Source organism: Collinsella sp. AM34-10, from assembly GCF_003469185.1.
GTDB lineage: Bacteria > Actinomycetota > Coriobacteriia > Coriobacteriales > Coriobacteriaceae > Collinsella.
The window spans coordinates 173,014-230,684 of sequence record NZ_QSIL01000003.1; the positions used below are offsets into that span (position 1 = coordinate 173,014).

Here is a 57,671-nt window from a genome sequence, read left to right on the forward strand (position 1 = left end):
TGCTGCTCAATATGGGAACGGCACTGCTGCGCGCCGTGGGCGACACGCGCGGGCCTGCTGTGATCATCGCTTCCGGCTGCCTTGTTAATGCGGTGCTGGATATTATTTTTGTTGCCGTGCTTCATATGGAAGCTCTGGGCTGCGGCATCGCGGTGGCGCTGACCATTTGCTCCAACGCCACGATGATCGTGATTCGTATGATGCACGCACCGGGTGCGTGGCGGCTTTCGCTGTCCAAGCTCGGCATTGATCCTGGCATTTGTAAGAGCATGATCTCGTGTGGTCTGCCGCTTGGCTTTCAGTCTGCTGCGTATTCGATTTCCAACGTTTTGATTCAGGTGTCGGTCAATTCGTTTGGTGCCGATGTCACCACGGCGTGGGGTCTTTCGGGCCGTTTGGATGGTATTGTCTGGATGGTCACCGAGGCGCTTGGCGTTTCGATCACCACGTTCTCGGCACAGAACTTTGGCGCGCGCAACTACGAGCGCATGCGCAAGGGCTACCATACGTCGCTCGTGCTGTCGTTTATGCTCATTGGTGGCCTGTCTGCCGTGCTGCTGGTGTTCTCGGGTCCGTTGTCGCGCCTGTTTGTCGACGATGCCGCGATATCGGCCTACACCACGACGATTCTTCATTTTATCGCGCCGTTCTACGCGATCTTCTCGATTATCGAAAATGCGTCCGGCTCCATTCGCGGTGCCGGCGTGAGCTTGCAGCCCATGCTGCTCACGATTTTTGGCACCGTCGTGCTCAGGGTGATCTGGGTGTTTGCGATTATGCCGTTCGATCCGTCGCTTGAGCACCTGCTGCTGGTTTACCCCGTAACCTGGCTCATCACGGCCACGATGTTTACTATCTACCACCACAGCGGTAACTGGCTCGGTCGCGCCACCGCCTAGTCATTGGGGACGTCCGCAATGACTAGTATTCGATGCCTTGGCGGGCTAGGAGGCCTTCGTCGAAGTAGTGTTTGACGGGGCGCATTTCGGTGACCAGATCCGCAAGATCGGCGAGGGGGAGCAGGCCGCGGCCGGTGAGTACGAGCTCTGTTGTGGCAGGCTTTGTCGCAATGAGCACCTCGACATCCTCGCGCGTCACAAAACCGCGGCGCATCGCCTCGCCGAGTTCGTCCAGAATGAGCACATCGACCTGTGATATCTGCTCGCGTGCGAGTTCCATGATCTGCGCGGCGCAAGCCTCGGGCGTGTCGCGATCGGCCTGCTTAATACGCAGTCCCAGGCGCGGCGCGGCATCGTGTTCGGCGCAGTGTAGCTTCTTGGCAAACTGCAGCATGAGTACGTCGAGCCCATAACCCGTGGCGCGCAGCGCGAGTCCCAGCGCAGCCGTCGTCTTGCCCTTGCCATCGCCCGTGTAGATCTGAACCTTGCCGACTTCCAGTGATGCCATCTCTGTCCTTTCGTGCCCGGCGTCGGTTTATCGCCGTCCCGGTTGGGTATTCTAGATAGCATTATCAACCCCAGTAGATGGAGTTCAAGCAGATGGAGATGGATGACAACAAACGTAGACGGAATATGATCCTCTACGTGCTCATCGCCTTCGTCGTCTACCTCGTGCTCTCGACCGTTCTGTTCCCCAACATCGGTCACACGCAGCAGATTACGAAGACCGATTATTCGACGTTTGTCAAAGCGCTCGATAAGAAAAGCGTCGACAAGGTCGAGTACAACACGGACGATTACACGATTTATTACACCAAGAAGGGCGAGGACGAGAACATCGCCTACAAGACGACCGGTGTGCCGAATGACGCGGGCTTTACCGATCGCGTGCTTGAATCTGGCGCCTCGCTTGAGTCGGTCGTTCCCGATAAGAACTCGGGTCTGATGACCTACTACCTGCTCACCCTCATTCTTCCCATGGTGATTTTCTTCCTGATTGGCTGGTGGCTCAACCGCCGCATGAAGAAGGCCATGGGTGATGACGGTCCCTCGATGAACTTTGGCGGCGGTGGTTTTGGCGGCGGTGGACTGGGCAAGTCCGGTGCTCGCGTGATCGCCTCCAAGGATGTGGGCGTGACCTTTAAGGATGTCGCCGGCCAGGAAGAGGCCAAGGAGTCCCTCAAGGAGGTCGTCGACTTTCTGGAGAAGCCGCAGCGCTACGAGGAGATCGGCGCCAAGCTGCCGCGCGGTGCCCTCCTTGTCGGCCCTCCGGGTACGGGTAAGACCCTGCTTGCCAAGGCCGTTGCCGGCGAGGCGGGCGTTCCGTTCTTTAGTATTTCTGGTTCTGAGTTCGTCGAGATGTTCGTCGGCCGTGGCGCCGCTAAGGTTCGCGATCTGTTTAAGCAGGCCAAGGAAAAGGCCCCGTGCATCGTCTTTATCGATGAGATCGATACCATCGGCAAGAAGCGCGATGGCGGCGGCTTTAGTGGCAACGACGAGCGCGAGCAGACGCTCAACCAGCTGCTGACCGAGATGGACGGCTTTGATAACCACAAGGGTATTGTCGTTCTCGCTGCCACCAACCGTCCCGATAGCCTTGACCCGGCCCTGCTGCGCCCCGGCCGCTTTGACCGCCGTATTCCCGTTGAGCTGCCCGACCTGACCGGACGTAAGAACATTCTTGAGCTCCATGCCAAGAGCGTGAAGACGCAGCCGCCGATCGACCTGACCGCGATTGCCCGCGCCACGCCCGGTGCCTCGGGCGCCGACCTTGCCAACATCATCAACGAGGGCGCCCTGCGTGCCGTCCGCGAGGGTCGCAAGCGCGCCACTCAGGACGATTTTGAGGAGTCGGTGGAGGTTGTCATCGCCGGTCAGCAGCGCAAGTCCACGGTGCTGTCCGATCACGAGAAGCAGGTTGTTTCTTACCACGAGATCGGCCATGCCATCGTTGCCGCCCGCCAGAAGGGCTCTGCGCCGGTTACCAAGATCACCATCGTGCCGCGCACGAGCGGCGCTCTGGGCTACACCATGCAGGTCGAGGAGGACGAGCGCTTCCTGACCACGCGCCAGGAGGTTCTGGACAAGCTCGCCGTCTACTGCGGCGGACGTGCTGCCGAGGAGCTCATCTTTGGCGAGATGACGACCGGTGCGGCCAACGACATCGAGCAGGCCACTAAGCTCGCCCGTAATATGGTGACACGCTTTGGTATGTCCGATGAGTTTGGCATGATGGCGCTCGGTACCGTCCAGAACGCGTACCTCAACCAGGACACGTCGCTTACCTGCGCTCCCGGTACGGCCGAGCGCGTGGACGCGATTGTCGCCAAGCTGATTGAGGATGCGCACGATCGTGCCCTGCAGATCCTCAAGGAGAACAAGTTTAAGCTCCACGAGCTGGCTCGTTATCTGTACAAGAAGGAGACGATTACGGGCGAGGAGTTCATGAATCTCCTTACGCGCGAGAATCCGCTGATGCCAAAGCAGCAGTAACACTAGTTGCGCTGTGTCAATCGCCCCATTTGAGTGTCCATCTCAAATGGGGCGATTTTGCGTGAGGAGAGTTGTTATATGAAGATCGTGGTGAGTGCCTGCTTGATGGGCGAGAGCTGCAAGTATAACGGGCTCGATAACTACCATCGCGAGCTGGTCGAGGCTTGCGAGCGCACGGGGACCGAGGTCCTGTTGGTATGCCCCGAGGTCTTTGGCGGCCTTCCCACACCGCGCAAGCCGTCCGAGATTGTGAGCGGCGAGGTCCGTACCTGCGAGGGCGCCTCAGTCGATCGCGAGTTTCGCCTGGGTGCCCAACGTGCGCTCGATATGTGCGAGCAGGCGGGCGGCCCGTCCGAGATCGCTGCGTGCGTCTTGCAGGACCGTAGCCCCTCGTGCGGTGCGGGTCGCGTCTACGATGGCACCTTTAGCGGTACGCTCACCGCGGGTAACGGCGTTTTCGTTGACTTGCTCCTGCGCCACGGGTACCGTGTGATCCCTGCAAGCGAATTTGACCCCAGCATGCTGGAACATTGTTCACAGCACTCGAACCCAACACTTCCTCACGGGTGACCGTTTTGGCATCATCCGTGAAGCTGATATTGAGTACGACCGCGTGCCTGCCCCAAACCTTGCTAGGAACGAGTACAGCAAACTGGAATTTTCAAATTAGTCTTTGCAAATTACCTTTGAACCTTCACCATCAATTACAATTCCCTGACGGTTGTTAATTGGGCATAGATTCAAATCCGAAAACTCAGTCATTATTGTCTCGGTAACTTTCTTAAATGGTGCTGTAAGATAATGCGGAAGAACATAGAAATCAATCAAATTAAGCCCTGCATCATTTTCTTGTGAGTAGTCCTCCGGCTTTTCATCCATTTGCTCGATATATTGGATGCTTGGAGCGCATACAATCGCACCTGCCGATTCACCAATCATCAGTTTTCCCTTTGCCAATTCTTTCTTCAACAGCTCATCCGTTCCCGTTTTACGGAGCTGGTCTATAAGGAAAAAAGAATTTCCGCCGGTAAAATAGATCACATCCGCATCTTCAAAAAGAGACTGTATCGTTGAATAAGCCTCCGTTGAAATATCAATTTCAGTTACGATTGCTCCCAACTTTTTGAATATTTTTCGAGCCGAGCCGACATAACCGGTGTAGTCTTCACGCAGCGAAGCTGTTGGAATAAATGCGACTTTTTTATTTTCAATTTCTTCCTTTATCAGACTTCCTACACTTGAAAAGTGAGAACATAAAAACAGTTTCATCAATATTCTCCTTTATATATAAATTCTTATTTGTTGAACTAAGCCGTGTATACCATACTCTCCAATGAAAGAACGCCCTGATATAGCGAAATTTTGCCGTTTTCCTGCGTACGTGCGTACACACTCCACAGGAATGCTAAGGGGCCTGCCCCCTTAGCACACGGACTTTGGAACAAAGTCTAGTGTGTTACGCCTTGCCAGAGGTGTACAGGCTCTCGGTATGCACGTACGAAGCAATTGCCATCAATGCCCCATATAAGTGGCGATCAAGTTCGCATAAAGCGACCTTGATCCCGCAAAACAAAAGGCAGGATACCATCACCACGATGATGCCCTGCCTCTGTTCGTTCCTGTTTACCGTTCCGAGTAGTCCTTCCGCAGAATTTCCGATAAACAAAAAACGTACCCGAACCCTTTCTCGTAAAGAATCGGGTTCGAGTACGAACTGAATGCTGGAGCAATAAAAAACCACCAGAAAGGTGCCTGTCCCCTTTGTGGTGGTTTTGGGCCAGCCCTAGAGCGTGTGGCCGTAAGCGTCGGCAGCCTTGATGGCGGCGGCGAACTTTTCGTCGGTGAAGGGCTCGGGGTTGCCTTGCTTCCACTCGTTGGTGGCGTGCGCGTACTCGCACAGGGCGGGGATATCGGACTCGGAAAGCCCGACCTGCTCAAGCGTCACGGGCAGCCCCATCTCCTTGTTAAAGGCTGCGTAGCGCTCAAGGTTCTCGGTATCGCCCGTGTAGGCAAACAGCACCAGCACGCCCAGGCTCACGACCTCGCCATGCAGGTAGGTGCCCTCGCGCGGAATGCTGCAGGTGGCGTTGTAGAACGCATGCGCCACGCTCGAGTTGTAGTAGTAATCGTTTTGGTTGGTCAGGTTGGAGACATAGCCCGTGTTGACCACGATATCGAGCGCGATCTGCTTGACGGCCTCGGTCGACAGGTTCTGGCGAACGTCCTCAAGACCCTGCACGCCATAGGTAAACAGCGGCTCGGAGCAGGTGTGTGCGAGCGCCAGGCCAAGACCAGCGGTGTGCTCCAGGTTGCCAGCGCTCGTGGCGTACTCGACCTCGGGCTGCTTGGACAGGGCATCGCCCACGCCGGCCCAGAAGTACTCCGCCGGAGCCTCGGCGATGATTTTGGGATTGATGAAGATGTGCGCGGGGCGGTTGGGGTACGAATAACCCTCGAGCGAGCCGTCGTCGTTGTAGACAACGGCAATGGCGGTCGCGGCCGAGCAGTTGGAGCAGATCGTCGGTACCGTAAAGACGATCTTCTTGAGCTCGATGGCCGCCGTCTTGACGGTGTCGAGCGCTTTGCCGCCGCCGCATGCGATGAGCACATCGGCCTCTCGGCAGGCGGGGGAGTTAACAAGCTTGGCGATATTGGCACGCGTGCTGTTGGTGCCGTAGACGCGTGTCTCCAGAATCTCGACGTCGGTGTCCTCCAGTGCCGCTTCGATACTGGGAAGCGCCGCGGCCAGTGCTCGTTTACCACCGATAATCGCGACCTTGGCCGCTCCGTACTCGGCCAGCGCGCCGGGCAGCTCGTCAAAGCAATCCTCGCCGACGGTGTAGTCACTCATTCCAATCGTGCGCATAGCAGCCTTCTTTCGTTAGATAAAGTGCTTTCAGGTATTTTGCTCCAAGAGAAGGCTCACTGCCGCGAGAAATTTCGAACGTATAAAACCAGTGTTGAGGGTTTTTCGCCGGCGCGGAACGTGCTAGCATACTCCGCATAAGCGTTGATGGGGACGAGTAGTCGGCCGTCCGCATGCTACAGAGAGCGGGGAGCGCTGAGAACCCGTGCATGCGACCGATGAAAATCACCCCGGAGCTGCGGTCCCAACGGGCGCGCCGCACAGGCACGTCTTAGTAGACATCGCCGAGATGGTCGTCGATACAGGCCAGCCGAGTAACGGATGCGAGCGCGCTGTAACGCGGGCGAGGGCATCTAAGCTGGGTGGTTAAGCGAAGAGCTTTTGCGGGCACATGGCCCGTTTTGTGGCGCTTCGTCCCAGCTTGCAGGGACGGGCGCTTTTTTTGGTGCCCAATGGGCGTGCGCGCCCACGACATGAAAGGGGTACCGTGGCAAACGAGTACAAGCAGACGATGAATCTGCCCAAAACCGGATTTCCCATGCGTGCCGGTCTTTCCAAGTCCGAGCCCAAGCGACTCAAGGACTGGCAGGACAACAAGGTCTACGAGCAGGTTCTGAAGAAGAATGAGGGTCACAAGAAGTTCGTGCTGCACGACGGTCCTCCGTACGCCAACGGCCCGATCCACATCGGCCATGCGATGAACAAGATTTCCAAGGACATGATCAACCGTTACTGGATGATGCAGGGCTATGAGGTTCCCTATGTCCCCGGTTGGGACTGCCACGGTCAGCCGATTGAGCACAAGGTCGAGGAGAAGCTCGGCACCGAGAAGTTCAACCAGACCTCCACGGCTAAGATCCGTGAGCTCTGCAACAAGTTCGCTGTCGAGAACATCGAGCTGCAGAAGGCCGGCTTCCGTCGTCTGGGTGTGCTCGGCGACTGGGACAATCCCTACCTGACGCTCTATCACCAGCACGATGCCGCCGACATCGAGGTCTTTAAGGCCATGTTCGATAAGGGTATGATCTATCGCGGCCACAAGCCGGTTCACTGGTGCAAGCACTGCCACACCGCGCTGGCCGAGGCCGAGATTGAGTACTCCGACGAGACGAGCCCGTCCATCTTCGTGCGCTTTGAGATGACTTCCAAGCCCGCCGGCCTCGAGGACTTCGACGGCCCGGTCGACTTCATTATCTGGACGACCACGCCGTGGACCATCCCCTCCGACCAGGCCGTTTCCCTTAAGCCCGGCGCCGCCTATGTCGCCGTTGAGCACGAGGGCCGTGCCGAGGTCATGCTCGAGGACCTGGCTCCCAAGTGCTGCGAGGAGTTTGGCTGGGAGTACACCCCGGTTATGGTCGACGGCAAGCCCTATGTGGTTCCCGCCGAGACCTTCCACCACATCCACTACAAGCAGCCGATCTTTGACGGTGTCGAGGGCGTGGCGCTGCTGGCCGATTACGTCGGTGTCGATGACGGTACCGGTATCGTCCACAACTCGCCCGGTCACGGCGTCGACGACTACTTTGCCTGCCTCAAGGAGGGCATCACCGACATCTGCATGCCGGTCGATGACGACGGCAAGTTCTACACCGGCGAGGAGTTTGGTACCGGTGGCCCCTTCAGCGGTATGGATACCGATGAAGCCAACCCGCATATCATCGAGTTCCTGCGCGAGCGCGGCACCCTGGTCCTCGAGAAGAAGATCACGCACAGCTATCCGCACTGTTGGCGCTGCAAGCACCCGGTACTCTTCCGTGCTACCGACCAGTGGTTTGTCTCGATGGACAAGACCGGCTTGCGCGAGCAGGCTGGCAAGGAGGTCCGCGAGAACGTCAAGTGGTATCCGGCGCATGCCGCCAACCGCATTGGTGCCATGGTCGAGCAGCGTCCCGACTGGTGCATCAGCCGTCAGCGCAACTGGGGCGTGCCTATCCCCAGCTACACCTGCGCCGACTGCGGCGAGAAGGTCATGAACGACGCCACGCTCGACGCCGTCATCAAGCTCTTCCACGATAAGGGCTCCGACGCCTGGTTCACCGACGCTCCCGAGAGCTACCTGGGCGAGGCCTGCGTCTGCCCCAAGTGCGGCGGCCATCACCTCAAGGCCGATAAGGACATCCTCGACGTGTGGTGGGATTCCGGCGTTTCCTGGAAGGCCGTCTGCGAGTACCGTCCCGAGCTGGAGTATCCGGCGGATGTGTACCTCGAGGGCTCCGACCAGCACCGCGGTTGGTTCCAGAGCTCGCTGCTTACCTCGGTGGGCGCCAACGGCCACGCTCCGTACAAGGCGGTCGTCTCGCAGGGCTTCACCCTCGACGGCCAGGGCCGTAAGATGTCCAAGTCGCTTGGCAACGTCATCGACCCCAATAAGGTCTGTGACGAGATGGGCGCCGACATCATCCGCCTGTGGGTCGCCTCGGTCGACACCAGCTCCGACGTTTCCATCGACCACGAGATTCTCGCTCGTACGTCCGATGCCTACCGTCGTTTCCGCAACACGCTGCGCTTCCTGCTCTCCGAGCTCGAGGGCCAGTTTGAGCCCGAGACCGACGGCGTCGCTTTTGCCGACCTGCTGCCGCTCGACAAGCTCATGGTTGCCCGTCTGACCCAGGTCCAGGCCGAGGTCGACGATGCTTACTCTTGCTACGAGTTCCCGCGCGCTTACCGTGCGCTTTACGACTTCGTGGTTACCGAGCTTTCCAACGTGTACCTCGACGCCCTGAAGGACCGTCTGTACTGTGAGAAGCCCGGCTCGCTCGAGCGTCGCAGCGCCCAGACCGTGCTCGCCGAGCTCTTCTCGATGCTCATGCGCGACCTGCAGCCGATCTTGTCCTATACGGTCGACGAGGCCATGGCCTATGCGCCCGCCGGCTGCGTCGATCACCAGAAGTACGCCGCGCTGCTCGATTGGTACAAGTCGCCCATCACGGTCGACGAGGCCAACGAGTTTGAGGGCGTGCTCGAGGCTTCGCTCGAGCTCCGTAGCGTCGTGACCAAGGCCCTTGAGGATGCCCGCTCCGCCGGCACCTTCACCAAGAGCCAGCAGGTCCGCGTCAAGGCGGTCGTTCCTGCCGAAATGTATGCGCTGCTGACCGGCGACAAGGCCGTCGACCTGGCCGAGTTCTACATCGTCTCCGATGTTGAGCTTACCCAGGGCGAGGAGCTTTCTGTTGCCATCGATGCAGCCGAGGGCGAGTGCTGCGACCGTTGCTGGAACTACCGCACCACCGTCGGCGAGTACAACGGCCACGCTCACATTTGCAAGCGCTGCGCGAATGCCCTTTAAGGCACGGTAACTCGGCATTTTAGTTATAGGGAGAATTTAGGCGCCTTCGGCCCATTTGCTCCGCTGAAGAAAAGCGACATTCCGTTATCCGGAATGCCGCTTTCTTTTATGCTGGTTATTTATCTGACGTTAGCGAATGTGTCGTGCGCTCTGCGTGTGGCAATATAAGATGGTTATCTGCGTTAAATGGAATTTGATTATCTGAGGGTAGGGGATTTCTTTGGGTCGTGGTGCGGATATGACGCCGCCTTTGCGTTGGCGGTTGGGTGTTGCTGGTGGGGTGGCGCTGGTTGTGCTGCTTGTTGACCAGCTTACTAAGCTCGCGGTTCGTGCCGTGGGCGACGCCTTGCATGTGACCGTCATTCCCGGTGTTATCGACTTTATGTTTGTCCGCAATATCGGTGCTGCCTTTAGCATGGGCGAGGGGCATGGCATCGCGTTTGCCGTGCTGGCGTTGGCGGTCATTATCGCTATTGCCGTGTACCTCGTTCGTGCACCTCAGCTCGCCCATCTTGAGGTTGTGGGCATGGCGATGGTTGCGGGCGGTGCTATCGGCAACGCTATCGATCGTTTGGCCTTTGGCTTCGTGACCGATTTTATTGCCACCACCTTCATCGACTTCCCCGTCTTCAATGTGGCCGATATCGGCATTACGGTCGGTGTGGTGCTGGCGCTCTTCGGTTACATGTTCTTGAGCCCCGCGGCTCGTGAGGTCGATGCGACCGCCGAGCTTAACGCCCGTGACGAGGCCCGCGCCAAGCGCAAGGCTAAACAACGTGGGGAGCGTGCCCGCAAGATTCGCGAAAGGACTGAGCGCTAATGGCCGACATCCATATCCTTGTTGCCGACGATGCCGCTGGTCAGCGTCTTGACGCCTATCTGGGCGCCAATGACGGCTGCCCTACGCGCTCTGCCTGCGCACATCTGATTGAGGGTGGGGCCGTAGTGGTCAATGGCGAGACCTGCCTGTCCAAAAAGTACGCCGTGCGAGCCGGTGACCGTATTTCGGTTGATTTGCCCGAGCCGCACGATCCCACCGACGTGATTCCCGAGGCCATCCCGCTCGACATTCGCTATGAGGACGACTACCTCATCGTGCTCTCCAAGCAGCGCGGCCTGGTGTGCCATCCTGCTCACGGCCACGAGAGCGGTACGCTTGCGAACGCCCTGGTCTACCACTGCGGCATCGACCATCTGGGCACCGTGCAGGGCGAGGACCGCCCCGGTATCGTACATCGTTTGGATCGCGATACCTCGGGTCTTATGCTTGCGGCAAAGGACGACGACACCCAGCGCGCGCTCCAAAATCTTATCCGTACGCGCACGCTCGACCGCCGCTACATTACGCTCGTTCACGGTCATATCGCCATGGATGAGGGCACCGTTAACACCGGCATTGCCCGTTCTACACGTGACCGTGTCAAGATGGCGGTTTCCGATGATCCTTTTGCGCGCCAGGCCATCACGACCTTTAAGGTCCTTGAGCGCTTTGATTCCACGCGCTTTGATGACGGCTACACACTCGTTGAGTGTCACCTGTTTACCGGTCGCACGCATCAGATTCGCGTGCACATGCGCCATATCAACCACGCCTGCGTGGGCGATCCGCTCTACGGTAAGTGCGATGCGCGTGCCGATCAGGGTCTGACCAGGCAATTCCTCCATTCCTGGCGCGTGGCGTTCGATCATCCCGTGACGGGAGAGCGCATTGAGTGCCGCGACGAGCTGCCGTGGGATCTCGCCGCCGTCCTCGACGACTTAGCCCCGCGTTCGCTTGGTCGCACTGCTGCCGGCGACGAAATCGTACCGCAGCTCGGCCTGCTCGAAGCCTAGCCAGTATTAGGTGGTTTCTTGAACTCGGTAAGCCTGCGGTAAGATATACGGTTGTTTACGTAACACGTTCCTGGGAGCCTGCATGCTCGCCTTTTTACAAACCAACACACCCATCGTGATCTTCAACCAGATCGTCGTCACGCTGCTCACGGTCTGCTTCTTGTACCAGGTGGTCTTCTTTGTCATCGGTGCTCTCCGCGGCGAGGTCGCGCCTCCCAAGGCCAAAAAACTCCACCGGTATGCCTTCTTTATCGCGGCGCATAACGAGGAGGCCGTGATCGCCAACCTCGTTCGCTCCATTAAGGACCAGGATTATCCGTCCGAGCTCATCGAGGTCTTCGTGGTCGCCGATGCCTGCACCGATAACACCGCGCAGCTCGCGCGCGAGGCGGGCGCCATTGTGTACGAGCGCAATGACCTGGCCCGTAAAGGCAAGAGTTGGGTCATGGACTTTGGTTTCGACCGTATCCTTAACGAGTATCCCGACACCTTTGAAGGTTACTTTATCTTCGATGCCGATAATGTTATCGCCCGCGATTATGTGTCCAAGATGAATGATGCCTTTGACCAGGGCTTCCATGTGGTCACGAGCTATCGTAACTCCAAGAACTTCGGAAGCTCGTGGATCTCGGCAGCGAATGCCACTTGGTATCTGCGCGAGGCGCGTTTCCTCAACAACGCGCGCAACATCTGCAAGACGTCCTGCGCCGTATCGGGTTCGGGCTACCTTATCTCGGCTAGCGTTATTGAGGGCATGCACGGCTGGCAGTTCCATACGCTGACCGAGGATATTCAGTTCACCACGTTCTGCGCTATTCACGGCATTCGTATTGGCTATGCGCCGGCGGAGTTCTTTGACGAGCAGCCCGTGACGTTTAAGGCGTCCTGGAAGCAGCGTATGCGTTGGACCAAGGGCTTCTACCAGGTCTTCTTTACCTACGGTAAGCATCTGGTCAAGTCAACCTTCCGCTATCATCGCTTCGCTGCCTACGACATGTTCATGACAATCGCACCGGGTATGCTGCTATCGCTGATTTCGATGCTTGCCAATGCGACGTTCCTCATTGTTGGCGGTCTTTCCCACGGCTTCTTAGCTACCGAGGTCGAGATGCAGGCGTGTGCCGCTTCGCTCATCATGACCTTCGTCATGATGTATCAGACCTTCTTTATCCTGGCGCTGCTCACGACTATCTTCGAGTACAAGCACATCCATTGCGCGCAAAAGTGGCGCCTGGTGACCAACCTGTTTACCTTCCCGATCTTTATGTTCAGCTATATCCCCATTACGGTGGCTGCGTTGTTCCTGAAGGTCGACTGGGTCCCGACGCAGCATGCCGTCAGCGTTACCCTCGACGAGGTCATGCAGGGCGCTAAATAACCACCACCAAAACCACCACAAAGGGGACAGGTACCTTTGTGGTGGTTTTTTACTTTTGAGCAGCTGTCCCGGGAGGTGCATGATGTTCTACATCCCATTTTGGATCTGCGCTTTTGCCGGCGCGGTGATTGATGCCCGTGAGCGGCGGTTTCCCAATGAGCTTGCCGGCGTGTGTGCGGTGGCGGCGCTTGCAGGCGTTTGGCTCGACAGAGGTGTTAACACGGCGCTTGACCACGCCGGTCTTGCGGTCATCGTCTACCTTGCCCTTGTGCTCACTGAGTCGCTCTGGCGTCGTGTTCGCCAAGCCCCCGGCATCGGCATGGGGGATGCCAAGGCGCTTTTCGCGCTTTGCACGCTCGACCCTCTGGGCGGCATTGTGGCATTTGCCGTCGCGCTCCTGGTCCTGGCCCTCTCCTGCCTCTTCACAAAATCGCGCTCCCTGCCATTGCTCCCGTTTTTGGTGCCGATATTTGCCATAATCGAGGTCGTGGGCTGCACATTGTAACCGATTGCGCATCCTTTTTAAGGAGCATGCCATGGCAACTAATCAAGAAACGGCCGTCATTAAGGCGCGCATGGACCGCATTCCCGCGGCGTTGTCGCCCGAGCTGGTTGAGCGCATCGCCGCCGACCGCGCCTCGGGTGTCGTTAATCCTTATCGATGCGGTGATGACCAGGTCATTCGTCGTATAGATCGCGCTGCCGACAAAGGCACGCTTATGCGTCCGGCGTTTATGCGCGATACCGAAAAGATTCTTCATCTTCCGGCGTACACGCGTTATGCAGGCAAAACGCAGGTCTTTAGCTTCCGTAGCAATGATGACCTGTCGCGTCGCGGCCTGCACGTGCAGCTTGTCTCGCGCATTGCGCGCGATATCGGTCACGCCCTGGGGCTCAACGGCGATCTGATTGAGGCGATTGGCCTGGGCCACGACTTGGGACACACGCCTTTTGGCCATGCGGGCGAGCGCTTTCTCAACGATATCTATCACGAGCGTACCGGCCGCTACTTTTTCCATAACGTGCAGTCGGTCCGCGTGCTCGACGCGCTGTATGGCCGCAACGTATCGCTCCAGACACTCGATGGCGTACTGTGCCATAACGGCGAGTACGAGCAACGTGTATTTGAGCTGTCACACATGGCGACCTTTGACCAGTTCGATCAGACGGTCGAGGACTGTATCGCCACGGGTTATAGCGCGATTGAGCACCTGCGTCCCATGACGCTCGAGGGTTGCGTGGTGCGTATCTCGGATATCCTTGCCTACGTTGGGCGCGATCGCCAAGACGCCATTGCGGCGGGCCTGCTGTCACCCGACGCCTTTGACGATGGCCTGGGCGGGGCTTACAACAGCTGGATCCTCACGCACGCTTCCATCGATATCGTTGAGCATAGCTACGGCAAACCGCGTATCGAGATGAGCGAGGACCTGTTTGAGGAGATCCGCCGGGCGAAGCGCGAGAACTACGAGAAGATCTACAGCAAGGGCGGTATCGAGGGCGATTCCGAGGCGGAGCTGCGCGAGGCGTTCGAAAAGCTCTACGACTGCTGCCTGCAGGATCTAAATAAAGGCGACGAGTCCTCTTACATCTTTAAGCATCATATTTCGCGCATTGAGCAGCAGCTTTCCTACTACGATCGCATCTATGCCTGGCAGGACGACAAGGATCAAGCGGTGGTGGATTACATCGCGAGCATGACGGACGGCTATTTCTGCGAGCTGACGAGCAAGCAGTTCCCGGGCTTGAAGTTTCCACACCGTACCTATATTAACGAACGGTAGTTCGTATTTATTCGCTATACTGTTGACGAACAAAGCTTTTGATTGATGCATGGGATGGCTATGGACGACCTTTTTTCTACCTCGACACGCGAGCGTTCCTTTAAAAACGCGCCGCTCGCGGTGCGCATGCGCCCCAATTCGCTCGACGAGTATGTGGGCCAGCAAAAGGCCGTCGGTAAAGGCTCGTGGTTGCGTGCGGCCATCGAGCATGATGTGCTATCGAGCGTGATTCTGTATGGGCCTGCTGGTACGGGTAAGACGACGCTGGCGCATATCATCGCCAACCATACCAAGAGCGAGTTTGTCGAGGTCAGTGCCGTGACGGGTACCGTGAAGGACCTGCGTCGCGTGATCGACGAGGCAAAGACGCGCCTGAATACGTATGACCGCCGTACCATCTTGTTCATCGACGAGATTCACCGTTTTTCGAAGTCTCAGCAGGATGCGCTTTTGCATGCGGTTGAAAACCGTACTGTCATTATGATTGGCGCCACGACCGAGAACCCGTACTTCGAGGTCAACTCCGCACTGTTGTCGCGTGGGCGCGTGGTAGAGCTTGAGCACCTGAAGGACGAGGATGTCGCCACGCTCATTAAGCGTGCGCTCGGGGCGCCGCAGGGTTTAAACGGTAAGTTCTCGGCCGATGAGGATGCAGTCAAGACCATTTGCACGCTTGCCGCGGGTGATGCGCGCTCGGCGCTCACGACGCTCGAGCTTGCGAGCGAGATTGCCGTTACGCGTCCCGATACCGAGGGGACGCCAGCGCCGGCGGCGGGGGAGCGCTATCCCATCACTGTTGACGATGTGAAAATCGCCAATCCACGTCGTGGGTTTTCGTATGACAAAAACGGTGACATTCACTACGACATTATCAGTGCGTTTATTAAATCTATGCGCGGCAGCGACCCCGATGCCACGATCTATTGGCTTGCGCGCATGATCGATGCGGGGGAGGATCCCAAGTTTATCGCTCGCCGCATTATGATTCAGGCTTCCGAGGATGTTGGCAACGCCGACCCGCAGGCGCTTTTGGTGGCACATGCCGCATTTAAATCTGCCGAGGTCATTGGCTATCCCGAGTGTCGCATCAACCTGGCTCAGGCTGCGCTCTATGTGTGCCTGGCGCCTAAGTCCAACGCGTGTGAGGCCTCGATCGATGCGGCGCTGGCCGATATCCACAGCAGTGGTCTTCGCGAGGTGCCCAGCTACCTGCGCGATCGTCACCGTCCCGGCAGCGACGAGTACGGTGTATACAAGTACCCGCACGATTATCCCGAAGGCTGGGTCGATCAGCGCTATTTGCCCGAGGGGTTGGAGCGCGGCGCGTTCTGGCAGCCTGCCGGCCGCGGTTGGGAAGAGTGGCGTGTGGAGCAAAGCGAGCGCGACCGTAGCGGCAACGCTCCCAAGTAGGCCATTGGCGCCTCGCGCATTCCCTTTGGGTATCTTTGCCCTTCTTTGGGGTACCATGAAAAACGTCTGTATTTCGATTCCTTCGGGAGGCTTGTATGAGTCCCATTCAAATCGCCCTGCTGGTGCTCGCCGTTGCCGGCGTGTGGGCTGTTGTCGAGCTCGCGCTCACGCTGCGCAAGACCCGCACCGTCGTCGACTCGCTCGACAAGACGGTGAGCGACCTCAATAATACGCTCGCCGAGGCACAGCCCGTGGTGGCAAAGCTCGATGGTGCCGTTGATGAGCTTACACCGGCACTTGCCCAGGTGGAGCCGCTCCTCAAATCGAGCAAGACTGCCGTTGACGCCCTGACGTCCAACCTTGTTGAGGTTGAGGCGGTCGTTCGCGACATTTCTCAGGTCACGGGCAGTGTGGCCGAGGCCAGCAATGCCGTGTCGAGCGTGACCGACTCTGCGGCCGGTGCCGTGCAGAAACTATTTAACAAGGTGAAGGCTCCTGCAGCCGACGCCGATCGCAAGCTCGCCACTGCCGCCGAGGCCGAACAGCCTACCGAGCACGTTCTGATTGGTGAGGCTGAGGACGAGGCCGCCGATGGTGCAGATACGGCTCAGAAGCCCGCAGCCAAGCCTGCTCAGTATTACACCTATACGCCCGCCGAGACCTCCGAGGAGTCCTGCGATGAGTAGCGAAACAACCTGCCCCATTACGCTGAGCGTTGCCGGTGATCCGCGTTTCGCGCGCTTGGTGCGCATGACGGCCGCCAACGTCGGCGCCCTGTGCTCTATGTCCGTCGATCGCATCGAGGATATTCGCATGGCTGCCGAGGAGGCCTTCATCTTTGGGTGCACCGCGGTCGACTGCGACGATATCTCGATCACATTCGATGTCGACGAATCTCATGTGGGAATGACCTTTACCTTTGGCGATCAGGCGACTGTCGATGAGGATGACCAGGCTGCCGTGTATGCCGAACTCATTCTTGCAAGCGTGTGCGATTCCTACGAAAAGACCGCGGCGCCCCTGACGCTTTCCCTCGACCTCAAGGCGGATATCTAATATGACCGAACGTTCCCGGAGCGGTAAGACCGCTTGGGACAAGGAGAAAACCCGCGAGCTGTTTCGTCGCTACAAGGAGACCGGTGATCCGGATGCCCGCGAGCAACTCGTCATGTCCCACATGAACCTGGTAAGGTTTCTTGCCAACAAGTTTAAGAACCGCGGTGAGCCGCTCGATGACCTTTTGCAGGTCGGCTATCTGGGCTTGCTCAAGGCTATCGACCGTTTTGACCCTGAGCGCGGGCTCGAGTTCACCACGTTCGCGACACCTACTATTCTGGGAGAGATTAAGCGCCACTTCCGCGACAAGGGCTGGAGCGTGCGCGTGCCGCGTCGTCTGCAGGAGCTCTCGGCCAAGGTCAACCAGGCCACCGACAAGCTCACCAACGAGCTACAGCGTTCTCCTAAGGTTGAGGAAATCGCCGAATACCTGGACGTGACCGTTGACGAGGTGCTCGAAGCCATGGAATCGTCCTCGGCCTACACCTCGGTACCCATCGAGGCCCCCGGTGCGTCCGATTCCGACGATGCGCCTTCGATTCTCGACCGCTATGCTGACGACGACAACGAGCTCGACTTTACCGATGACCGTCTGGTGATTGAGGAGGCCATTCGCGATTTCTCGCCGCGCGAGCGCGAGGTGATCGAGCTGCGCTTTGTGAAGGGCATGACCCAGATCGAGATCGCCAAGAAGCTGGGCATCTCCCAGGTGCAGGTCTCGCGCCTGCTGCGCCGTACGCTTAAGAAGATTCAGGACAAGATTGACCCCGACGGAGTAATGGTTCGTTCATGAGTGAGCACCCTCAACAAACCGATCGCGCGCTGCGTGACACCCGCATTCTGACGCTGCGCATTTGGGCCGTCGTCGGCTGCATCGTGATCGCTGCCGTCATCTTTAACCTCATGGGGATTCTGGCGCCGGTTATTGAGTTTCTGGCCGTCGGCTCCATTATTGCCTTTGTAATGTCGCCGATTACCAACTGGCTTGAGCATCATGGGGTGGGCCGCGGCATCGGCTCGCTCATCGCGCTCATTGTAGTCGTAGCCGTGCTCGTCGGTGTCGTCTGTATCCTGTCGCCGATTCTCTTTGGCCAGATCATGGAAGTCCTGAGCCGCCTGCCTGAGCAGCTACGTGTTGCGGGCAGCGACCTTAATGAGATGATCTCGCGCGCCAAGACGCTCAACAACACGCCGGTCAAGGAGTACCTGGACGATAACCTTTCTTCGCTCGTTACGGTGGCGTCCAAATATGTCTCACAGATTGCCGCCGAGCTCGGCCGCGGCGTGTTCCCGCTTATCACCAACACGGCCTCACAGCTGTTCGTGATCTTTTTGGGTCTGGTGCTTGCCTATTGGCTTGCCTGCGATTATCCCCGTATGCACCACGAGGTCTGCACCATCATCGGTCAGGAAAAGGAAACCTCGTACCGCTTTATGGTCGCGATTCTTTCGCGCTCAGTCGGCGGTTACATGCGTGGCATGGTTGTGACGTCCATCTGCGGTGGCATCCTTGCCTTTATCGGCTTTACGATCATCGGGCATCCGTATGCGGCGCTCATGGCCATCTTTACCGGCATCATGCACTTGGTCCCGGTTGTCGGTCCCTGGGTGAGCGCGGCGATTGCCACGGTGCTCGGGTTTATGTTTAGCCCGATGCTGGCGTTGTGGACCTTGGTTGTGACCATGGTGGCACAAAATGTCACCGATAACGTCATTTCGCCTAAGGTCATGCAGAGCTCGGTGCAGGTGCATCCTATCATGAGCCTCACGGCCCTGGTTATTGGCTCGGCGCTTATGGGCCCCATCGGCATGGTTATCGCCATCCCGCTGTGCGCGGCCCTCAAGGGTATCTTCGTGTACTACTTCGAAAACGAGACCGGCCGCCAGCTCGTGGCCTACGAAGGTGCCGTGTTTAAGGGTACGCCGTATCGCGATGCCGAGGGTAACCCGGTTGCCGCCTATGACGCGCTTGGCGATGACACGTTCATCTATGAGTCCGAGCTCATCGGCAATGAGACCGCGCCCGAGGCCAAGGCCATGCCCAAGCCCGAGTTCGATAATTCATGGATCAAGCTCTCGGGTCTTCAGCCCGACGCGACGGGCTTTTTCAAGAACCCCTTCGCCAAGGATGACGATTCTAATACGGACGACGACACCAAAACCGGCATAGACGGCTCCATGGATGATTCGGATTCTAAATAGGTCTTTTAACGTTTCTTGATGTTGTAAAAGACAAGAAACACGAGCAAAGCGATTGATAAGGGGCCGGCTACATAGAAATAGAGAACGTCAATTGCGCGTAGAGGGCAATAGGCCTTATCGCCGGACATTACTGCATATAATACGTAGCCAAATGCTGGTTGGTTTGAATACCAGTGGGAGAAGGCCAAGAGCGCTAAAAGTGCTACAACCAGAAGTGCATTCAGGATAAATCGTTTGGTATTCATCGGCCGCTCCTTCCGGATGATTCTTATATAGTATTTTTTTTAAAAAGCGATATACTAGATATAACGAAACAACGAACTGAATAAAGAATACAAAAAAAGAGCCACGACCAGTTAAAGCCTGAGAAACTTTAACTGCGAGCCTTAATTGATTACCACCAATCAATTAAAGAAGTCGAGACCCAAAATTTGGTAAAGTATTTAATTACTTTATTAATCAGATACTTAAATATCTGTAAACCCATTATATCGGGTTTTTGAGGGGATTTCAAGTCTTTAAGAAGATACCAGGCAATCAATTAAGAAAAACTTAGTTGATTGCCTTTTTTGTTGTGATTCAACTTTGATCGTAGCTTCTAACTAATTAATTTTCGTAAGAAAGGAGAACAGCTGAATGAATATCCCTTTTGTTGTAGAAACTGTGCTTCATGACGGCTTGTTAAAGTACAAATTTAAAAATAGTAAAATTCGCTCAATCACTACCAAGCCAGGTAAAAGTAAAGGGGCTATTTTTGCGTATCGCTCAAAAAAAAGCATGATTGGCGGACGTGGCGTTGTTCTGACTTCCGAAGAAGCGATTCACGAAAATCAAGATACATTTACGCATTGGACACCAAACGTTTATCGTTATGGTACGTATGCAGACGAAAACCGTTCATACACTAAAGGACATTCTGAAAACAATTTAAGACAAATCAATACCTTCTTTATTGATTTTGATATTCACACGGAAAAAGAAACTATTTCAGCAAGCGATATTTTAACAACAGCTATTGATTTATCTTAAAATTTTGTGTATAATAGGAATTGAAGTTAAATTAGATGCTAAAAATTTGTAATTAAGAAGGAGGGATTCGTCATGTTGGTATTCCAAATGCATAATGTAGATAAAACATCTACTGTTTTGAAACAGACTAAAAACAGTGATTACGCAGATAAATAAATACGTTAGATTAATTCCTACCAGTGACTAATCTTATGACTTTTTAAACAGATAACTAAAATTACAAACAAATCGTTTAACTTCTGTATTTATTTACTGATGTAATCACTTCAGGAGTGATTACATGAACAAAAATATAAAATATTCTCAAAACTTTTTAACGAGTGAAAAAGTACTCAACCAAATAATAAAACAATTGAATTTAAAAGAAACCGATACCGTTTACGAAATTGGAACAGGTAAAGGGCATTTAACGACGAAACTGGCTAAAATAAGTAAACAGGTAACGTCTATTGAATTAGACAGTCATCTATTCAACTTATCGTCAGAAAAATTAAAACTGAATACTCGTGTCACTTTAATTCACCAAGATATTCTACAGTTTCAATTCCCTAACAAACAGAGGTATAAAATTGTTGGGAATATTCCTTACAATTTAAGCACACAAATTATTAAAAAAGTGGTTTTTGAAAGCCGTGCGTCTGACATCTATCTGATTGTTGAAGAAGGATTCTACAAGCGTACCTTGGATATTCACCGAACACTAGGGTTGCTCTTGCACACTCAAGTCTCGATTCAGCAATTGCTTAAGCTGCCAGCGGAATGCTTTCATCCTAAACCAAAAGTAAACAGTGTCTTAATAAAACTTACCCGCCATACCACAGATGTTCCAGATAAATATTGGAAGCTATATACGTACTTTGTTTCAAAATGGGTCAATCGAGAATATCGTCAACTGTTTACTAAAAATCAGTTTCATCAAGCAATGAAACACGCCAAAGTAAACAATTTAAGTACCGTTACTTATGAGCAAGTATTGTCTATTTTTAATAGTTATCTATTATTTAACGGGAGGAAATAATTCTATGAGTCGCTTTTGTAAATTTGGAAAGTTACACGTTACTAAAGGGAATGGAGATAAATTATTAGGTATACTACTGACAGCTTCCAAGGAGCTAAAGAGGTCCCTAGCGCCTACGGGGAATTTGTATCGATAAGGGGTACAAATTCCCACTAAGCGCTCGGGACCCCTTGTAGGAAAATGTCCTAAGTGTGGCAACAATATTGTATTAAAAAAATCGTTTTATGGTTGTTCAAATTATCCTGAATGTAAGTTTACTTTAGCTGAACATTTTAGAAAGAAACATTTTTTTCAAAGGATTGCTTAGTCCTAAATAACATGCACTTTCGCTGGAGGGTCGCTGTTTGGCGGCCCTCTTTTTTGCGCTAGGGCGGTGGGATGGTAATATCGTTACGTTTGAACTGTTTCGATGTGAAACCGAGGAGATTCCCTCTATGAGTGCTGACTACCCGTCAATGACTACGGCCGAGATTCGCTCTAAGTTCCTCAACTTCTTTGAGGAGCGCGGTCTTAAACTCTATCCTTCTTCGTCCCTCGTTCCCGACGATCCTTCGCTGCTGCTCGCCAATGCCGGCATGAACCAGTTTAAGGAGTACTACCAGGGCAAGAAGACCATGAAGGAGATCGGCGCAATCTCCTGTCAGAAGTGTGTTCGCACCAACGACATCGACTGCATCGGCGAGGACGGCCGTCATCTGTCCTTCTTTGAGATGCTCGGCGACTTCTCCTTTGGTGGCGTCTCCAAGCAGCAGGCCTGCGCTTGGGCCTTTGAGCTCATCACCAAGGAGTTCAAGCTGCCGCTCGACCGCCTGTACTTCACCGTCTTTACCGAGGACGACGAGACCCATGACGTGTGGCGCTCCCTGGGCGTTGCCGAGGATCACATCTCGCGTCTGGGCGAGGACGACAACTTCTGGGCCGCTGGCCCCACCGGTCCCTGCGGTCCGTGCTCCGAGATCTACTTTGACATGGGCGAGGAGGTCGGTTGCGGCAGCCCCGACTGCAAGCCTGGCTGCGACTGCGACCGCTTCCTTGAGTTCTGGAACCTCGTGTTTACCCAGTACGACCGCCAGGAGGACGGCTCCATGCCGGAGCTGCCGCACCGCAACCTCGATACGGGCATGGGCCTGGAGCGCATGGCCGCCATCATGCAGCACAAGACCGCCAACTACGACGGCGATCTGATGCAGCACCTCATCAAGCTCGGTGAGGAGATCAGCGGCAAGACTTATGACGCCGATGACTATTCCGGTGCCAGCCGCTCGCTGCGCATCATCGCCGACCACTCCCGTGCCGTCGACTTTATGATCTCTGACGGCATTCTGCCCGGCAACGAGGGCCGCGAGTACGTCCTGCGCCGCCTGCTCCGCCGCGCCGTGTTCCACGGCCGCTTGCTGGGCATCGAGGGAGCCTTCCTGACCAAGTTCATCGACGAGGTCAACGCCCAGATGGGCGAGGCCTATCCCGAGCTGCTCAAGAACGTCGCGCTCGTTAAGGGCATCGTCGCCTCCGAGGAGGAGCGTTTCTCCACGACGCTCGACAACGGCCGCGTTTACCTGGACGAGGCCCTGGCCGCGCTCGCCGAGGGCGCTGTGCTTCCGGGCGACGTTGCCTTTAAGCTGCACGACACCTTCGGTTTCCCCATTGACCTGACTGTCGAGATCGCCGGCGCCGCTGGCCATGACGTCGACATGGACGGCTTCACCGCCTGTATGGAGGACCAGAAGGCCCGCGCTCGCGCCAACGCCAAGGGCGATGCCTGGGGCAGCTTCAACGACGTGTGGGTCGAGCTTTCGGACAAGGTCTCCGCGACCGAGTTCGACGGCTATGACAACGACGTCATCGATGGCGCCAAGGTTGTCGCCATCGTGCGCAACGGCGAGTCCGTCGAGTCCGTTGCTGCCGGCGAGGACGTCGAGGTCGTGCTCGACCGCACCCCGTTCTACGCCGAGATGGGCGGCCAGCAGGGCGACGCCGGCGAGCTTTCCGCCGAGGGCGTTGCGCTGACCATTTCCGATACCAAGAACCACAACGGCCTGTATGCCCACGTTGCTCACGTTGCCGAGGGCACGCTGACCGTCGGTGCTACCGTGACCGCCGCGCTCGACGCCGAGCGCCGTGGCTTCCTGCGTCGCAACCACACCGCCACGCACCTGCTCGACGCCGCGCTTAAGCAGGTCCTGGGCGAGCATGTCTCCCAGGCTGGCTCGTTGGTGACGCCCGAGCACCTGCGCTTTGACTTCACGCACTTCGAGGCCCTCTCTTCCGAGCGGCTCAAGGCTGTCGAGGATCTGGTCAACCAGCAGATCTTCGCTTCCAAGCCGGTCGTTACCCGCGTCATGGGTATCGACGAGGCCAAGGCCGCCGGTGCTGTCGCCCTCTTTGGCGAGAAGTACGGCGATGTCGTCCGCGTCGTCTCCGTGGGCGCCGAGGACCAGCCGTTTTCCCGTGAGCTCTGCGGTGGCACGCATGCCGCCAACACTGCCGAGATCGGCCTGTTCAAGATCATCTCCGAGTCTTCCACGGGCTCCAACGTCCGCCGTATCGAGGCCGTGACCTCTAAGGGTGCCCTCGACTACATGGCCGACCGTCTGGCGCTCGTCGACGCCGCTGCCGCAGCGCTCAAGTGCCGCGTGGACGAGGTTCCCGCCCGCGTGGAGAACCTGCAGGCCGAGCTGCGCGAGACCGCCGGTAAGCTCAAGAAGGCTCTGACCGGTGGCTCCTCCGATGCGATCTCCAGCGCCATCGAGGGCGCTGTCGAGCTCGGCGGCTACAAGCTCGTCGTCGCTGAACTTCAGGGCCTTGAAGCTGCCGACCTGCGCAACGTCTGGGATACCGTGCACCAGAAGGTCGACGGTCCCGTCGCCTGTGTCGTTGCCAGCGTGACCGAGAAGGGCACCCCCGCCCTGCTCGCCGCCGGCTCCGATGACGCCGTCAAGGCCGGTTTCCACGCCGGCAACGTGATCAAGCAGATCGCGGGCCTGGTCGACGGTCGCGGCGGCGGCCGTCCCAACATGGCCCAGGCCGGTGGCAAGAACGCCGCCGGTATCGCCGATGCCCTCGCGGCCGCCAAGACCGCGCTCGGCGCTTAAGTAGTCGCTGTGGTCGCGCTCGCGCTGGACATAGGGGAGACCCGGATTGGCATTGCCGTCTCGAGCCGTGATGGCAAGATGGCAATGCCCGTCAAGGTGCTCCCGGCTGCCGAGGTCACTGGCATGGCCAAGACGTTCCGTTACCTGGTTGAGGACTATGAGCCCGATATCCTTGTAAGCGGACGTCCCTTGACCATGGCCGGTGAGCCCGGCCCCCAGGCCGAGCGCGTTGCCGCCGTTGCGCAAAAGATTGCCCAAGAGCTCGATCTTCCGCTTGAGTTTGAGGATGAGCGCCTGTCCTCGCAAGAGGCAAAGCGTATCCTGCGCGAGCAGGGACTCAACGAAAAGCAGATGAGGGGCAAGATTGACATGATCGCCGCCAGCCTGTTCTTGCAGACGTGGCTCGATCGCAAAAACGAGGAGGTTTCGCATGCCTAGCGCTTCCGATCCGCGCCAGCCGAATCGCCAGGGGCAGCCTACGCCGCGCCCTGTATCGTCCGGCCAGCGTCCGATGCAACCGACGCAGCGTGCGGCTCAGCCTGCTGCTCGTCCCGCACAGCCCTCCTCTCGTGCAGCACAATCTGCTCAGCGTCCTGCCCAACAGCCCGCTGCCCGCGCAGCCCGGGCCGCAAGCGGTACCCGCTTTAAGCAGCAGGCGCCCACGCAGCGTGCGCAGGCGCCTCAATCGCATACGCGTACACATCATGCTCACGGCACACATGGCGCAGCTCCGGCCACGCGCTCGAGCTATAACACGCGTGCCCACCGTGGCGTCCAAAAGAAAAGCTCTCCGGTGCCTATGATTATCGGTGGCGTCATCGCCGTGCTTGCGCTTGTCGCGATCGTTTTCTTTGTCGTGCCAGCCGTCAAGGGCTTTTTTGCCGGCGAGGATGCGAAAGTCGCTGCTGGCCAGCAAGTTACTATCACGATTCCCGATGGCGCCTCGGGTGATACCATCGCTTCGATTCTCTCCGAGAACCATATCGTCGAAGACCCCAAGGATTATTACGCGGCGGTCAAAAAGCTCAATGCCGATATGTCGCTTAAGCCTGGCGCCTACTCGTTTACCACGCTCATGGACGCGACCAAGGTTGTTCAGCAGCTCATGGAAGGCCCCAATGCGGGCTCCGATGCGCTGACTATCCCTGAGGGCCTAACGGTCGACCAGGTCGCCGATCGCGTGGCCGCGGCATACGACAGCATCTCCAAGGAAGACTTCCTTAACCAGGCCAAGGCGAGCAATTATGTGAATGATTTCGCTTTCCTTAAAGATGCCGCGAACGATTCGCTCGAGGGCTTCCTATTCCCCAAGACCTATTCGTTGGGTAAGGACCCGTCTGCCGATGATGTGATTCGCGCCATGCTTGACCAGTTCAACGCCGAGTATAAGTCGCTTGACTTTGCCAGCTGCGAGGCCAAGATCAAGGAGCGCTATGGCGTGGAGATGTCCGATTACGACATCGTTAACCTTGCCTCGATCGTCGAGCGCGAGGGCCTCAACGCCGATCAGCGCGCGCATGTGGCTTCGGTTTTCTATAACCGTCTGGCGGGCAAGCTCGATGGCCTGCGTTACCTCAATAGCGATGCGACCATGATGTATGTCACCGGCGGCGAGGTTACCGCCGACGACCTGCAGAGCGATAGTCCGTATAACACCTATAAGCATGAAGGCCTGCCGCCCACGCCCATCTGCTCTCCGTCGCTCGAGGCGCTCAAGGCTACCCTTGAGCCGACCGACTCTGATGACCTGTATTTCTACATTACACAGGACGAGGAGTATTTCTCGAAGACCTACGAAGAGCACCAACAGTCTTGGAATTGATCATGAGGATTTTTAGCCCCAAACGATATGTTGCCTCAGTTGACCGCATCGACCTCGATACCCTCTGGGCCGACGGCAAGCGCGCCATTCTACTCGACCGCGATAACACTCTGGTGCCGCGCGATACCGAGCAGGTTCCCGCTGCGGTTTCAGCTTGGCTCGAAGCCGCCCATGCCAAGGGCTTTAAACTGTGTATGGTGTCCAATAACTGGCATCGCGACCAGGTCATGGCATCGGCGCGCGAGCTGGGGCTCGAGGCTATCAGCCACGCCATGAAGCCTGCCCCGTTTGCCCTGAAGGCGGGTCTTAAGCGTCTGGGCGCCACGGCCGACGAGGCCGTGCTGATCGGTGACCAGCTTTACACGGACGTGTGGAGCGGTAACTTTGCCGGCGTCGATACCATCTTGGTAAAGCCGCAGGCGACGCAGGACCTGTGGTACACGCAGATCTTCCGTATCTTTGAGCGCCGGGCCCTGCGCGACCTTCCCTGCGAGGAATAGGTTTCGCCATGTCTCAGCACATCAAACACGGCTGCGACCATATCTTCTTTATCGGCTTTTTGGGCGCGGGCAAGTCGACGCTTGCGCGCAACGTGGGCACTATGTTCAAGCGGCGTTTTATCGATACCGATCGTTTGGTTGTGCGTCGATGCGGCAAGTCGGTGACCGAGATATTTGAGACCGAGGGTGAGGATCGTTTTCGCGAGCTCGAGACCTCGGCACTCCGTTCGCTTCAAAGCGAGCGCAGCCTGCTGGTATCGTGCGGGGGTGGCATCGTCGAGACGCCGGTGAACATTGAGCTGATGCACGAGATGGGTACCTGTGTGTACCTCGAAGGTGACTTTGAGGACTCGTTGCGCCAGATTCGCCGCTCCGATACCCGGCCCGATTTCCGCTCGCCCGAGCACGCTGCGCGCCTGTTTGAGCATCGCCGTCCGCTGTATCGTCAGGCCGCCGATATTACCCTTGATATTCGCAACAAGTCCTTCGAGGACGTTTCCTACCTTTGTGCCGAGATGCTTTTGGAGCGTGGACTGCTATGATTCGCCGTCAACTTATCAATTTCCAAAACCGCAGTGTCGATGTCCGCGTCGGATTGGGCGCGTTCGAGGAGCTGCCGCGCATGTTTGCCTCGGCTGTGGGCAAGCCTAAGCGCGCGATGGTGGTTTGGAACGACGCTACATCCGAGCGTTTTGGCGAGGTTGTCGAGCATGCGCTGGTCGACGCCGGTTTTGTCGTGTCGATGCTCGTCCTCGAGGTTTCACCTGCCGGTGCTACGCTGGCTGATGCCGATACCGTCTTTGGCGCCCTGTCGGCTAACGGCATCACCTGCGACGATCTCGTTGTCGCTGTCGGCGACACAGCGACCTGCTCGGTCGTTTGCTGGTGTGCCAATCAGTGGTGCGGTCGCACCGAGTGCGCCTTGCTGCCGACGACGTTCGACGCCATGCTTACGGTCGCGACGACCATGAAGCCGCTTGTCGCCTCGTCGGCGAATGCGCTTCCCGCTATCGCGTTCCGTCCCGAGCCGGGCTTGGTCGTGTGTGACCTCGACCTTGTACGCGAGGCGGACCCCGAGGACCTCAAGCTCGGCTATGCGGTACTTGTTGGCACCATGCTTTCGAGTAGTAAGTCCCGCTGGAATCAGTTTATTGAGACCGTTCCCGAGATTCTCGCGGGCGAGGAGGTCGCGCTCGTCAATGCCGTTCAGTGGTCTCAGACTGCCCGCAAGGACGTACTGATGGCCACGAACCCGAGCGCCCGCCATGCGCTCGATTTTGGCAAGACGGGGGAGCGTACCCTGCGCGCCTGCTTGGGCGATGCCGCTTCGCAGGTGCCTGCCTACCAGCTGTTGTCCGAGGGCATGCGCTTTGAGGCGCGCCTAGCACACGATGCCTGCGACTTCGATATCGATTACGTCTTTGAGGTCGATGACTGCCTGGAGGACTTTGGTATCGAGGAGCTTGCCTTCGATCTGGAGCCTGCTGCATATATCGAGGAGTTCCGCAGGCAGCAGTTTGTCCGCTCGAACCGCAGCATGTTGCCGCTGCCCGCGGCACTCGGCGCCATTCGTCTAACGAGCGTTGAGGACGAGGTTCTTGAGCGCCATGCTCACGCCTACTTGGCTTCTCGCAAAGAACTTCTCTAAGATTTATTGACATCCATCGTCTTTCGTATCATGTTGAGGGGCGGGTTTCCAATCGGTTGCGAATCGCGCGCGATTTCGTCGTTCGGTTGAGACCCGTCCCGTCTTTATGGAGACAACAAGAAAGGAATCTGCATGTCTGAGTTTGCTGCCGGTCCTGTCGGTCGTATCGAGCGTGTCCGTGCCCTGATGGCTGAGCGCGGCTACGACGCTATCGTGGTTCGTGACGAGGCCAATCTTCGTTGGCTTACGGGCGTGAAGGGCGTCTTCGATTACACCTTCGAGTTCCCGCATGCGGCGTTTATTACGGCTGACCAGTGCCTGTTCCATACCGACTCGCGCTACCTCAACAGCTTTGAGGAGAACACGCCCGCCGGCAGCCCCTGGGTTTACGACATGGACGAGGGCACCATCCCCGGTTGGGTCGCCGGCAAGATCGCGGCCAACAAGTGCCGCGTCTGCGCTGTCGAGGACGACATGCAGATCAACTTCTACCAGGGAATTCAGCGTGGTCTGGAGGATCGTTCCGTCGCCTGCATGCTGCCGCTGATGCATGACGACATTCGCAAGATGCGCGCCATCAAGGACGCCGAGGAGATCGAGCTCATGCGCCATGCGCAGTCGATTACCGACGCCGCCTTCCAGCACATGCTCGGCTTTATTAAGCCCGGTATGACCGAGAAGCAGGTACGCAACGAGCTCGAGAACTTTATGTTCGCCAACGGTGCCGACAGCCTGGCCTTCGGTTCCATCGTCGCGAGCGGCCCCAACACCGCCAACCCGCATGCCGTCCCGAGCGACCGCGTGATCGAGAAGGGCGACTTTGTCCTGATGGACTACGGCGCGGGATACTGCGACTACCGCTCCGACATGACTCGTACCGTCGTGATGGGCGAGCCCACCCAGGAGCAGCTCGACCTGTACGCGCTCGTGCGCCGTACGCACGAGGAGTGCGTCGCCGCCATCCATCCGGGCGTCGAGGGCAACGACATCTTCAAGCTCTCCAAGAAGATCATCGGCGATGCCGGCTATGGCGATTACTATAACCATGGCCTGGGCCACGGTGTCGGTATCGATATCCACGAGCTGCCCAACTTCAACCGCAGCAAGAACACCATCGAGGTCGGCTCGGTTATCACCATGGAGCCCGGCGTCTACCTGCCCGGCGTGGGCGGCGTGCGCCTGGAGGACTATGGCGTGGTCACCGAGAACGGCTACGAGCCCTTCACCAAGACCCCGCACGACCTGCACGTTATCGACTGCTAGTCTACTTCGGTAGATAGTTTGGGGCGGGGCGTCCGGATCGATTCGGACGCCCCGCGTTCTCTTTTTATGCGCTCGCCGCAGGCGCCGTCTGCAAGTGTATAATTTCTATCGTATGTAATTTGGACGCTTGTGCGTTCTGCCCATAACAAGAAAGGTCGCTATGCCTACCATTTCTACCGCCGACTTCAAGAACGGCCTCGGTCTCCGCATCAAGGACAAGGTCTACACCATCGTCGAGTTCCAGCATGTCAAGCCGGGCAAGGGCGGCGCGTTTGTGCGCTACAAGACCCGCGACATCAAGAGCGGCCGCGTCGTCGAGAACACCTGCAACGCCGGCACCAAGTTCGAGAGCGTCATGCTCACCACCCGTGAGTTCCAGTACCTCTACAACGATGGCACCGACTACATCTTCATGGACAACGAGTCCTATGAGCAGGTTCCCGTTCCCGAGGACATGGTGGGCGAGAACTCCAAGTGGCTGCGCGAGAACGACATCTGCCAGCTGCTCTTCGCCGACGATGAGCTCATGGGCGTGACCCCGCCGATGTTCATCGAGACCACTATCGTCCAAACTGACCCGGGCTTTAAGGGCGACACCGTCCAGGGTTCCACCAAGCCGGCCACGATCGACACCGGCGCTGTTATCCAGGTCCCCATGTACCTCAATGAGGGCGAGGTCATCAAGGTTGACACCCGCGACGGCAAGTTCGTCTCCCGCGTCTAGCAACCAACTCTTCTAGGAGGATTCATGCCCCAGGAAATCAAGATTGACGGCATCGGCATTTCGCCCGATGTTCTGACCGCCATCGTCTCGCGCGCCGTGTCCGATGTCGAGGGCATCGCCTCCGTTGGCGTCAAGGACCTTGCCACCAACCTTGTCTCCATGATGCTCTCGTCCAAGGCCCCGGCTTCCGAGCCGGCGGTCGAGGCCGAGGTCGTCGGCGACAAGCTCGCACTTACCGTGCGTGTCGTGGTGTTCTTTGGCTATCCGTTCAAGAAACTCGCCGAGGCCGTTCGCGCCGCCGTGGTCGCCGCCATCGATGCCCAGGTGGGCGTTGAGGTCGAGCGCGTTGACGTTTGCATCGACGGCCTCGTTTTCCCCAAGGAGTAACCTTTGAGCCTTAAGGTTTATCGCGGGCGTACGCTTGCCCGCAGTCAGGCGCTGCAGCTGCTGTTCCAGGCCGAGGCCACGGACAGCCCGCTCGAGCGCGTCCTCGAGGGTGATTTCCTGATTTCGAAGGGTCCCCTCGACCCCTATGCGCTGGAGCTGTGCCGCGGTGCCTACGAGCATATCGACCGCATCGACTGCGCTCTGCGTTCCGTTGCCAAGAACTGGGATCTTATGCGCATGCCCGGCGCCGACCGCAATCTGCTGCGTATCGCCGTTTACGAGATGCGTTTCCTCACCGACGAGGAGGTCTCGGACGCCATCGTGATCAACGAGGCCGTCGAGCTTGCTAAGGCCTATGGCACCGACCAGTCCGCGTCGTTCGTCAACGGCGTGCTGGGCAAGATCGCTCGCAGCGAGGAGCTGCCGGGCGAGGACCTGTACCAAGAACTGCTGGCCGAAGATCGCGCTCGCGAGGAGGCACAGGCTGCCGAGGCTGCCGCAAAGGTTGCAGCTGCTCAGGCCGAGGCTGGCGTGCTGGCCGAGGGCGCGGACGCTGCTGAGGCCGTCGAGGCCGACTCCGTCGAGGAGTAGTCATGCCAGAGGGTTCTGTCCGCAACTTTGACGAGATCTCGGACCGTTTGGATCAGATCATCGCTACCGTTCGCTCCAAGGATACCTCCTTGGAGCGTTCGCTCGATCTGTTTGACGAGGCGATTGAGCTGGGCTCCCGTGCGGTCGACATGGTCGACAAGTTTGAGCTGACGCCGCGTGAGGCCGACAAGCTCGAGCAGGAATACGATGAGGATGCGGCAAACGAATCCCAGGATAGCTAGGCCGCATCTCCGGATACGAATGGTTGATGGCATTCATGAAACGCGTGCGTCTTGATGACGAACTGATTTCACAGGGCATCTGCGCCGATCGCGCGGATGCCCTTCGCACTCTTATGGCTGGCTTGGTCTCGAGTGGCGGCGAGCGCTTGACTTCGCCGGGCCTTAAGGTGACCCCGGGCCTGCCGTTGCACGTGAAGGGGCGCATTCCCTATGTTGGCCGCGGCGGTCTTAAGCTCGAAGGCGCGCTTGATACGTTTGGTATCAATCCGACGGGCCTTGCCTGTCTGGATGTGGGCTGCTCTACCGGCGGCTTTACCGATTGCCTGCTCAAGCGCGGAGCTGCGACCGTTGTCTCGGTGGACGTTGGTCGCGCCCAGTTCGATTGGTCGTTACGTCAGGACGATCGCGTGACGCTGCATGAGCGCACAAACGTGACGCAGCTGCCTGAGCTTGGCTATGCCGGCGCCATCGACCTGGCTGTGTGTGATGTCTCGTTTACCAGCATCGCGAACATTATCGATGCGGTGCTGGCGTGCCTGGCGCCTACGGGTGCATTCTGCACACTCGTAAAGCCGCAGTTTGAGGCTCCGGCGGCGTTGGTGGGCGAGGGCGGCATTGTGACCGATCCCGCCGTGCGATGCGATACACTCGTGGCGGCGGTTGAGCTCTTTGCTGCCAAGGGCCTGTTCCCGGTCGATGTGTGCGTGTCACCCATTCATGGTGCCAAGGGCAACGTTGAGTTTTTCCTGTACGGCACGAGATTTGACCCCGGCGACCGCACGCAAGACGAGCTGCAATCCCAGGTATCGGTTTTGAGCGAGAAAGCTGCAACGCTATGAAGGTCTTTCTGGTTCCCAATTACTACAAGCAAGAGGCGGTCGAGAGCGGCCTGATGCTCGAGCTTTGGCTGACGCGCCAGGGCTATGAGGTCGCATGGGCTGCCGACCAGCGATCGAAGATTCAAAGCACGCCTGATATTGACGGCTCCGATCTGGTCATTACGCTCGGCGGCGACGGCACGCTGCTGCGCGCTGCCCGCATCCTCAACCATCGCGAGATTCCTATCCTCGGTCTTTCCTATGGTCACCTGGGCTTTTTAACTGCTGCGAGCCCCGAGGAGCGCGACATTCTGCAGGTCGTGAGCGACGCCCTTTCCGGCGAGCTGCACGTGAGCCGTCGCGCCACCATCGCTGCGGATATCGTGTCCGTGCGCGAAGACGGTACGAAGGATGTCGTGCGCACCTTCGCCCTCAACGACATGGCGCTTACCCGCGGTCCGCTGTCCGATATGGTCGAGTTCGACATCACGGTGTCGGGCCACCATATCGATCGACTGCGTGGCGACGGCGTGGTCGTGTCCACGGCGACTGGTTCTACGGGTTACGCACTCAGTGCCGGTGGCCCCATCGTGAGCCCCGACTATACGGGCATGGTCTGCGTACCCATTGCGCCGCACACCATTCAGGCCCGTGCCTTCTTGACTTCGCCGAGTGATGTCGTCGAAATCTTTATGTCCGATGATCGTCCGAGCGTTCCGGCGATCGCTATCGATGGACAGTTTATTACCTGCGACGGCACGGTCGAGAGCGTGGCCGTGCGCCGAGGCCCCGGCGATGTGCTGCTGCTCGATTACGGCCCCGAGAGCTTCTATAACTCGGTGAGCCGCGTATTCTACGGAGTCCGTCATGATCGATGAGCTGCAGGTTTCCAACATCGCGCTCATTCGCGAGGCGACGTTGGTTCCGAGTGCCGGCCTGACTGTCCTGACTGGCGAGACCGGCGCCGGCAAGACCGCGCTGCTCTCGGCCCTCAAGCTTATTTTGGGCGAGCGCGCGGATTCGTCGACGGTGCGCGAGGGCGAGACGCTGGCGAGCGTCGAGGCACGCCTGTTTGACGGCCCGCACGACACGGAGGGCTTCACGGTCCAGCGCAGCCTTTCTGCCGAGGGCCGCAGCCGCGTGAAGATTGACGGCCGCATCGCCAGTGTGCGCGAGCTTTCGGAGTGCGTTGGCGTGATGATGGATCTGTGCGGCCAGCACGAGCACCAGCGCTTGCTCGATCCGGCGCATCACGTTGCGATGGTCGATGCGTGGGCGGGGCGCTCTGCGCTCGAGGCGCTGGATGTGTACCGCGCCTGCTTTAAGGCATCGCGCGCTGCCGCCAAGGAGGTTCGGCGTGTCGAAGAGGCCTCGCGTGCGCAGGGGAGTCGTGTCGAGGAGGCGCGCTTCGCCCTGGAGCGCATTGCCGAGGTCGACCCCAGGCCGGGTGAGTATGAGGAACTCGAACAACTGCTGCCGCGCTCCGAACATGCCGAGGTACTGGTTGCCACGGCTAATGATGCCCATGCATCGCTTGCTGCCGAAGGGGGAGCGCTCGATGCCGTGAACGGCGCCGTGGCAGAACTGTCGCGCATGGCTACCGTCGATCGTAAACTGGGTGACATCGCCGACGCACTTTCGAATGCCTGTATCTCCCTTGAGGATTGCGCGAACGAGCTTCGTGCCTATCGTGATGGCGTCGCCTTCGACCCGCGCGAGCTCGCTCGCATGCGTGAGCGGTATTCCGACCTCAAGGGCCTGTTGCGTCAGTGGGGTCCCACCATGGACGATGTTTTTGCCATGCGCGAACGCTCACAAGAGTTGCTGTCTCTGGTCGATGATGGCGATGAACAGATCAAAAAGGCGCGTGAGGCACTCGGGAGCGCCGAGCGCGAGTTGTTTGCCGCCGCCAAGGCACTTAAGCGCGCGCGGAATACCGCAGCCCCGCGCTTTTGCCACGAGGTCGGCCGTCAGATGGCGCGCCTGGAGATGGGTGGCGCCGAGCTCGTCTGGGAGTCGCGCGATCTTCCGCGTGCTGAGTGGACGCCCGTTGGTCCTTCGAGCTACGAGCTGCTATACCGCAGCGGTGCCGGTTTGACGCCGCGTCCCCTGCGTCGAATTGCGTCGGGCGGCGAGCTCAGCCGCGTCATGCTGGCAAGCAAGGTTGTCCTCGGTAACGCGGACGGTGTCGATACGCTGGTGTTTGACGAGGTCGATGCTGGTGTCGGTGGCTCCACGGCGCGTGCTCTCGCGGGCGTGCTGGCAGATCTCGCCGCTACGCATCAGGTGATTGTCGTAACCCACTTGGCGCAGGTCGCCGTCATGGCCGACAAACATTATGTTGTCAGTAAGGAACCGGGCGATGTTCCCCAGACGCATTTGGACGAGGTGACCGGCGAAGCGCGTACCGCCGAGATCGCCCGCATGTTGAGCGGCGATCAATCGGAGGCAAGCTTGGCCCACGCAAAGCAGATGCTCAAAGAAGCTCGAGGTTAGGTCGTATTAGCGGTGTTGATGGGACAAAATAGACTGAAATTTTTGTCCCACTACGCGTTTTACTCAACGACCTTATCCGGCTGGATGAGCTCCTCGTAGTAGCTGATATGTTCGCGAGCGTCTTCAATCTCGGGCAGCAGGAAGTTGTAGATGACTTCGATGATCATCGTGGCACTGATCTTAGAGAACGCAAAGTCGCCTGTCGTCAGCAGCGCTTCGTGGTTGACGGTATTAAAAGTGTAGTCTGCCAGACGCGCGAGCGGGGATTTGCTGTCGCTGCTTATGACGACTACGGTTGCGCCGCAGTTGCGAGCCGCTTTTGCCATACGATTCAATCGGCGCGATTTGCCGGAGTTTGAGATTAGCACGATGACGTCACCCGGTCGTAACGTGAGCGCAAAGCCGATTGATGTCTCGCTAATGGTGCTCGCCATGCAACGCAGGCCCAGCTGCGAAAACTTAAACGTCGCATCGAGCGCGACCGCGTTCGTATTGCCCACAGCTGCAAACTCAATAACCCCTGCATGCTTAAGGGCATGCACAACAGCCGCCAGCGTATCGTGGTCGATCCCGTCGATGGTCGCATTAAGCTCGCTCACCTTGGCAGCCAGGATGTTCTTGAGGCTCTGCTCCATATTATCGAGCGAGACCTCGTCAGTCAGGCCCTCGTTGCGCTGGCTTTCCAAATCCCTCGCCAACGAAAACTGAAAGCTGCGGAAGCTGCCAAAGCCAAGTTTGCGGCAGAAGCGCGAAACGGTCGCCTCGGACGTGGCGGCGGCGCGCGAGAGCTGAGCGGCCGTGAGGCGCGGCGCCTCGGACTGGTGCTCCAATATATAGTCGACAATGCGCTGCTCGGACTCGCTGTATCCCTGATGGGTGCTTATGAGGGAAAGTGCGCTCTTGCTACTATCGGTCATGGATGGCTCCTGGTTGGCATGAAAATCAAATTTGATTTGCAATGCCATAGTATACGGGCATTTCCAATTACAAGATACACCTTGCCGTTTCAAGTGTTGATGGTAAACTTTCACCTACCGTTTACGGTTATGAAAGAACCTTTCACCGGAGAATTGCACCTTGTCTCTTCTCACGCGGACGGTAGGTTGGTATCTTTCAGTTGTGGAAAAACGCGCATCGAAGCGCGTGTAGGGGAGCGCCCGCGGGCGCTGTACTCAAGAAGGAGGGACACATGGCTAAGTTTGACATCATCGCCGCCACCGGTTGCCCGACCGGCATTGCGCACACCTTCATGGCTAAGGAGGCGCTGGAGAAGGCAGCTGCCGAGCGCGGTCTGACCATTAAGGTTGAGACTCATGGCCAGGTCGGTGTCGAGAACGAGCTCACCAAGAGTGAGATCGCTGGTGCCAAGGCCGTCGTCGTCGCAGCCGACAAGGATGTCCAGGCTGAGCGTTTCGCCGGCAAGCCCATGGTTTCCGTTGGTGTTTCCAAGGCCCTGTCCGTTGAGGCCGCCGGTAAGCTGATTGACCGCGCGCTCGCCGCCAAGGGTGACGACACGGTTGCAGCTGCTGCCGACATCGAGGATGAGGTCGAGGAGAAGGAGTCCATCGGCCACGTCATCTATAAGCACCTCATGAACGGCGTCAGCCATATGCTGGTCTTCGTCGTTGCCGGTGGTGTTCTGACCGCCGTTTCGTTCCTGTGGGGCATTACGTCCTTCGATTCGACGGCGTCTGACTACAACAGCTTTGCTGCGATGCTCAAGATCATCGGCGGCATCGCCATGAACCTTATGGTTCCGGTGCTTTCTGCCTACATCGCCGAATCCATCGGCAAGCGCCCGGCGCTCGTCCCCGGCTTTGTTGCCGGTATGATCGCCATCCAGGGCCTGCCTGTTAACGCCGAGACCGGTATGATCGACGCCGGTGGCGCCGGCGTGGGCTTTGGCTTCCTGGGCGGCATCGTCGGCGGCTTCCTCGCCGGCTATGTCATCCTGCTGCTCGAGAAGGTCTTTGCCGGTCTGCCCAAGAACCTGGACGGCCTCAAGGCCATCTTCCTGTACCCGCTGTTCTCGACGGCTATCGTCGGCCTGGTCATGCTCGGCATTTCCGGCCCCATGGCTGCCATCAACACCGCCATGATGGACTTCCTCAAGGGCCTGTCCGCCTCTGGCGCCGTTGTCCTGGGTCTTGCCATTGGTTGCATGTGCGCCTTTGACATGGGCGGCCCGGTCAACAAGGCTGCTTACGTCACCGGTACCGCTATGCTCACCGAGGCACTGGCTGCTGGTGTTGGCACCGATACCTACAACTTCGGCACCAACTTCATGGCTGCCGTCTCCGCCGCCTGCATCGTTCCGCCGCTGATCACCACCTTTGCCGTCGTTGTCGGCAAGAAGTACTTCAGCCAGGAGGATCACGACGCCGGTGTCGTCAACCTCATCCTTGGTTGCACCCACATCACCGAGGGCGCCATTCCGTTCATGACCAAGAACATCTGGCCCGTTATGCCCATCATGATGCTCGGCTCCTCTATCGCTTCGATCCTGACTATTATGTTCAACGTTCACGATCCGGCGCCTCACGGTGGCTTCCTGGTCCTGCCCGTTGTCGAGAACGGTCCGCTTTGGGTCCTCGCGATCCTCATCGGCGCTGTGGTCGGTGGCATCCTGTTCGTGGCCTTCAAGAAGTACGACTTCGAGAAGAACCAGAAGGCCGCTCCTGCAGCCAAGCCGGTTGAGGCTCCCAAGGCCGCTGCCGTCGAGGCCCCCAAGGCCGAGGCTGCCGACTTCGTGAAGGTCGAGAATGTCTTTGTCGCCGAGGACTTCGCTTCTCGTGACGAGGCTCTGAGCTTCGTTTCCAACCAGGCCGTCAAGGCCGGTATCGCAAGCGACGCCGACGCCGTGATGAACGCCTTCCTGGCCCGCGAGGCCGAGGGCACCACGGGCATGATGGAGGGCTTCGCCATCCCGCATGCCAAGTCCGACGCCATTACCGAGGCTGCCGTCATCGTCGTCAAGGACGAGTCCGGCGTGACCGGTTGGGACACCATGGACGGCGCTCCCGTCAACGTGGCTATCGCCCTGCTCATCCCCGGTGCCCAGGCCGGCACTACGCACCTCAAGATCCTGTCCAAGGTCGCCGAGGCGCTCATGGACGAGGACTTCCGTGCCACCGTCAAGGGTTCCACCGACGCCGCCGAGATCGCCAAGACGATCAACGCCCGCCTGGTCTAATCCCGCAACACGCGAATACCATCGCCCCCTGTAACAAAGGCGGAGTCCCTTTCCAGGGCCTCCGCCTTTTTCATGCCCCTTCTTCTAACTTGCGGTAAAATAAGGACTGTTTAAACGTTTCAACCGCAAAATCAGTCCCTATTTCACCGCAACCTATAAAAGGGTATAGAGGGGGCTACCTATCAAGTCTTTGTCGCGAACAGTTCATCAGCCAGAATTCCGTTCGCACGATATTACTTTGGATCGACCGAGTTTCCGCAGCTCGCCCGCCCGGCGGGGCGATTAAGTTTGTCGCGAGTTCCGCACGCAAAGGAAAGCACTTAATGTGCTTTCCGTCTTGCGCAGGACTGTAGAGCAGCAAACTTAATCGCCCCGCCGGGCGGGCGAGCGCAGGGATACGACATCTGTCCAACAATTCGTGTGAAACACAATGAAAAACCGTTTGATGTGAGTTAATATAAACAACGTCGTGAATCTGACTCCTGCCACATGCATGACAGGGGTTAAACACAAAAAGGAGTCAACTATGGTTTCTGAGAAGGCTACCCTCGTTAATCCTCAGGGTCTGCACATGCGTCCGGCTGGTCTGTTCGCCTCCACCATGGGCGAGTACGCCTGTGACGTGACGGTCGTTACCCCCGAGAAGGAGGTCAACGGCAAGTCCCCGATGGCCCTCATGGCTGCTGGTATCCCCTGCGGCACTGAGGTCGAGGTCAAGTGCGACGGCGCTGACGAGGCCGAGGCTCTGGCTGCTGCCATCGAGCTCATCAAGAGCGGTCTTGGCGAGTAGAACTCAAACGGGTCGCATGTTGAACAACTAAGTTCATATTTGGGGGCGCAGTGACCTGTTGTAAGGTAGCTGCGCTCTTTTGTCATGGATATGGCAAAACGCTTTATCACATGACACGGAGAGAGGAATGGGAATGTATCAGGGAGTCAACGCTTCCGAGGGCATCGGTATCGGCACCGTCATGGTCGCCGTCGATCCCGACTTGACGTTTGAGCCGCACGAGGTTGCTGATTCGGCAGCAGAGAAGGAGCGCTATCAGTCCGCTCTTTCGGTCTTCTGCGAGAAGACCCAGGCTCAGGCCGACCATATGAAGGAGACGGTGGGCGAGGCCGAGGCCGAGATCATGAGCGGACACATTGTCCTGGCTCAGGACCCGGGCATGACTGACGCCATCAACGCCGCCATTGACGGCGGTACCTGCGCCGAGCAGGCGCTCATGGACACCTCGACCATGTTCGAGAACATGTTCCTGTCCATGGACGACGAGATGTTCCGTCTGCGCGCGGCCGACATCGCCGACATCCGCACCGGTATTCTGGCCGAGCTGCTGGGCAAGGAGGTCGTCGACCTCTCCGTCCTGCCTGAGAACACCGTCGTTGTCGTGCACGACCTCACGCCGTCCATGACCGCCACGATCGATAAGGCCCACGTTGCCGGTATCGTCACCGAGACCGGTGGCCGCACGTCGCACTCCGCGATCATTGCGCGCGCCCTTGAGATCCCGGCTGTCCTTTCGGTTTCCAACAGCTGCACCGCGCTGCGCAACGGTATGACCGTTGTCGTCGACGGCGGCAAGGGTATCGTTGAGGCCGATCCCGACGAGGAGACGCTCGCTGCCTACACCGCCAAGGCCGAGGCCTTCGCTGCCGAGAAGGCAGCCCTCGAGGCCTTCCGTGGCAAGCCGTCCGTGACTGCCGATGGCATCAAGAAGATCATCGCCTGCAACATCGGTAACCCCGATGACGTGCCCAACGCGCTCGATCACGACGCCGAGGCCATCGGTCTGTTCCGCTCCGAGTTCCTGTTCATGGACTCTGCTGAGCTTCCTTCCGAGGAGGAGCAGTTCAACGCCTACCGTAAGGTCGCCAGCGCGCTCAAGGGTGCTCCGGTCATCATCCGCACACTCGATGTGGGTGGCGACAAGGAGATCCCGTATCTGCATATGGTCAAGGAAGACAACCCCTTCATGGGCTTCCGCGCCGTGCGTTACTGCCTGGCCAATCCCGACCAGTACAAGGTCCAGCTCCGCGCTCTGCTGCGCGCTAGCGCCTTCGGTGACGTCAAGATCATGATCCCGCTCGTCACCTGCGTCGAGGAGGTCTTGGCTGTCAAGGAGCTCGTCGAGCAGTGTAAGGCCGAGCTGACCGAAGAGGGTCGCAAGTTCAACGAGAACATCGAGGTCGGCATCATGGTCGAGACGCCCGCCGCTTCGTTGCTCGCAGACCGTCTGGCCGAGGTTGCCGACTTCTTCTCCATCGGCACCAACGACCTGATCGGCTACACCATGTGCGCCGACCGTGGTAACGACACCATCTCCAACCTGTACCAGGTTTACTATCCCGCCGTGCTCCGCTCGCTCAAGAACATCATCGAGAGCGGCGTGAAGGCCGGCATCATGGTCGGTATGTGCGGCGAGGCCGCTGCCGATCCGCTGCTCGAGCCGCTGCTGATCAGCTGGGGCCTGGAGGAGTTCTCGATGAGCGCTCCGTCGATCCTGCGCGCCCGCAAGACCATCAGCCAGTGGACCAAGGCCGAGTGCGACGAGCTCGCCGAAAAGGCGCTCGCCTGCAACACTGCCGCCGAGGTCAAGGCACTGCTCGAGTCCGCAGCTCGTTAATTTGGTATCAGAGGTAACCGCGTGGTTGGAATGGGCCGGCCACGCGGCCCTCACATATACAGGGGGTACTGTAAATGTTCTACACGCTAACTGCTAACCCGGCTGTCGACATGACGGTTTCGAGTTCTCCGCTCGAGCCCGACGAGAACGTCCGCACCGGCTCGGCCAGCTACACGGCTAACGGCAAGGGCCTCGACGTGTCCTTCGCCTTTAAGAAGATGGGCGTCGACACCGTCGCGCTCGGCTTCTTCGCTGGCTTCACGGGCAAGTTCATCGTCGAGGAGGTCATGAACCTGGGTTGCCTCTGCCGCCCGGTCTGGACCGACGGTATCACGCGCATTAACACCTACGTCAACGATGGCCAGCACGAGTACGGCATCCTGAACCCGGGTGCTCCGATCACGCCGCAGCACCAGGAGGAGCTCTACAACATCCTGGACACCGCGGGCGATCTCGAGTGCCTGATCGTTTCCGGCTCCGTGCCTCCCAAAGCTACGCCTGACTTCCTGGCTCAGGTCATGGAGCACGCTCAGGCTCGTGGCGCCGACGTCGTCCTGGACCTGTCCTCCGATAAGCTCAAGGAGCTCGCTCACAAGAAGCCGCTGCTCATCAAGCCGAACCATCACGAGATGAAGGCCATCTTCGGCGTGCCGGTCGACACCGACGACGAGGTTCGCGTTGCCATGAAGATGGCTCACGACGCTGGCGTTCAGAACGTGCTGCTCACCCGTGGTAGCCGCGGCGACGCTTACTTCTCCAACGGCGAGGACATCTGGTACGCCAAGCGTGAGTTCAACATCAAGCTTGTCTCTTCCGTCTGCGCCGGCGACTGCACCCTCGCTGCGTTCCTGCACAAGTGGTACAGGGATCGCGACAACGTCGAGGAGGCCATGAAGCTCGCTATGGCCACCGGCGCCAACGTTGCCGAGTCCGTCGGCATCGGCGACTTCGGTCACGTCGACGAGTACAGCAAGCGCGTTGCTGTCCGCAAGCTCGATCGTCAGTAATCGAAACGCGACATATTCGTGCGCATGCGGCGCCCCGGTTTCGGCTGGGGCGCCTTTTTTGTTCCGTCATTGGAGAGAGATGTTCTGCCGTACTTCATCGCTTCCACACCGTTCACCGAGTTGTCCTAGCCTTTTACCGATGGGTGGAATATACTTTCATCAACACGTTGCTTCGTGAAAGGAACATTCATGATTTACACGCTCACTGCAAATCCCGCCATTGACTACAACATCGCCTGCGACGGCCTTGCTGCCAACACCGTCACGCGTACCCGTAACGCCGTCTACACGCCCAACGGCAAGGGTCTCAACGTCTCGTTCACCCTCGATCACTACGGTGTCGACACCACGATTCTGGGCTTTTTCGCCGGTTTCTCGGGTGAGTTCATCGTCAAGGGCGCCGAGGCCCTGGGCGTGCCCGTCAAGCCCGTGTGGACCGACGGCATCACGCGCGTCAACGTGTTCCTCAATGCCGGACCCGACACCGAGTACAACATGGTCAACGCCGGTGCCGCCATCAACGAGGCCAACGAGCAGGAGATGTTTGAGCTCATCGATTCACTCGATGACATGACCTGCCTGGTCATCAGCGGCTCGCTGCCTCCCAACACTTCCGAGGGCTTCCTGGCCGAGGTCCTGCGCCGTGTCAAGGCCAAGGGGGCCGAGTTCGTCCTCGACATCTCGAGCCATCAGCTGGCAGACCTCATTGCCATGGAGCCGCTGCTGATCAAGCCCAATGACGACGAGCTGCTCGACATCTTTGGCATTAAGGTGAGCGGTGGCGACGATGAGTCCGTCAAGGGCGCTATGGCCGAGCTGCACGCCAAGGGCGCCAAGAACGTGCTGCTGACCCTCGGTGGCGCCGGTGCGTACTTCTCCAACGGCGAGCACATCTGGTTTGCCAATCGCACCTTCGACGTCAAGCTGCTGTCGACGGTGTGCGCCGGCGATTCCTCGCTCGCTGCCTTCCTGTCCGTATGGCACGACGCTCCCGAGCGAGTCGAGGACGCCCTGCGCCTTTCGATGGCTACCGGCGCCAATGTGGTCGAGTGCCCCGGTCTGGGCGATTTTGCCAAGGTGGACGAATATAAGAAGCACATCGAGGTTCGCCAGGTCTGCTAGCAGCATCGATACGTCGTTGCCGAACACCCGCTTTGGATTACCAAGGCGGGTGTTTTTTTGCGCGCTGAACGTATGTGGCGTCTGCTGTCACGTTTTATCTAATCGATGACGCGATTGCGTGTGCGCGCTTTCTCGTTTCTTGTTAGACTTCTTGAGAACCATCGATTAATGTTTGCAGGCGCAGGAGGCCATAGCTATGTGCAATGTTTCGCTCAACGGTACGCAGCCCTCAGATGCCTCCCTGCGTGTGCTACGTGCGCTTGAGGATGCTGGTCTTGAGGCCTGGTTCGTGGGCGGTTGGGTACGTGACGCACTGATGGGACGTCCTAGCCACGATGTGGACATGTGTTGCAGCGGCCTGTGGCAGGAGTCCAAAGCGGCACTCGAGGCCGTTGACATTGCGGTAGTTGAGTCGGGCATTAAATTTGGCGGCATCACGGCCATTTGCGATGGCGAGCGCATTGAGGTCACGACGTATCGCTTGGACGGTTTTTACACCGATGGCCGCCATCCCCAGAGTGTGGAGCGTGCGGCTTCGCTTGAGGACGATCTGGCGCGCCGTGACTTTACCGTTAATGCCATGGCTTGGCATCCCGATCGTGGTCTTGTCGACCGCTACGATGGCCAAGGCGACCTTGAGCGTAAACTTATCCGTGCCGTCGGAGATCCTAAGCGTCGCTTTAACGAGGACGCGCTTCGCATGCTGCGCGCGGTGCGTTTTGCCTGCCGTCTGGATTTTATGATCGAGCCTAAGACCAAACAGGCGCTTGCCGAGTGCTCGCCGCTGCTCGATGCCGTGGCACGCGAGCGCGTGGGCATTGAGCTCGAAGGCATTCTTTCGACCGGTCATGGGGGAGACGCGATGCTGCGCTACCCCGAGCTTATTTGCGCCGCCGTGCCCGAGCTTGCTGCGGGAAGGGGCTTTGACCAGTGCAGCGTCTATCATGCCTTTAATGTCTACGAGCATATCGCTCGCGTGTTGACGGTAGCGGGGGAGTTGGCACTGTGTGATGGCGTGGAGCCTTCGCCGAGCTTAATGTGGGCAGCGTTTTTGCACGACGTCTCCAAGCCTGATTGCTTTACGGTCGACCATGCGGGCAGCGGCCATTTCTACGGTCATCCCGAGCTTGGCGCCAAGAAGGCGCGCGCCATTATGGATCGTCTGGCGCTTTCGCACGATTTGATTCGCGACGTGTGCCTGCTAATCAAGTACCATGACAAGCCGCTGCGTCCCGAGCGATCCTGCCTGCTCAATATGATGCGCGCGCTTTCGGGCGAGTGCGTCGACACGCCGCGCCTGATTGACGAGCTCATGGACCTTAAACGTGCCGATACGCTGGGCAAGGCGCCGTCGTGCTTCTATTACGTCGAGACGATCGAGGAGATGCGTTCGCTCGCCCACAACCTGCTTGAGGCGGGGGAGCCCTATACGCTCAAGATGCTTGCCATCAACGGGGGCGACTTGATCCGCGCTGGCGTCAAGCCCGGGCCGGAGTTGGGGCAGCTGCTCAACGCCGCCCTCGACGCTGTGATCGAGGACAATGTTCCCAACGAGCGCGAAGCCCTTCTGGCCCATCTGCACCTGGGATAAACATCCTTTGGTTCGTCCCAAATGGGCTACCTAATTGACCTGCGCTTTCCATAACCTCACGACAAAATCTGAGCAATTTGGAATTTCTTCTTGCGCTCGCGTTTTTTGTCCCGTAATATATCTCCTCGCAGCACGGCAGTGCAGATGTCATGTGGCCCGTTCGTCTAGCGGTTTAGGACGCCGCCCTCTCAAGGCGGAGATCACCAGTTCGAATCTGGTACGGGCTACCACTTCTTTTCTGCTGACGCTTATGGCCCGTTCGTCTAGCGGTTTAGGACGCCGCCCTCTCAAGGCGGAGATCACCAGTTCGAATCTGGTACGGGCTACCATGTTTTAGATACCCGGTCTTTCGTAAGAAGGCCGGGTTTTTTATTGCAAGTGGTCTGGTCTGTTAATCCCATTTGCCTCATAGCTTTACGTTTTGCTCATCTCCCATACGGGTACAATAAGCCAGGTACTTTGACGGTCAGAAGGAGCCTCATGACGGAGTCCTCTCAGCATAGCCCAAAGCCCCAGGTCGAGGTTTCTGGCGGCGATGACAACAAGAGCGCGCGTCGCGGCGCTATCTTCATCGGCGTTGTGCTAATCGGCTACATCGTCTATCTGGTCGTGACCGGGCAGATGGGGCAGTTTTGGGCCGCTATGTCCAGCGTTCAGATGCCCTGGCTCTTTGCTGCATGCTTTTGTATGTTTCTGTATCTTGTTTTTGGCATCGTGGCGTACGCAATTGCCGTTTGGCTCGACCCCGATTCGCCCGTCGGCATCCGCGACCTCATTTCGGTCGAGGCGAGCGGAATCTTCTTTGGCAACTTGACGCCCATGATGATGGGCTCTACGCCTGCCCAGATTTACCGCCTGACCAAAGCCGGCCAAAACGTGGGCGAGGCAGGTGCCACGCAGTTCACCCGCTTTATCGTGTACCAGTTTGGCCTGGTGGCATGGGGTGCCATTCTGCTGCTCGCCCGTATGCCGTTTTTCGCCGAGCGTTATGGCGACATGACGCTGCTGTGCGTCTTTAGTTTTGGCGGCCACTGCTGCATCCTGCTCGGCATCTTTGCCGTGGCGTTGATGCCCAAGACCGTCACGCGCGTCGCTCATTGCATCATTAATTGGCTCGAGCGCGTGGGCGTCTCGGCTACAAAGATCGAGGGCTGGCGCACCTTTGTCGATGGCGAGATCTACTCGTTTTCCGAGAAATTCAAACTCTCTGCCGGTCATTTTTCGTCCATGCTGCTCACGGTCGTCATCACTATGCTGCAGCTTGCGTTTTTCTACCTGGTTCCGTACTTTTTGATGCTCTCCTTTGGCCACCACGAAGTTGACTTTTTCTCGGTCATGGCCGCGAGCGCCTTTGTCCAGCTGCTGAGCTCCGCCGTTCCGCTGCCCGGCGGTACTGGTGGCGCCGAGGGTGGCTTCGCACTGTTTTTGGGTCACTTTTTTGGCACGGCCTCTACTGCCGGCTATCTACTGTGGCGTCTGATCACCTTTATCGCGCCGACCATTTTGGCTGCCCCACTGCTGGGCCTTAAGAGCGCTCACAACGAGAGTATTCATGCGCGCTGGGATCGTGTGATGCGAAAGCTTGGACGCACGCCTCAGACGCCCTCTGCGCCCGTTAAGTCGCATCCTGCGTACCAGGTTACCGTGGACCCCAATCAGAGTGCTCAAAAGGCTGCTGTGGCCTCTAAGCCGGCTCGCAAGACCTACGTTCGTCAGACTGGCGACGGTATCCGCGTTTCCCCGGCGGCGCTCAATAAAAAGAAGCGGCCCTAGGACTCAGTGGGCGAGTCGTGCGTTCTTGATGACGCTCGTCATTGCGATGTGAGTTGTAGGATAATCCTCTTACGTTGATTATCTCCCACATGTAGAGGACTTACAGGTGGGCTGTTGACATGAAGGGGACACGTCTATGGCTACCACCAAACCGCGCCTTGACCGTCGTATCGTCCGTAGTCGCAATGCGATTCTTTCGGCGTTTGAGCGACTGCTTATGGAAAAGCCCCTGGCCGATATTACGGTGAGCGCTATCGCGCGCGAGGCAAATGTCGACCGTAAGACCTTCTACGTGCACTTTGGCACGGTCGACGGTTTGCTCGACGCCATTGCCGTCGATGTGGTTGAGATGATTGTCGATTCGGTCGAGAAAACGCTTTCCTCCATGGGTGGCGACACCAACGAGCGCGCACTTGGCGCTGCGGCGTCCTTTTTCAAGACCGTTAACGAGGCACTGTGCAACAACCTTGTGCTTAATCGCCAGTTGATTGAAAACATTCCGCTCGACGACTTTATGGCTCGTCTGCGCGTGCCGCTCGAGCATGAGATTGCCGAGCGCGATCTGCTGCCCGTGGGCCTAAAGGACGAGATGTTCGATTTCTACCTGGCGTTTTTGCTGTCCGGCATTATCGGCATCTATCGCACGTGGGCGTTGTCGGACGGCTCGGTTCCCATCGAGCGCGTCTCGGCGGTCGCCAACGACCTGACTCTTAATGGCCTATCCAGCCTGGAATCTCGTTTCGAATAACACTAGCGCCTCGCCTTATCCTCCCTGAGTTGCGGTGAAATAAGGACTGAATTGGTCTTCTAGCGGCCTAAACAGTCCCTATTTCACCGCAACTCAGGGTAGAGGTTCTACTGATAGCGCAGACACTCGACCGGATCGAGTTTTGCGGCGCGGCGGGCGGGGTAGAAGCCAAAGATCACGCCGATGCCGACCGATACGGCAAACGCGAGCAGCACAGTTGTAATGGAGAAGCTCGGCGTAATCGTCCCGGTGGCTCCGAACTCGCTCATAATGCCCGAGTTGGCGGCAAAGAACGTGAGCCCCCAGGCCAGCAGATAGCCAATCACGACACCTAAAATGCCGCCGGTGATGCACAGCGCCGAGGATTCGGCCAAAAACTGGGCGGTGATGTCACGTCGGCTTGCGCCCAGAGCGCGGCGAATGCCAATTTCGCGGATGCGCTCGGTCACGTTGGTGAGCATCATGTTCATGATGCCGATACCGCCCACAAGCAGCGATATGCCGGCAACCGCGCCCATGATGAGCGAGAAGGCGCCCATAAAGGAGTTGAGGGCATCGATAGCGCTCTTCATGGAGCTTGCCGACACGCTTTCATAATCGTCGTCCTCCGAGATACCCTTCATGCTGCGAACTTTGGATTCGATCGTCTTGCAGAGCTCGTCCATATCGGTGCCCTCGGCGGCGAGTGCCGTCACGCTGGGAAACGACGGATTGTCATCGCCGTAGAGCTCGGAGATCGTTGCTCGTGGCATGTACAGGCTCAGCGAACCCATGGAGTCGTTGCCGCCGTCGATGACGCCAATGATCTGTACGTCTCCGCTCGAAACCTTGATGGTCTTGCCAATCGCGTCCTGTTCGTTGCCGTACAGTTGATCGGCGCCGCCGCGGCCAATGAGCGCCACGTGCGCGCCGGATTTGGACTCGATGTCGCTATAGGTGCGACCGGCGACGATCTTGCTGGCGCCCACGGCGTCGAGCATGTCGCTATCGACGCCCTGTGCCATGACGGTATAGCTCTTATCTCCAACTCTGTACTCGGAATAGGCGCTGTCGACGATGCCGATCTGCTCAATTTGCGGCACCATTTTTCGTAGCTTTTCAACATCCGAATCGGTGAGCTCTTGGGACGAGTAGATCTGCACCATGCGGGCCGCGTTGAGGCCCAAGCTGTTGACCAGGCTGTTTTGGATGCCGCCGATGAGCGAGGTCATGGCTATGACCGAGGCGATGCCAATGACGATACCTAGGATAGTGAGCAGGCTACGTCCCTTGTTGGCCTCGAGCGAGTGCAGGGCTTCTTGGACAAGATCGCGGGTGCTCATGCCTTCGCTCCTTTCGACGGTGTAGAAGGTACATCAATCGCGGGTAGGCTGCTGACGGCCCCGTGTAGCGTATACGGCACATGCGTGATATATGCGCCGTCATGGATTCGCCCGTCGCGAATGGTCACGGCTCGGTCGGCCTCGGCGGCAATGCCCGGGTCGTGCGTGATGAGCACAACGGTCTTACCGCGCTCTTGGAGCTTGTGGAAGGTTTCCATGACGAGTGCCCCGGTTGCCGAGTCTAGGTTTCCCGTGGGCTCGTCCGCCAGGATGATGGGCGGATCGTTGACGAGGGCGCGCGCGATGGCGACGCGCTGCATCTGTCCGCCCGAGAGTTCTGATATGCGGTGGTCCCAATGGTCGACCGGTAGTGTGACGGCTTGCAGCGCGTGCACGGCGCGCATTTCGCGTTGACTGCGCGGCACATTGGTGTAGGACAGCGGCAACATGACGTTTTCGATAACCGACAGACGTGGCAGCAGATTGAAACTCTGAAAGACAAAGCCGATGCTCAGCGCACGCACCTCGGTGAGCTCATCATCGTCGAGTTCGGCGACATTGAGCCCCTGCAGGTAATAGTCGCCCGCCGTCGGTTTGTCCAAGCAACCCAGGATATTCATGAGCGTCGACTTGCCCGAGCCCGAGGGGCCGGTGATGGCGACGAACTCACCGGGGTCTACCGCCAGGCTCACATTGTGCAGAATGTGAGCGCAACCGGCCTCGCTCTCAAAGATGCGGTGCACGTTGCGGATGTCAATGACGGGGCGCATTACATGCCCTCGTCGGCGGGCATGCCGTCGCCGCCGTCTGCCGTCATGCCCGCGCCGGTATCCACCACGATGGTGTTGCCATCGCGCAGCTTGGTAACAGGCACGTTAGGGTTGATCTCGTTGCCCTGGTCGTCGCGCTTGACCTGCGTCTTGCCGACCACGGCGTCGTTGTCGTTTTGCGTCACGACGGTCACCTTCACGCGGCGCGTTTCCTTGCCTTCGTCATCGGTGGCCAGATTGACGTAATAGCGCTCGCCGTCCTCGGTCATCAGCGCCATGGTGGGCACCATGACCACGTCGTCAAGCTGTTCGGTTACCACCGAGACCTCGGCAGTCATACCGGGCTTAAGGCGGCTATCGGGTGCCTCGATGAGTATGTCGACGTTAAAGGTCACGCTGCTGCCGCCACCACCGTTGGCGGCGTCGGAGTTTGCCACCGATGCGATAGCCGTGACGGTGCCCTGGCTCACGATATCGGGAAACGCAGGATAGGTAACGTTGGCGCTCTGGCCCACAGCGATCTTGGCGATATCCTTTTCGCCTACCTGAACGGTGACCTTCATCTTGGAGAGATCGGCGATCTGCATGCACTGTTTGCCGCCGCTCGTGTCGCCTTCGCCCATGACCATGCCTCCGGTCACCGTAGCGCCCACTTTGGCGTTGAGCTCGACGATGCTACCCGAGCTGGGGGCCTTTACGGTGCGTTCGGCCGCCTTGGCGTTTGCCTGGTCCAGGGTTGCCTGGGCCGAGGCGAGATTGCGCTGGGCGCTCGTGACGGCGCTGGCGTTGGCGGTTGCATCCGTCGAGGCGGTTGCTCCATCGGCATCCGATGTCGGTGCTGCCTGTGCGGCGGCGAGCGCCGTCTGTGCGTTTTTCAGGTCTTCCTGGGCGGCCGTGACCGCGCGTTGCGCCTCGGCAACGGCGTTGTCGAGCTCGTCGTTTTTAATGGTCATGAGCTCGTCGCCCTCGTTGACGCTCTGACCGGCCTGCACGTTGATCGATGCTACCGTACCGTCGACAGAAGGGGAGACGACTGAGGCCGAAATAGGCTTGAGCTGTCCTTTTGCCTCGACGGTCGTGGTAAAGGTGCCTTCCATGACCATGTCGGTAACAGGTCCACCTGCAGATTGCGGCTGCGAGGTGAGGATAACGCTCACAATAATGGCTATCAGAATCATGCCGCCCACGATGCCGGCAGCGATGCCGCGTCGGATGAGCTTTTTGCGCCGACGCTCGGCACGCTTCGCCTTGAGCTTGGCGTAGGCCTCATCGTCGGATATCCCGGCGCCACCTTGCTCGTTGCTGTGTTGACGTGCCGTGGGAGCGCTTGTGATAAGCGGCAGCGTTTGGGTTGCGCCTTCCGGCACGCGCCCGGTATCGTTGGGGCCCGGGGTGATGGTGGGGACATTCGACATAGCGTCTCCTTTATAGAACATACCGCGATAAGTATATGCGCCCACCGGTTGGAGCGGGCGCATAGGCGCGTTTCTTTCAGCAATGAAAGGTAGGCGGCGCTGGACTATATTGTGTCGCGTGTGATGCGCTATGAGTGCACGACCACGCACAGACCGACTTTGATGCAATCGTGCAGTGCCTTGGCATCGGCCAGGCGCAGATTGATGCAGCCGTGGCTACCGCACCACTTGTACGATTCGGCACTATCGAAACTCGAATCGTTTTGCCAGGTGGCGTCGTGGAAGCCAACCATGTTGCCCTCAAACGGCATCCAATAGCTCACCGGGCTCTCGTATTTGGGCTTACCGGTCTTGGGGTCCTTGGCGCCGATAAGCTTGGTGGCGCCGTCGTTGCTGTTGATCTGCCACACGCCCTCGGGGGTGGCGTCTTCACCCGGTTTGCCGGAAATAAAGTTGGCCTCCCAAACGATATTGCCGCTCTCGTCATAGTAGCGCGCGTGCTGCTCGGACAGGTCGACGTCGATATACGCCTTCCAATCGGGCTCGCCCTTGGCGGTAAAGGTGTCGGCCTTCTGGGAGTAATTGATCTCAATCTCGCCGGTCTGCTTGTTGTTAATAGCATCCTCGACCTGCTTTGCAAGCGTGCTGCTATCGATAGACCAACCAAAGTCACCGCCTTCGACGGCACATTGCTTGCCATCGGCGCGCGTCCACCAACGAGTGGAGCCCACGGTGTTAAAGCCATTGGCGAGGTCTGCTGCCCAGTTGCTGATCTGGGAGGTGTCGAGTGTGGGGTTTGCAGGGTCGGCAAAGCTGATCCACTGCAGCACCGAGCTGCCGTCGACCTTGCCGGCATCGTTGCCGTTGAGCTTAAGGGTCACGTTAACGCCCAGGAAGTTGTTGGCGGCGTCGCATGCGGCCTGGATCTGGTCGTTGGTGAGCGTGCCGTTGAGCGGCTCGTAGGCATCGTTGCCGAGCTTCGTAAGATCGACGGTCTCGGCCAGCGACGCGAGCTCGATCTCCGCATACTTAATGACATGCTCGCGGTTGAGCTTTTCGTTGGAGCGGGCCTTCTCGATCGTGAACTTGCCTGCCTTCTCGTCGTAGGAGCTCGATGCCTCAAAGGTGCCCGAGCGGCCTTCGTTGAATGCGTCGATGGCGGCACCCAGATCCTCTTCGAACTGCTTTTGATCAAAGGCGTCCGAGAGCATGGACAGGTCGACGTCCTGTTCCAGGTCGATGGTACCGTGTTTGGTCGCGCTAACGTTCTTGCCACTGAGCGAGGCAATCAGGCGCGAGGGCCACAGCAGCGGCTCGTTGCTGCCGATAATCTCGTGGGCAGCTGCCTCGCCGTCGACGATTGGCTCGTCGGATTCAGGCTGATAGGTCCAGCTAAAGTTGTCACCCGACACGGTGAGCTTGTAGTGCTTCCAGGCCGAGTTGACCTTGGTGGCGGCGGAAGAGGCGTTGGAAAACGAGATATCGACGCCAGCGATGGTGGTGTTGGGGTAGGCAATCTGCGAAAACGCTACGACGCCCACGATATAGACGATAGCGACAAGGCCGAGGACGACGAAGAGCGCCGTCTTGCCGCCTGTCTTATTGCCCTTTGCGGAGCGATTGTCGGCGGGGCCGCGGTTGTTGGAAACTCGAGTGTGCGAAGGGCCCTGGTTGTGACCGGCGCCACGTGCGGAACGCTGCTGGTGCTGCTGATATTGCTGACGCTGCTGATGCTGGCCCTGATTGGGGCGTGGGGAGGTGTTTGCCGCGCCGTGCTGTTGGCCATGGGCTGGCGCGATGGGACGCGGCGATTGGATTCCTCCGGGCTGCCTGCTGGGCTGTTGCGGATTGGGAATCAGTTGGCTGCGGTCGATTTGCGACATCGTGTATATTTCCTTCGAGTTTCGCCTTGAGGCTCATCGTGTTTTAACTGGGCTTGAATTATAGCGATTACGCAGTTGCTTGTGTTATGAAAACAGTGGCGATAAACGATAGGTGGGACATATGTCCCACCTATCGTTCGCTTTTGCTCGCTATCCGCATATTCCGCATTTTGCGCACGCCGAGAGTGCCGCCGGAGCCTGCGCGATGCCGCCCTTGGCTGTCTCGCGTAACGTGGCAGGCAGGGCGTGGCCCACTGAGAGCATCACGTGAGCCATCTGGTCAAACGGCACCAGGCTCTTGATGCCGGCGAGGGCGAGTTGCGCCGAGCTAAAGGCCGCGGCCACGCCGATGGCGTTGCGGTTTTGGCAGGGCACCTCGACAAGGCCGCCCACAGGGTCGCAAACGAGGCCCAACAGGTTGCTCAGCGCGATGGAGCTGGCGTCGAGCGCCTGCTCGGGCGTGCCGCCCATCATCTGGACCAGCGCGGCGGCGGCCATGGCGGCAGCGCTTCCAACCTCGGCCTGGCATCCGCCCTCGGCACCGGCGACGCAGGCACTCGTGGTGAGGTTGAGGCCGATGGCGGCGGCGCAGTAGAGGGCATTCATGACCTGTTCGTCGTCGAGTTGCAGGTGATCGGCGAGCGCCAGCACGCAGCCGGGGACGACGCCCGCGGAGCCTGCCGTGGGGGCGGCGACGATCACGCCCATGGTAGCGGAGCGCTCGAGCACGGCCATCGCGCGGGCCACGGCATCGGTCTGAACGGGGCCCATCAGGCTTGTGCTCAAATCGTTGTGGCAGGTGGCGTCGACGAGTTTTGCCTCGCCGCCGATAAGCCCGCCGAGCGATCGCTGCGGATTAGCGATGGGGGCCGTGGTCTCCTCGCGCATGACATCGAGCACACGGCGCATGGCTGCGATAGCATGGGCCTCGCCGGTCAGACGCGCCTCGCGCACGGCCATGACGGCACCGATATTCAAGCCGAGCTCGGCGCACGCATCGAGCAGCTGCTCGCCGTCGTCGAAGATCTCCTTGGCCGAGACGCCGGGGGAGAGCGACGAGGCCGAGCCCGGGAGCTCGATAAACGTGGCGTAATCGACATTGTCGAGCTTGCGCAGCATGGGGACGACGGTGTCGTCGGGAGCGCCGTCGGTCTCAAAGACGGAATAGGCCTGGCCGCCCACCTCGGTGCGGTAGGTGCGGCAGAAGGCGATGTTGACGTGTGCGTAGGCAAGCAGGTTTGTGAGCGCTGCGAGCACGCCGGGAACGTCCTGGTGCGCCACGAACAGCGTGGAATACATGCCCGAGATATCGACGCCGACGCCGTTGATGCGGCTGATGCGCATCTTGCCGCCGCCAAGGCTCTCGCCGCGGACCTGTGCCGTGGCGCCCGTGTCGTCGACCATGTCGATGTCGACGGTGTTGGGGTGGATGGAGGCGTCGTCGCCCTTAATTTCAAAGTGATAGTCGAGGCCCTGCTCGCGTGCGAGGTCAAAGGCCTGCTTGATGTTCTCGTCGTCGGTATCGAGGCCCAAGATACCCGCGACGAGCGCGCGATCGGTGCCGTGGCCGCGGTAGGTGTGGGCAAAGGAGTTCCACAGGCCAAAGGTGACCTTGGTGATGCGGCCTTCCAGCAGGCTGGCGGCAACCTGGGCGCAGCGCAGGGCACCGGCGGTGTGCGACGAGCTGGGGCCGACCATGATGGGGCCCAAGATCTCGAATGCCGAGGTCGTAGCTAGTGTTTGCGGCTTGCCTGCCATATGCGCTCCTGTTCTATCCCGTCGTTCCGAGGGCTTTGGTATTTGGTCGCCTGCTCTACAGTCCTGGCTCGCACGGAGGCCACATTAAGTGGCCTCCGGCTCGTGCGGAACTCGCGATCGACCAAATACCAAAGCCCTCGGAACTTAGGATACATGGTAGGGGCACGCTTGCTGCAAAATTCATCAGCTGGGGACGTGCTGTTCATTGCGCATCGAAATATTCACACCACCGTGAAAAAAAAGAAGTACCGGTTGGGGCCGGTACTTCTTTTGGTTCTAATGCTTTGCTGTCTGGGCTCTGTGAACCTATTTATAGGCCGCAGGCTGCCTTGAGTTCGTTGACGCGGTCGGTCTTCTCCCAGGTAAAGTCGGCGTCTTCGCGGCCGAAGTGACCGTAGGCTGCCGTCTTTTCGTAGATGGGGCGACGCAGGTCTAGGTCGCGGATGATGGCGCCCGGGCGCAGGTCGAAGGTCTTCTCTACGGCCTCGACGATCTTGTCCTCGGCAACATGCGCGGTACCGAAGGTGTCGACCATGATTGAGAGGGGCTTGGAAACGCCGATGGCGTAGGCAAGCTCGACTTCGCAGCGGTCGGCCAGGCCGGCGGCGACCACGTTCTTGGCGACCCAGCGCGCGGCATACGCGGCGGAGCGGTCGACCTTGGTGCAGTCCTTGCCGCTAAAGGCGCCGCCGCCGTGACGGCCGTAGCCGCCGTAGGTGTCGACGATGATCTTGCGGCCGGTGAGGCCCGTGTCGCCCATGGGACCGCCCACGACAAAGCGACCGGTGGGGTTCACGTAGATGTCCGCGTTGCCCCACGGCATGTTCTCGGCGGCCATGACCGGGGTGATGACGTGCTCGATGAGGTCGGCCTTGATCTTGCCCATGTCCTCGATCTCGGCGGCATGCTGCGTGGAGATGACGATGGTCGTGACCTCGACGGGCTTGCCGTCCTCGTAGCGCACGGTGACCTGGGTCTTGCCGTCGGGGCGCAGGTAGGGCAGGGTGCCGTCGTGGCGTACGGCGGCCAGACGCTCGGCCAGGCGGCTTGCCAGGTAGTGCGGCATGGGCATGAGGGTCTTGGTCTCGTTGGAGGCATAACCGAACATCATGCCCTGGTCGCCGGCGCCGATCAGGTCGATCGGGTCGGTGGTGGCGCCGGTCTGGGTTTCGAAGGACTCGTCAACGCCCTGGGCGATATCGGGCGACTGCTCGTGGATGAGGCTCATAACGCCGCAGGTGTCGCAGTCAAAACCGAACTTGGCACGGTTGTAGCCAATGCGGCGGATAACGCCGCGGGCGATTTCCTGTACGTCGACGTAGGCCTGGGTGCGGATCTCGCCGGCAACGATGACCGTGCCGGTGGTCACGAGGGTCTCGCAGGCGCAGCGGACGTTCTCAACGTTGGCGGGCACGCCGTTGGGCGCAATGTAGCCCTGCTCCTGCAACTCTATTTCTTTAGCGAGGATTGCGTCGAGGACGGCGTCGCTGATCTGGTCAGCGATCTTATCGGGATGACCTTCGGTCACCGACTCCGACGTAAACACAAAGGACCCGTGTTGGGGTGGGATGGAACGAAGTTCTTCTGACATGATTGTCCTTTCAAAAACGTGTCCCGGCGACCGTTACCATTCCGCCGGGCTCTGTATGCAAGGGCACATCATAGCGCGTAAATCCAACATTCACACCCTTTCCGCACCTACTCATTGGGGACAGACTTAAATGACCAGCCAACTCATTGGGGACAGACTTAAACGAGCAGTCTTAAACGACCAGCCTAGTAACGTCCCTAAGTGCCGACAGGTTGCCCAAAGACTGGTCATTTAAGCCTGTCCCCAATGAGTGGGTCGATGCCCTTTGTGCGGAGGTCGCATTGTTGCTTTATACTGGTGCAGTTAGACATCCATCCTGCAATCGAGGAGATTTCCATGGCATCAGACGTTCGCGTCCGCTTTGCACCCTCACCGACGGGCAAGCTGCACATCGGCGGCGCCCGCACCGCTATCTATAACTGGGCTTTTGCCCGCGCAAACGGCGGCACGTTCATCCTGCGCATCGACGACACCGACCCCACCCGCTCCACCGACGAGAACACGCAGATCATCCTGCGCGCCATGCGTTGGCTGGGCTTGGACTGGGACGAGGGTCCCGAGGTGGGCGGCGACTTTGGCCCCTACGCCCAGACCGAGCGCCTGGACCTGTACAGGCAGGCCGCCCAGAAGCTCTGGGACGAGGGCAAGGCCTATCCCTGCTTCTGCACCAAGGAGCAGCTCGACGCCGATCGCAAGGCCGCCCAGGAGCGCAAGGACCCCTTCCAGGGCTATCAGCGCCGCTGCCGCGATCTTGATCCCGAGGAGGCACGCCGCCGCATCGAGGCCGGCGAGCCCTACGTCCTGCGCATCAAGGTTCCCGAGGACCGCGGCGACGTCGTCATCCACGATGCCGTCCATGGCGAGGTGACCTTCGACGCCAAGGAGCTCGACGACTTTGTCATCTTCCGCTCCGATGGCACGCCCACGTATAACTTTGCGACCGTCGTCGACGACGCCATGATGAAGATCACCCACGTTATCCGTGGCGATGACCACCTTTCCAACACCCCTCGCCAGGTCATGGTCTACGAGGCCCTCGGCGCGCCCGTGCCCACGTTCGCCCACATCTCCATGATCCTGGGCGCCGACGGCAAGAAACTCTCCAAGCGCCATGGCGCCACCTCGGTGGAGGAGTACCGTGATGCCGGCTACCTGCCCGACGCGTTCGTCAACTACCTGGCGCTGCTCGGCTGGTCGCTCGACGGCGAGACCACGATCATCCCGCGCGATGTCCTGGCCAGCAAGTTCTCGCTCGACCGCATCTCCAAGAACCCGGCGACCTTCGACCCCAAGAAGCTCGACTGGGTCAATGCCGAGTACATCAACGGCATGTCCGATGCTCAGTTTGCCGACGAGATCATGGTCCCCGAGCTGCACGAGGCAGGCCTCATCGAGGGCAACGTCGAGTACGGCGAGGACTGGATCGACGCGCTTGCCGCCATCGTCAAGCCGCGCACCAAGATGCCGGCCGACGCCGCGACCGTCGCCACTCCTATCTTTGCCACGGCCGAGACGCTCGAGTATGACGAGAAGTCTGTCAACAAGGGTCTGGCCAAGGAGGGCATGGGTGCCATTCTGGATGCCGCCAAGACCGCGCTCGAGGGCGTGGACGAATGGACGGCCGCGAACATCGATGCCGCACTTGAGCCGCTGCCCGAGCAGATGGACCTCAAGAAGCGCGTGGTGTTCCAGGCCGTGCGCGTCGCCGTCTGCGGCAACATGGTGAGCCCTCCGCTGGGCGAGACCATGGCGCTCGTCGGCCGCGACGACTGCCTGGCGCGCATCGACCGCGCCCGCACGATGGCGTTGTAACAGTCGCGTAAACGCATGTATCCGAGCCCCGCTCACCACGAGTGGGGCTCTTGTTTCTCAAGACGTATGGGATGGGAGGTACAGAGACCATGGCCGAGCAACTGTCACTGTTTGGTTCGCCTGAACCCGAGCGGGCTTCCGTAAAGCCTGTCCGCACGGCCAAGCAGGCCAAGCCCGCGCCTGCGCCCGAGCCCGTTTCCGCCTATGCGAGCGTGGTCC

52 protein-coding genes, 2 tRNA genes and 1 pseudogene (2 of these 55 only partly in view) are annotated in these 57,671 nt (G+C 58.7%); 44 read left to right on the forward strand and 11 right to left on the reverse strand.

Annotated elements, in window-relative coordinates; translation table 11 throughout:
• Positions 1–899: the 3' portion of an MATE family efflux transporter gene (locus tag DW823_RS04125; protein WP_118080554.1), read on the forward strand. 451 nt of this gene lie to the left of the window's left edge; 899 of the gene's 1,350 nt are visible here — the last part of the coding sequence; the start codon falls outside the window, past its left edge; the stop codon is at positions 897–899.
• A gap of 22 nt (positions 900–921) precedes the next feature.
• Here the strand turns inward: DW823_RS04125 and DW823_RS04130 are convergent, their stop codons facing one another.
• On the reverse strand, positions 922–1,407 hold the full coding sequence (locus DW823_RS04130; protein ID WP_118080556.1) for a cob(I)yrinic acid a,c-diamide adenosyltransferase: 486 nt from the start codon (positions 1,405–1,407) through the stop codon (positions 922–924).
• 92 nt (positions 1,408–1,499) lie between these two features.
• Between DW823_RS04130 and ftsH the strand changes: the two genes are divergently transcribed.
• Positions 1,500–3,392 (forward strand): ATP-dependent zinc metalloprotease FtsH, encoded by a 1,893-nt coding sequence (gene ftsH, locus DW823_RS04135; protein WP_199408124.1) that lies wholly within the window; start codon positions 1,500–1,502, stop codon positions 3,390–3,392.
• Between the two features lie 78 nt (positions 3,393–3,470).
• Positions 3,471–3,962 (forward strand): DUF523 domain-containing protein, encoded by a 492-nt coding sequence (locus DW823_RS04140; RefSeq protein WP_117583433.1) that lies wholly within the window; start codon positions 3,471–3,473, stop codon positions 3,960–3,962.
• A gap of 96 nt (positions 3,963–4,058) precedes the next feature.
• On the opposite strand, the gene DW823_RS04145 is transcribed toward DW823_RS04140, so the two are convergent.
• Together DW823_RS04145 and DW823_RS04155 are read right to left on the reverse strand one after the other, a co-directional pair.
• Positions 4,059–4,661, reverse strand: a complete 603-nt coding sequence (locus DW823_RS04145; protein ID WP_118080558.1) for a Type 1 glutamine amidotransferase-like domain-containing protein — start codon at positions 4,659–4,661, stop codon at positions 4,059–4,061.
• Between the two features lie 514 nt (positions 4,662–5,175).
• Entirely contained in the window at positions 5,176–6,258 is a 1,083-nt protein-coding gene (locus DW823_RS04155) for an iron-containing alcohol dehydrogenase family protein (protein WP_117583437.1), read from the reverse strand.
• A 511-nt stretch (positions 6,259–6,769) separates the two neighbouring features.
• Between DW823_RS04155 and ileS the strand changes: the two genes are divergently transcribed.
• From ileS to DW823_RS04210, 11 genes are all read left to right on the forward strand, one after another.
• Positions 6,770–9,547, forward strand: a complete 2,778-nt coding sequence (ileS, locus tag DW823_RS04160; protein ID WP_369831566.1) for an isoleucine--tRNA ligase — start codon at positions 6,770–6,772, stop codon at positions 9,545–9,547.
• A 238-nt stretch (positions 9,548–9,785) separates the two neighbouring features.
• Positions 9,786–10,367, forward strand: a complete 582-nt coding sequence (gene lspA / locus DW823_RS04165) for a signal peptidase II (RefSeq protein WP_117583506.1) — start codon at positions 9,786–9,788, stop codon at positions 10,365–10,367.
• Positions 10,367–11,380, forward strand: coding sequence for an RluA family pseudouridine synthase (locus DW823_RS04170; protein ID WP_117583439.1), 1,014 nt, complete (start codon positions 10,367–10,369; stop codon positions 11,378–11,380). Before lspA ends, DW823_RS04170 begins: the two co-directional genes overlap by 1 nt.
• Before the next feature lie 82 nt (positions 11,381–11,462).
• On the forward strand, positions 11,463–12,758 hold the full coding sequence (locus DW823_RS04175; RefSeq protein ID WP_117629306.1) for a glycosyltransferase family 2 protein: 1,296 nt from the start codon (positions 11,463–11,465) through the stop codon (positions 12,756–12,758).
• Between the two features lie 79 nt (positions 12,759–12,837).
• A complete protein-coding gene (locus DW823_RS04180; protein WP_158567265.1) occupies positions 12,838–13,263 on the forward strand; it encodes a prepilin peptidase in 426 nt (141 codons plus the stop codon).
• 31 nt (positions 13,264–13,294) lie between these two features.
• The gene (locus DW823_RS04185; protein ID WP_118080560.1) at positions 13,295–14,542 is read left to right on the forward strand and encodes a deoxyguanosinetriphosphate triphosphohydrolase family protein; all 1,248 of its coding nucleotides are present in this window, start codon (positions 13,295–13,297) and stop codon (positions 14,540–14,542) included.
• A 60-nt stretch (positions 14,543–14,602) separates the two neighbouring features.
• Positions 14,603–15,952 (forward strand): replication-associated recombination protein A, encoded by a 1,350-nt coding sequence (locus DW823_RS04190; protein ID WP_199574341.1) that lies wholly within the window; start codon positions 14,603–14,605, stop codon positions 15,950–15,952.
• Positions 15,953–16,047: 95 nt separating this feature from the next.
• Positions 16,048–16,638 (forward strand): hypothetical protein, encoded by a 591-nt coding sequence (locus DW823_RS04195; protein ID WP_117583444.1) that lies wholly within the window; start codon positions 16,048–16,050, stop codon positions 16,636–16,638.
• Positions 16,631–17,008 (forward strand): ATP-binding protein, encoded by a 378-nt coding sequence (locus DW823_RS04200; RefSeq protein WP_117583445.1) that lies wholly within the window; start codon positions 16,631–16,633, stop codon positions 17,006–17,008. Before DW823_RS04195 ends, DW823_RS04200 begins: the two co-directional genes overlap by 8 nt.
• Position 17,009: 1 nt before the next feature.
• Positions 17,010–17,801 carry an RNA polymerase sigma factor SigF gene (locus DW823_RS04205; protein ID WP_117583446.1) on the forward strand — a complete coding sequence of 264 codons (792 nt, stop codon included), beginning with the start codon at positions 17,010–17,012 and terminating at the stop codon, positions 17,799–17,801.
• Complete coding sequence (locus DW823_RS04210) at positions 17,798–19,210, forward strand: AI-2E family transporter (RefSeq protein ID WP_118080564.1); 1,413 nt, start codon at positions 17,798–17,800, stop codon at positions 19,208–19,210. The genes DW823_RS04205 and DW823_RS04210 overlap by 4 nt, the downstream gene beginning before the upstream one ends.
• Positions 19,211–19,215: 5 nt before the next feature.
• On the opposite strand, the gene DW823_RS04215 is transcribed toward DW823_RS04210, so the two are convergent.
• Positions 19,216–19,455 carry a hypothetical protein gene (locus DW823_RS04215; protein WP_117583448.1) on the reverse strand — a complete coding sequence of 80 codons (240 nt, stop codon included), beginning with the start codon at positions 19,453–19,455 and terminating at the stop codon, positions 19,216–19,218.
• Positions 19,456–19,846: 391 nt separating this feature from the next.
• Here DW823_RS04215 and DW823_RS04220 point away from each other — a divergent pair, with 391 nt between their 5' ends.
• From DW823_RS04220 to DW823_RS04315, 18 genes and pseudogenes are all read left to right on the forward strand, one after another.
• Positions 19,847–20,239 (forward strand): hypothetical protein, encoded by a 393-nt coding sequence (locus tag DW823_RS04220; protein ID WP_222847410.1) that lies wholly within the window; start codon positions 19,847–19,849, stop codon positions 20,237–20,239.
• A 72-nt stretch (positions 20,240–20,311) separates the two neighbouring features.
• Positions 20,312–20,395: a 23S rRNA methyltransferase attenuator leader peptide ErmL gene (locus DW823_RS04230; protein ID WP_001860874.1), complete on the forward strand. Its 84-nt coding sequence runs from the start codon at positions 20,312–20,314 to the stop codon at positions 20,393–20,395.
• A gap of 124 nt (positions 20,396–20,519) precedes the next feature.
• A complete protein-coding gene (gene erm(B), locus DW823_RS04235) occupies positions 20,520–21,257 on the forward strand; it encodes a 23S rRNA (adenine(2058)-N(6))-methyltransferase Erm(B) (protein ID WP_118080565.1) in 738 nt (245 codons plus the stop codon).
• Positions 21,258–21,426: 169 nt separating this feature from the next.
• A pseudogene (locus DW823_RS10005) lies at positions 21,427–21,540 on the forward strand (topoisomerase DNA-binding C4 zinc finger domain-containing protein); the annotation flags it as partial.
• Between the two features lie 151 nt (positions 21,541–21,691).
• Positions 21,692–24,349 (forward strand): alanine--tRNA ligase, encoded by a 2,658-nt coding sequence (gene alaS / locus DW823_RS04250; RefSeq protein ID WP_117583449.1) that lies wholly within the window; start codon positions 21,692–21,694, stop codon positions 24,347–24,349.
• Positions 24,350–24,358: 9 nt separating this feature from the next.
• The gene (gene ruvX, locus DW823_RS04255; protein WP_117583450.1) at positions 24,359–24,787 is read left to right on the forward strand and encodes a Holliday junction resolvase RuvX; all 429 of its coding nucleotides are present in this window, start codon (positions 24,359–24,361) and stop codon (positions 24,785–24,787) included.
• Complete coding sequence (gene mltG, locus DW823_RS04260; RefSeq protein WP_233503798.1) at positions 24,780–26,171, forward strand: endolytic transglycosylase MltG; 1,392 nt, start codon at positions 24,780–24,782, stop codon at positions 26,169–26,171. The genes ruvX and mltG overlap by 8 nt, the downstream gene beginning before the upstream one ends.
• Before the next feature lie 2 nt (positions 26,172–26,173).
• A complete protein-coding gene (locus tag DW823_RS04265; RefSeq protein ID WP_117583452.1) occupies positions 26,174–26,671 on the forward strand; it encodes a YqeG family HAD IIIA-type phosphatase in 498 nt (165 codons plus the stop codon).
• A gap of 8 nt (positions 26,672–26,679) precedes the next feature.
• Positions 26,680–27,213: a shikimate kinase gene (locus DW823_RS04270; RefSeq protein ID WP_099431675.1), complete on the forward strand. Its 534-nt coding sequence runs from the start codon at positions 26,680–26,682 to the stop codon at positions 27,211–27,213.
• Complete coding sequence (locus DW823_RS04275) at positions 27,210–28,319, forward strand: hypothetical protein (protein ID WP_118080567.1); 1,110 nt, start codon at positions 27,210–27,212, stop codon at positions 28,317–28,319. Before DW823_RS04270 ends, DW823_RS04275 begins: the two co-directional genes overlap by 4 nt.
• Before the next feature lie 132 nt (positions 28,320–28,451).
• On the forward strand, positions 28,452–29,582 hold the full coding sequence (locus tag DW823_RS04280; protein WP_118080569.1) for a Xaa-Pro peptidase family protein: 1,131 nt from the start codon (positions 28,452–28,454) through the stop codon (positions 29,580–29,582).
• Positions 29,583–29,742: 160 nt separating this feature from the next.
• Positions 29,743–30,306, forward strand: a complete 564-nt coding sequence (gene efp, locus DW823_RS04285) for an elongation factor P (protein WP_006233983.1) — start codon at positions 29,743–29,745, stop codon at positions 30,304–30,306.
• 24 nt (positions 30,307–30,330) lie between these two features.
• Positions 30,331–30,693 (forward strand): Asp23/Gls24 family envelope stress response protein, encoded by a 363-nt coding sequence (locus DW823_RS04290; protein ID WP_006233982.1) that lies wholly within the window; start codon positions 30,331–30,333, stop codon positions 30,691–30,693.
• A 3-nt stretch (positions 30,694–30,696) separates the two neighbouring features.
• Complete coding sequence (nusB, locus tag DW823_RS04295) at positions 30,697–31,284, forward strand: transcription antitermination factor NusB (RefSeq protein WP_117769619.1); 588 nt, start codon at positions 30,697–30,699, stop codon at positions 31,282–31,284.
• 2 nt (positions 31,285–31,286) lie between these two features.
• Complete coding sequence (locus tag DW823_RS04300; RefSeq protein ID WP_006233978.1) at positions 31,287–31,526, forward strand: exodeoxyribonuclease VII small subunit; 240 nt, start codon at positions 31,287–31,289, stop codon at positions 31,524–31,526.
• A gap of 35 nt (positions 31,527–31,561) precedes the next feature.
• On the forward strand, positions 31,562–32,365 hold the full coding sequence (locus tag DW823_RS04305) for a TlyA family RNA methyltransferase (protein WP_233504596.1): 804 nt from the start codon (positions 31,562–31,564) through the stop codon (positions 32,363–32,365).
• Positions 32,362–33,222, forward strand: coding sequence for an NAD(+)/NADH kinase (locus tag DW823_RS04310; RefSeq protein WP_035138200.1), 861 nt, complete (start codon positions 32,362–32,364; stop codon positions 33,220–33,222). Before DW823_RS04305 ends, DW823_RS04310 begins: the two co-directional genes overlap by 4 nt.
• Positions 33,212–34,840 carry a DNA repair protein RecN gene (locus tag DW823_RS04315; RefSeq protein WP_118080571.1) on the forward strand — a complete coding sequence of 543 codons (1,629 nt, stop codon included), beginning with the start codon at positions 33,212–33,214 and terminating at the stop codon, positions 34,838–34,840. Before DW823_RS04310 ends, DW823_RS04315 begins: the two co-directional genes overlap by 11 nt.
• Before the next feature lie 59 nt (positions 34,841–34,899).
• Here DW823_RS04315 and DW823_RS04320 read toward each other — a convergent pair whose 3' ends face one another.
• Positions 34,900–35,757 (reverse strand): MurR/RpiR family transcriptional regulator, encoded by an 858-nt coding sequence (locus DW823_RS04320; RefSeq protein ID WP_226790721.1) that lies wholly within the window; start codon positions 35,755–35,757, stop codon positions 34,900–34,902.
• 272 nt (positions 35,758–36,029) lie between these two features.
• On the opposite strand from DW823_RS04320, the gene DW823_RS04325 reads away from it, so the two are divergent.
• The 10 genes from DW823_RS04325 (at position 36,030) to DW823_RS04370 (ending at position 46,901) form a co-directional block, all read left to right on the forward strand.
• Positions 36,030–38,033: a fructose-specific PTS transporter subunit EIIC gene (locus tag DW823_RS04325; protein ID WP_117769623.1), complete on the forward strand. Its 2,004-nt coding sequence runs from the start codon at positions 36,030–36,032 to the stop codon at positions 38,031–38,033.
• Between the two features lie 526 nt (positions 38,034–38,559).
• Positions 38,560–38,823: an HPr family phosphocarrier protein gene (locus DW823_RS04330; RefSeq protein ID WP_118080573.1), complete on the forward strand. Its 264-nt coding sequence runs from the start codon at positions 38,560–38,562 to the stop codon at positions 38,821–38,823.
• Positions 38,824–38,956: 133 nt separating this feature from the next.
• Positions 38,957–40,660, forward strand: a complete 1,704-nt coding sequence (gene ptsP / locus DW823_RS04335) for a phosphoenolpyruvate--protein phosphotransferase (protein ID WP_035138206.1) — start codon at positions 38,957–38,959, stop codon at positions 40,658–40,660.
• Positions 40,661–40,734: 74 nt separating this feature from the next.
• Positions 40,735–41,667: a 1-phosphofructokinase family hexose kinase gene (locus DW823_RS04340; protein WP_006233969.1), complete on the forward strand. Its 933-nt coding sequence runs from the start codon at positions 40,735–40,737 to the stop codon at positions 41,665–41,667.
• Between the two features lie 189 nt (positions 41,668–41,856).
• Positions 41,857–42,789 (forward strand): 1-phosphofructokinase family hexose kinase, encoded by a 933-nt coding sequence (locus DW823_RS04345; RefSeq protein WP_022094572.1) that lies wholly within the window; start codon positions 41,857–41,859, stop codon positions 42,787–42,789.
• Between the two features lie 196 nt (positions 42,790–42,985).
• Positions 42,986–44,380: a CCA tRNA nucleotidyltransferase gene (locus tag DW823_RS04350; RefSeq protein WP_118080575.1), complete on the forward strand. Its 1,395-nt coding sequence runs from the start codon at positions 42,986–42,988 to the stop codon at positions 44,378–44,380.
• Positions 44,381–44,533: 153 nt separating this feature from the next.
• A tRNA-Glu gene (locus DW823_RS04355) sits at positions 44,534–44,610 on the forward strand.
• Positions 44,611–44,632: 22 nt separating this feature from the next.
• Positions 44,633–44,709: transfer RNA gene (locus DW823_RS04360), tRNA-Glu, on the forward strand.
• Positions 44,710–44,860: 151 nt separating this feature from the next.
• On the forward strand, positions 44,861–46,153 hold the full coding sequence (locus tag DW823_RS04365; RefSeq protein ID WP_118080577.1) for a lysylphosphatidylglycerol synthase transmembrane domain-containing protein: 1,293 nt from the start codon (positions 44,861–44,863) through the stop codon (positions 46,151–46,153).
• A gap of 136 nt (positions 46,154–46,289) precedes the next feature.
• On the forward strand, positions 46,290–46,901 hold the full coding sequence (locus DW823_RS04370) for a TetR/AcrR family transcriptional regulator (RefSeq protein ID WP_118080579.1): 612 nt from the start codon (positions 46,290–46,292) through the stop codon (positions 46,899–46,901).
• Between the two features lie 107 nt (positions 46,902–47,008).
• Here DW823_RS04370 and DW823_RS04375 read toward each other — a convergent pair whose 3' ends face one another.
• The 6 genes from DW823_RS04375 to metK all read right to left on the reverse strand — a co-directional run bounded on the left by DW823_RS04375 (position 47,009) and on the right by metK (position 55,640).
• Complete coding sequence (locus DW823_RS04375) at positions 47,009–48,223, reverse strand: ABC transporter permease (RefSeq protein WP_118080582.1); 1,215 nt, start codon at positions 48,221–48,223, stop codon at positions 47,009–47,011.
• Positions 48,220–48,993, reverse strand: coding sequence for an ABC transporter ATP-binding protein (locus DW823_RS04380; RefSeq protein ID WP_118080585.1), 774 nt, complete (start codon positions 48,991–48,993; stop codon positions 48,220–48,222). Before DW823_RS04380 ends, DW823_RS04375 begins: the two co-directional genes overlap by 4 nt.
• Positions 48,993–50,408 (reverse strand): efflux RND transporter periplasmic adaptor subunit, encoded by a 1,416-nt coding sequence (locus DW823_RS04385; protein ID WP_158567266.1) that lies wholly within the window; start codon positions 50,406–50,408, stop codon positions 48,993–48,995. The genes DW823_RS04380 and DW823_RS04385 overlap by 1 nt, the downstream gene beginning before the upstream one ends.
• Positions 50,409–50,536: 128 nt before the next feature.
• Positions 50,537–52,291: a L,D-transpeptidase gene (locus DW823_RS04390; protein WP_118080589.1), complete on the reverse strand. Its 1,755-nt coding sequence runs from the start codon at positions 52,289–52,291 to the stop codon at positions 50,537–50,539.
• 150 nt (positions 52,292–52,441) lie between these two features.
• Entirely contained in the window at positions 52,442–54,049 is a 1,608-nt protein-coding gene (gene sdaAA / locus DW823_RS04395) for an L-serine ammonia-lyase, iron-sulfur-dependent, subunit alpha (protein WP_118080592.1), read from the reverse strand.
• Between the two features lie 310 nt (positions 54,050–54,359).
• On the reverse strand, positions 54,360–55,640 hold the full coding sequence (gene metK, locus DW823_RS04400) for a methionine adenosyltransferase (protein WP_118080594.1): 1,281 nt from the start codon (positions 55,638–55,640) through the stop codon (positions 54,360–54,362).
• Positions 55,641–55,976: 336 nt separating this feature from the next.
• Between metK and gltX the strand changes: the two genes are divergently transcribed.
• Together gltX and priA are read left to right on the forward strand one after the other, a co-directional pair.
• Positions 55,977–57,452 (forward strand): glutamate--tRNA ligase, encoded by a 1,476-nt coding sequence (gene gltX / locus DW823_RS04405; RefSeq protein ID WP_118080596.1) that lies wholly within the window; start codon positions 55,977–55,979, stop codon positions 57,450–57,452.
• Between the two features lie 89 nt (positions 57,453–57,541).
• On the forward strand, positions 57,542–57,671 hold the start of the coding sequence (gene priA / locus DW823_RS04410; RefSeq protein WP_233542983.1) for a primosomal protein N'. Its footprint extends 2,324 nt past the window's final position; only the first 130 of its 2,454 coding nucleotides appear in the window; the start codon lies at positions 57,542–57,544; its stop codon lies off the right edge, out of view.

Coding starts and splice junctions, on each gene's coding strand:
- DW823_RS04130 (WP_118080556.1), bottom strand. CDS start 1,407: ATGGCATCACTGGAAGTCGGCAAGGTTCAGATCTACACGGGCGATGGC.
- ftsH (WP_199408124.1), top strand. CDS start 1,500: ATGGAGATGGATGACAACAAACGTAGACGGAATATGATCCTCTACGTG.
- DW823_RS04140 (WP_117583433.1), top strand. CDS start 3,471: ATGAAGATCGTGGTGAGTGCCTGCTTGATGGGCGAGAGCTGCAAGTAT.
- DW823_RS04145 (WP_118080558.1), bottom strand. CDS start 4,661: ATGAAACTGTTTTTATGTTCTCACTTTTCAAGTGTAGGAAGTCTGATA.
- DW823_RS04155 (WP_117583437.1), bottom strand. CDS start 6,258: ATGCGCACGATTGGAATGAGTGACTACACCGTCGGCGAGGATTGCTTT.
- ileS (WP_369831566.1), top strand. CDS start 6,770: ATGAATCTGCCCAAAACCGGATTTCCCATGCGTGCCGGTCTTTCCAAG.
- lspA (WP_117583506.1), top strand. CDS start 9,786: ATGACGCCGCCTTTGCGTTGGCGGTTGGGTGTTGCTGGTGGGGTGGCG.
- DW823_RS04170 (WP_117583439.1), top strand. CDS start 10,367: ATGGCCGACATCCATATCCTTGTTGCCGACGATGCCGCTGGTCAGCGT.
- DW823_RS04175 (WP_117629306.1), top strand. CDS start 11,463: ATGCTCGCCTTTTTACAAACCAACACACCCATCGTGATCTTCAACCAG.
- DW823_RS04180 (WP_158567265.1), top strand. CDS start 12,838: ATGATGTTCTACATCCCATTTTGGATCTGCGCTTTTGCCGGCGCGGTG.
- DW823_RS04185 (WP_118080560.1), top strand. CDS start 13,295: ATGGCAACTAATCAAGAAACGGCCGTCATTAAGGCGCGCATGGACCGC.
- DW823_RS04190 (WP_199574341.1), top strand. CDS start 14,603: ATGGACGACCTTTTTTCTACCTCGACACGCGAGCGTTCCTTTAAAAAC.
- DW823_RS04195 (WP_117583444.1), top strand. CDS start 16,048: ATGAGTCCCATTCAAATCGCCCTGCTGGTGCTCGCCGTTGCCGGCGTG.
- DW823_RS04200 (WP_117583445.1), top strand. CDS start 16,631: ATGAGTAGCGAAACAACCTGCCCCATTACGCTGAGCGTTGCCGGTGAT.
- DW823_RS04205 (WP_117583446.1), top strand. CDS start 17,010: ATGACCGAACGTTCCCGGAGCGGTAAGACCGCTTGGGACAAGGAGAAA.
- DW823_RS04210 (WP_118080564.1), top strand. CDS start 17,798: ATGAGTGAGCACCCTCAACAAACCGATCGCGCGCTGCGTGACACCCGC.
- DW823_RS04215 (WP_117583448.1), bottom strand. CDS start 19,455: ATGAATACCAAACGATTTATCCTGAATGCACTTCTGGTTGTAGCACTT.
- DW823_RS04220 (WP_222847410.1), top strand. CDS start 19,847: ATGAATATCCCTTTTGTTGTAGAAACTGTGCTTCATGACGGCTTGTTA.
- DW823_RS04230 (WP_001860874.1), top strand. CDS start 20,312: ATGTTGGTATTCCAAATGCATAATGTAGATAAAACATCTACTGTTTTG.
- alaS (WP_117583449.1), top strand. CDS start 21,692: ATGAGTGCTGACTACCCGTCAATGACTACGGCCGAGATTCGCTCTAAG.
- mltG (WP_233503798.1), top strand. CDS start 24,780: ATGCCTAGCGCTTCCGATCCGCGCCAGCCGAATCGCCAGGGGCAGCCT.
- DW823_RS04265 (WP_117583452.1), top strand. CDS start 26,174: ATGAGGATTTTTAGCCCCAAACGATATGTTGCCTCAGTTGACCGCATC.
- DW823_RS04270 (WP_099431675.1), top strand. CDS start 26,680: ATGTCTCAGCACATCAAACACGGCTGCGACCATATCTTCTTTATCGGC.
- DW823_RS04275 (WP_118080567.1), top strand. CDS start 27,210: ATGATTCGCCGTCAACTTATCAATTTCCAAAACCGCAGTGTCGATGTC.
- DW823_RS04280 (WP_118080569.1), top strand. CDS start 28,452: ATGTCTGAGTTTGCTGCCGGTCCTGTCGGTCGTATCGAGCGTGTCCGT.
- efp (WP_006233983.1), top strand. CDS start 29,743: ATGCCTACCATTTCTACCGCCGACTTCAAGAACGGCCTCGGTCTCCGC.
- DW823_RS04290 (WP_006233982.1), top strand. CDS start 30,331: ATGCCCCAGGAAATCAAGATTGACGGCATCGGCATTTCGCCCGATGTT.
- DW823_RS04300 (WP_006233978.1), top strand. CDS start 31,287: ATGCCAGAGGGTTCTGTCCGCAACTTTGACGAGATCTCGGACCGTTTG.
- DW823_RS04305 (WP_233504596.1), top strand. CDS start 31,562: ATGAAACGCGTGCGTCTTGATGACGAACTGATTTCACAGGGCATCTGC.
- DW823_RS04310 (WP_035138200.1), top strand. CDS start 32,362: ATGAAGGTCTTTCTGGTTCCCAATTACTACAAGCAAGAGGCGGTCGAG.
- DW823_RS04315 (WP_118080571.1), top strand. CDS start 33,212: ATGATCGATGAGCTGCAGGTTTCCAACATCGCGCTCATTCGCGAGGCG.
- DW823_RS04320 (WP_226790721.1), bottom strand. CDS start 35,757: ATGACCGATAGTAGCAAGAGCGCACTTTCCCTCATAAGCACCCATCAG.
- DW823_RS04325 (WP_117769623.1), top strand. CDS start 36,030: ATGGCTAAGTTTGACATCATCGCCGCCACCGGTTGCCCGACCGGCATT.
- DW823_RS04330 (WP_118080573.1), top strand. CDS start 38,560: ATGGTTTCTGAGAAGGCTACCCTCGTTAATCCTCAGGGTCTGCACATG.
- ptsP (WP_035138206.1), top strand. CDS start 38,957: ATGTATCAGGGAGTCAACGCTTCCGAGGGCATCGGTATCGGCACCGTC.
- DW823_RS04340 (WP_006233969.1), top strand. CDS start 40,735: ATGTTCTACACGCTAACTGCTAACCCGGCTGTCGACATGACGGTTTCG.
- DW823_RS04345 (WP_022094572.1), top strand. CDS start 41,857: ATGATTTACACGCTCACTGCAAATCCCGCCATTGACTACAACATCGCC.
- DW823_RS04350 (WP_118080575.1), top strand. CDS start 42,986: ATGTGCAATGTTTCGCTCAACGGTACGCAGCCCTCAGATGCCTCCCTG.
- DW823_RS04365 (WP_118080577.1), top strand. CDS start 44,861: ATGACGGAGTCCTCTCAGCATAGCCCAAAGCCCCAGGTCGAGGTTTCT.
- DW823_RS04370 (WP_118080579.1), top strand. CDS start 46,290: ATGGCTACCACCAAACCGCGCCTTGACCGTCGTATCGTCCGTAGTCGC.
- DW823_RS04375 (WP_118080582.1), bottom strand. CDS start 48,223: ATGAGCACCCGCGATCTTGTCCAAGAAGCCCTGCACTCGCTCGAGGCC.
- DW823_RS04380 (WP_118080585.1), bottom strand. CDS start 48,993: ATGCGCCCCGTCATTGACATCCGCAACGTGCACCGCATCTTTGAGAGC.
- DW823_RS04385 (WP_158567266.1), bottom strand. CDS start 50,408: ATGTCGAATGTCCCCACCATCACCCCGGGCCCCAACGATACCGGGCGC.
- DW823_RS04390 (WP_118080589.1), bottom strand. CDS start 52,291: ATGTCGCAAATCGACCGCAGCCAACTGATTCCCAATCCGCAACAGCCC.
- sdaAA (WP_118080592.1), bottom strand. CDS start 54,049: ATGGCAGGCAAGCCGCAAACACTAGCTACGACCTCGGCATTCGAGATC.
- metK (WP_118080594.1), bottom strand. CDS start 55,640: ATGTCAGAAGAACTTCGTTCCATCCCACCCCAACACGGGTCCTTTGTG.
- gltX (WP_118080596.1), top strand. CDS start 55,977: ATGGCATCAGACGTTCGCGTCCGCTTTGCACCCTCACCGACGGGCAAG.